34 protein-coding genes, 2 tRNA genes and 1 pseudogene are annotated in these 49174 nt (G+C 66.2%); 21 read left to right on the forward strand and 16 right to left on the reverse strand.

Annotated elements, in window-relative coordinates; translation table 11 throughout:
* Positions 1-387 (forward strand): annotated as a pseudogene (locus O3656_RS08040) (hypothetical protein); the annotation flags it as partial.
* A 1028-nt stretch (positions 388-1415) separates the two neighbouring features.
* On the opposite strand, the gene O3656_RS08045 reads toward O3656_RS08040, so the two are convergent.
* The 7 genes from O3656_RS08045 to O3656_RS08075 form a co-directional block, all read right to left on the reverse strand.
* Entirely contained in the window at positions 1416-2615 is a 1200-nt protein-coding gene (locus tag O3656_RS08045; RefSeq protein WP_500063458.1) for a S8 family peptidase, read from the reverse strand.
* A complete protein-coding gene (locus O3656_RS08050) occupies positions 2594-4147 on the reverse strand; it encodes a hypothetical protein (RefSeq protein ID WP_500063459.1) in 1554 nt (517 codons plus the stop codon). Before O3656_RS08050 ends, O3656_RS08045 begins: the two co-directional genes overlap by 22 nt.
* 26 nt (positions 4148-4173) lie before the next feature.
* Positions 4174-4641 carry a hypothetical protein gene (locus tag O3656_RS08055; RefSeq protein ID WP_500063460.1) on the reverse strand — a complete coding sequence of 156 codons (468 nt, stop codon included), beginning with the start codon at positions 4639-4641 and terminating at the stop codon, positions 4174-4176.
* Positions 4642-4789: 148 nt separating this feature from the next.
* Positions 4790-5977 carry a S8 family peptidase gene (locus O3656_RS08060; protein WP_500063461.1) on the reverse strand — a complete coding sequence of 396 codons (1188 nt, stop codon included), beginning with the start codon at positions 5975-5977 and terminating at the stop codon, positions 4790-4792.
* 125 nt (positions 5978-6102) lie between these two features.
* A complete protein-coding gene (locus O3656_RS08065) occupies positions 6103-8883 on the reverse strand; it encodes a DEAD/DEAH box helicase (protein ID WP_500063463.1) in 2781 nt (926 codons plus the stop codon).
* Positions 8873-9361 carry a YbjN domain-containing protein gene (locus O3656_RS08070; protein ID WP_500063464.1) on the reverse strand — a complete coding sequence of 163 codons (489 nt, stop codon included), beginning with the start codon at positions 9359-9361 and terminating at the stop codon, positions 8873-8875. Before O3656_RS08070 ends, O3656_RS08065 begins: the two co-directional genes overlap by 11 nt.
* Positions 9358-9816 carry a YbjN domain-containing protein gene (locus O3656_RS08075; protein ID WP_500063466.1) on the reverse strand — a complete coding sequence of 153 codons (459 nt, stop codon included), beginning with the start codon at positions 9814-9816 and terminating at the stop codon, positions 9358-9360. Before O3656_RS08075 ends, O3656_RS08070 begins: the two co-directional genes overlap by 4 nt.
* Positions 9817-10176: 360 nt before the next feature.
* Between O3656_RS08075 and O3656_RS08080 the strand changes: the two genes are divergently transcribed.
* The 5 genes from O3656_RS08080 (at position 10177) to O3656_RS08100 (ending at position 17874) form a co-directional block, all read left to right on the forward strand.
* The gene (locus O3656_RS08080; protein WP_500063467.1) at positions 10177-11268 is read left to right on the forward strand and encodes a phosphatase PAP2 family protein; all 1092 of its coding nucleotides are present in this window, start codon (positions 10177-10179) and stop codon (positions 11266-11268) included.
* Between the two features lie 1168 nt (positions 11269-12436).
* Entirely contained in the window at positions 12437-12961 is a 525-nt protein-coding gene (locus O3656_RS08085; RefSeq protein WP_500063468.1) for a hypothetical protein, read from the forward strand.
* Positions 12962-13782: 821 nt separating this feature from the next.
* A complete protein-coding gene (locus tag O3656_RS08090) occupies positions 13783-15702 on the forward strand; it encodes a ribonucleoside triphosphate reductase (RefSeq protein ID WP_500063497.1) in 1920 nt (639 codons plus the stop codon).
* A 1-nt stretch (position 15703) separates the two neighbouring features.
* A complete protein-coding gene (locus O3656_RS08095) occupies positions 15704-16516 on the forward strand; it encodes an anaerobic ribonucleoside-triphosphate reductase activating protein (RefSeq protein WP_500063470.1) in 813 nt (270 codons plus the stop codon).
* Positions 16517-16632: 116 nt separating this feature from the next.
* Positions 16633-17874: a variant leucine-rich repeat-containing protein gene (locus O3656_RS08100; RefSeq protein WP_500063471.1), complete on the forward strand. Its 1242-nt coding sequence runs from the start codon at positions 16633-16635 to the stop codon at positions 17872-17874.
* A gap of 174 nt (positions 17875-18048) precedes the next feature.
* Here the strand turns inward: O3656_RS08100 and O3656_RS08105 are convergent, their stop codons facing one another.
* Complete coding sequence (locus O3656_RS08105) at positions 18049-19194, reverse strand: acyl-CoA dehydrogenase family protein (protein WP_500063472.1); 1146 nt, start codon at positions 19192-19194, stop codon at positions 18049-18051.
* A 196-nt stretch (positions 19195-19390) separates the two neighbouring features.
* Between O3656_RS08105 and O3656_RS08110 the strand changes: the two genes are divergently transcribed.
* Positions 19391-19999 (forward strand): LytR C-terminal domain-containing protein, encoded by a 609-nt coding sequence (locus O3656_RS08110; RefSeq protein WP_500063473.1) that lies wholly within the window; start codon positions 19391-19393, stop codon positions 19997-19999.
* A 1723-nt stretch (positions 20000-21722) separates the two neighbouring features.
* On the opposite strand, the gene O3656_RS08115 is transcribed toward O3656_RS08110, so the two are convergent.
* Complete coding sequence (locus tag O3656_RS08115) at positions 21723-22970, reverse strand: App1 family protein phosphatidate phosphatase (protein WP_500063474.1); 1248 nt, start codon at positions 22968-22970, stop codon at positions 21723-21725.
* 257 nt (positions 22971-23227) lie between these two features.
* Here O3656_RS08115 and O3656_RS08120 point away from each other — a divergent pair, with 257 nt between their 5' ends.
* On the forward strand, positions 23228-24169 hold the full coding sequence (locus O3656_RS08120) for a hypothetical protein (RefSeq protein ID WP_500063475.1): 942 nt from the start codon (positions 23228-23230) through the stop codon (positions 24167-24169).
* Positions 24170-24316: 147 nt separating this feature from the next.
* Here O3656_RS08120 and O3656_RS08125 read toward each other — a convergent pair whose 3' ends face one another.
* From O3656_RS08125 to O3656_RS08140, 4 genes are all read right to left on the reverse strand, one after another.
* Entirely contained in the window at positions 24317-25534 is a 1218-nt protein-coding gene (locus tag O3656_RS08125) for an MFS transporter (protein WP_500063476.1), read from the reverse strand.
* A gap of 271 nt (positions 25535-25805) precedes the next feature.
* Positions 25806-27308, reverse strand: a complete 1503-nt coding sequence (locus O3656_RS08130; RefSeq protein ID WP_500063477.1) for a multicopper oxidase domain-containing protein — start codon at positions 27306-27308, stop codon at positions 25806-25808.
* 10 nt (positions 27309-27318) lie between these two features.
* Entirely contained in the window at positions 27319-28599 is a 1281-nt protein-coding gene (locus tag O3656_RS08135) for a serine/threonine-protein kinase (protein ID WP_500063478.1), read from the reverse strand.
* Positions 28596-29930 (reverse strand): DUF8744 domain-containing protein, encoded by a 1335-nt coding sequence (locus tag O3656_RS08140; protein ID WP_500063479.1) that lies wholly within the window; start codon positions 29928-29930, stop codon positions 28596-28598. The genes O3656_RS08135 and O3656_RS08140 overlap by 4 nt, the downstream gene beginning before the upstream one ends.
* A gap of 206 nt (positions 29931-30136) precedes the next feature.
* Here O3656_RS08140 and O3656_RS08145 point away from each other — a divergent pair, with 206 nt between their 5' ends.
* The 3 genes from O3656_RS08145 to O3656_RS08155 all read left to right on the forward strand — a co-directional run bounded on the left by O3656_RS08145 (position 30137) and on the right by O3656_RS08155 (position 33089).
* Complete coding sequence (locus tag O3656_RS08145; RefSeq protein ID WP_500063480.1) at positions 30137-30865, forward strand: hypothetical protein; 729 nt, start codon at positions 30137-30139, stop codon at positions 30863-30865.
* 8 nt (positions 30866-30873) lie between these two features.
* The gene (locus tag O3656_RS08150) at positions 30874-32490 is read left to right on the forward strand and encodes an alpha/beta hydrolase (protein ID WP_500063481.1); all 1617 of its coding nucleotides are present in this window, start codon (positions 30874-30876) and stop codon (positions 32488-32490) included.
* Positions 32491-32570: 80 nt separating this feature from the next.
* The gene (locus O3656_RS08155) at positions 32571-33089 is read left to right on the forward strand and encodes a DUF4853 domain-containing protein (RefSeq protein ID WP_500063483.1); all 519 of its coding nucleotides are present in this window, start codon (positions 32571-32573) and stop codon (positions 33087-33089) included.
* Positions 33090-33184: 95 nt separating this feature from the next.
* Here the strand turns inward: O3656_RS08155 and O3656_RS08160 are convergent, their stop codons facing one another.
* The 3 genes from O3656_RS08160 to pgm form a co-directional block, all read right to left on the reverse strand.
* Positions 33185-33961: a GIY-YIG nuclease family protein gene (locus tag O3656_RS08160; protein WP_500063484.1), complete on the reverse strand. Its 777-nt coding sequence runs from the start codon at positions 33959-33961 to the stop codon at positions 33185-33187.
* The gene (locus O3656_RS08165; RefSeq protein ID WP_500063485.1) at positions 33954-35111 is read right to left on the reverse strand and encodes a DNA cytosine methyltransferase; all 1158 of its coding nucleotides are present in this window, start codon (positions 35109-35111) and stop codon (positions 33954-33956) included. The genes O3656_RS08160 and O3656_RS08165 overlap by 8 nt, the downstream gene beginning before the upstream one ends.
* Before the next feature lie 128 nt (positions 35112-35239).
* Positions 35240-36916, reverse strand: coding sequence for a phosphoglucomutase (alpha-D-glucose-1,6-bisphosphate-dependent) (gene pgm, locus O3656_RS08170; protein WP_500063487.1), 1677 nt, complete (start codon positions 36914-36916; stop codon positions 35240-35242).
* A 249-nt stretch (positions 36917-37165) separates the two neighbouring features.
* On the opposite strand from pgm, the gene O3656_RS08175 reads away from it, so the two are divergent.
* From O3656_RS08175 to O3656_RS08220, 10 genes are all read left to right on the forward strand, one after another.
* The gene (locus O3656_RS08175; protein ID WP_500063489.1) at positions 37166-38506 is read left to right on the forward strand and encodes an AGE family epimerase/isomerase; all 1341 of its coding nucleotides are present in this window, start codon (positions 37166-37168) and stop codon (positions 38504-38506) included.
* Between the two features lie 82 nt (positions 38507-38588).
* Positions 38589-38675: transfer RNA gene (locus O3656_RS08180), tRNA-Ser, on the forward strand.
* 78 nt (positions 38676-38753) lie between these two features.
* Positions 38754-38843 (forward strand) — tRNA-Ser (locus O3656_RS08185).
* A 295-nt stretch (positions 38844-39138) separates the two neighbouring features.
* Positions 39139-39354 carry a hypothetical protein gene (locus O3656_RS08190; RefSeq protein WP_500063490.1) on the forward strand — a complete coding sequence of 72 codons (216 nt, stop codon included), beginning with the start codon at positions 39139-39141 and terminating at the stop codon, positions 39352-39354.
* A 74-nt stretch (positions 39355-39428) separates the two neighbouring features.
* A complete protein-coding gene (locus tag O3656_RS08195) occupies positions 39429-42422 on the forward strand; it encodes a DNA polymerase III subunit gamma and tau (RefSeq protein ID WP_500063491.1) in 2994 nt (997 codons plus the stop codon).
* 1 nt (position 42423) lies between these two features.
* Positions 42424-43017: a recombination mediator RecR gene (gene recR / locus O3656_RS08200; protein ID WP_007588661.1), complete on the forward strand. Its 594-nt coding sequence runs from the start codon at positions 42424-42426 to the stop codon at positions 43015-43017.
* A 232-nt stretch (positions 43018-43249) separates the two neighbouring features.
* Positions 43250-43957: a response regulator transcription factor gene (locus tag O3656_RS08205; protein WP_500063499.1), complete on the forward strand. Its 708-nt coding sequence runs from the start codon at positions 43250-43252 to the stop codon at positions 43955-43957.
* Positions 43954-45516 carry a sensor histidine kinase gene (locus O3656_RS08210; RefSeq protein WP_500063493.1) on the forward strand — a complete coding sequence of 521 codons (1563 nt, stop codon included), beginning with the start codon at positions 43954-43956 and terminating at the stop codon, positions 45514-45516. The genes O3656_RS08205 and O3656_RS08210 overlap by 4 nt, the downstream gene beginning before the upstream one ends.
* 223 nt (positions 45517-45739) lie before the next feature.
* Entirely contained in the window at positions 45740-47056 is a 1317-nt protein-coding gene (locus O3656_RS08215) for an aspartate kinase (protein WP_500063494.1), read from the forward strand.
* A 144-nt stretch (positions 47057-47200) separates the two neighbouring features.
* Complete coding sequence (locus tag O3656_RS08220; protein ID WP_500063496.1) at positions 47201-48247, forward strand: aspartate-semialdehyde dehydrogenase; 1047 nt, start codon at positions 47201-47203, stop codon at positions 48245-48247.
* The last annotated feature ends 927 nt before the right edge of the window (positions 48248-49174 follow it).

Genomic DNA, 49174 nt, shown 5'->3' on the forward strand with positions numbered 1-49174 from the left:
GGGGCCCGCAACAGTGTGAACCGGCTCATCGGAGCCGAGGTGTTGTTCACCTACACCGACCCTCAGTTTGAGGGGGCGTTGCCGGCGATGAACAACCAGATCGAAGGCGCGACCAACGCGCCCTTGCGTCAACTGTTGCGAGACCACCGGGGAATGCGGCTGACCCGCCGGATCAAAGCGATCTTCTGGTGGTGCTACATGCACACCGAAAACCCGCTCCCACCAGCCCAGATCCTCAAAATCATGCCCACAGACACCCAGATTGAAGCCCAATGGGAACACGCCTCGCGCACACACCCCGCAGCCGGTGTCATCCCCAGATGGGGCGACGCCATCGCCTGGCACGACCTCCACCACACAAGCCCCCACCGAAACAACTGGGACTAACCCTCCACCAACTCTTTTTGTCCTTTAACCCGACTTTTCGGCTTGTTAGTGCGGGAAAGTCGGTATTGAAGGTGGTGGGAGCCAACCTGAAGGATGGACAAAACGTGTTGGTTTTGTGGTGACTTTTCGGCTTGTTAGTGCGGGAAAAGCCACATTGAAGTTGGTTGTTTCATCGTGGGGGTATGAATACCCCTCAATGCCCGGCGTGCGGGCGAACGATGACCAGGTATGGGCACTCAGGTTCAGGGGCGCAGTTCGCCGAGGCGTGCTAGCTGCCTGTGCTCTTCGCCGTGCAGGCGGGCCCTCTGATTCGCACATTATCCCGATGATATGCGTGTGGGCCCGACACCTCGCATGTGAACCCGATGATATGCGTGTGGGCAGCGCCGCCTACGTGCATATCGAGAGGTTTACGTGCGTATCAAGGCGTTAACGCGCATATTCAGCGGTTCGCGTGCGAGCTACACACCAGGCCGGGCACCGTCGTGTCCAAAACGCAGCCCGCCTCAGCCGCAACACCCCGTTGTCAATGTTTTTACCGAGGTGGTCTGCGATTTGGGCACCGCACCGCCCTGAACCGCGACATCACCACCGCCCAACGGGGGGATTTGCACCATTAGGGGCGCGACACGCCGGCGACACGCCGAAGGGAGACTCCTAATGCTGCAAACCCCCACCATTACACCTGGTGTCATGCTCCCTCACTGGTGCTGGGCTGCCTGGCCAGGTGCAGTTTAACGTCGGTGAGGCGTCGTCGGCGATGACGGGGAACGTCATGGTCGGACAGCTCCGCGAGGACGCTTGTGTCCGATGGGGCGTTACACCCGATAGGGAAGATTCAACCCCTTCTGATCGGGTGGAATCTTCCCTAACGGGTTGAATGCTCCCGATCAGGCGGAATGTTCCCGATGGAGTTGATCATGTTTGAGGAGCAGTGGCGCGAGCGCGCTAGCCCAACGACACCGCCTCGACCTTGTCAGGGACCGAGCCTCGATCAACACGTTTTGACCTATATCCCCGAGGTTGGCTTACTTGCCGTGGTAGCGCGGGCTGGTCCCCAGGTGAGTGGGGTAGGGGTTACGCTCGTCGCCGATCATGCTCTCGTCCAGACCCCGGTAGGTGTAGGAGTTGTCGTAGGCGATCTCGAAGGGGGAGACCACGCCGTCGGTGTACTGCTTGACCTCGTCGGGCGTCGGACTGGAGCCACCCTCCTTGACTGCCAGGGGGTTCTCGTCGGGGTACTGGCTGGGGTCCGTGTTGACCATTGCGCCGGGTGCGATGCCGCCGTAGCCCGTGTACTTGTTCCACGTGTGGTCCGGGTTGGTTCCCGTGTGAATGAGGAGCTGAAGGAGCTGGTTCGTGGTGGCCTGGGGCCACTTCTGTCGGGCGAGTGCGAGAGAGCCGGCGACGAGGGGAGTCGAAGCTGATGTGCCGCTGGTGGTTACAAGTTCCCCACTTGAATAATCACGAATTTTTACAGGTCCTCCAACAGCTGCGCTGACGACACCTTCACCCCACGAGGAATAGTCTTGAAAGTTCCCGTCGGTATCGATGGCAGTTACGCCGATGACACCGGACCACTTTTCGTAGGTGACATCCGTTTCGTTCTTTGCATCGTTGCCGGCAGCGGCGGCGATGACTATCCCCTGGGACATTGCTCGTGCTATCGCCCACTTGAGAGCTTTACTTCCGCCTGCATATGAGGACGAAATGCTAATGATCTGAGCGCCATCGTTGATTGCGGTATTGATCAGTGATGAGGATTCGTTCTTATCAATACCAGAGACGCCCGCACAATCTGAACCGGCTGAGTCATCGGAAAAAACTAAGCGATATGAGAGGATTTTGGCGTCGGGAGAGATGCCGTAGTCTCGTGCGACCAGGAGTGATGCCATGGCAGTGCCATGGGTTTTGGTGCGCATGGACGAAGTCACCGTGCACGGCGACTTATCGGTGATATCGGCACCTGCCAGCTCGGGAGCGCTGGTGTCGACCTCGCCGTCCAGGATGGCGATGGTGACACCCTGCCCGGTGTAGCCCTTCGCTCGAGCTTGATCCAGGTGGTAGTACGCAAAATAGGGTTGGTCGGCGGCGGTGATGGTGTCCGCTGCGTGCGCCGGTCCGGACGGCAGCGCGGTGGCCCCCGCAGCAAGTGCCAGGGTCGATGCCGCGATGCCGAGCAGGCGCGCCGTGCTGTTCCTACGTGTCACCATTGGCGGGGATCCCATCCGTCGTCCTTGCGTGGTGCGGGCGAAATATCCTTGTCGGAACCGTAGGTCTGCGACAAGGGGTTCACGTAGCCCTCGGGCAGCTCGTCCTCGTCGTCCTCAAAGCGGAACGGCGTGTAGTGGCGTCGCTGGGCCTTCTTCTCGTCTTTCTTGCCTCCTGCGCCAGAACCGCCAGCACCCATGAAGCTGCCGGTTCCCTGAGAGCGACCGCTGGCCGCAGAGCTTCCAGTGCCATTCGCGCCGCTGGACGTCCCCGACATGCCCGTCACACCGGACGTCCCGTTGGTACCAGCCCCCGTCGCGCCAGCAGGAGCGGGGGGCGTGTACTTGCCGAACCCGGCACCGGAGTAGGAACCGGTGCGCAGGGCAGTTGATCCGGCAGCGCTTCCTACTCTCGCTCCTGCTCCACCGGCTCGTCCCATGATGGACGCGGCAGAACCCATACGAGCGGAACCGCGAAGGCCCAGCGCGCCTGCGCCGAACATGCCGACTCCACCGAGGCGACCAGCCGTCGATGATTTGCTGGCTGGGCCACCGTTGAGGCGCCACAAAGGATGATCGCGATCGACGGGGGAAGCCGGGGTGTGACCGCCAATGACACCGTTCGCGTGACGGTCACCGTTGACGCGCGTGTGCAGCAGGTCGATATCCATCAGATCCTGCGGATCGGTGACGGGGTTCAGGCGGGATCCGGGCTCTCCCTCGGAGATATATTGGTTGGGAACACGCTTCGAGGACATGACGCGGGAATCGATGGGACCGCCCTCGTCGTATCCATCCGCATACAGGCCCGAGCCTTGCCCCCGAAGGTCGGAACGCCCATAGTCGTTATCGCGGCTGGCACCGTACACGCCTGCTTCGTGGGGTGAGACCCACATGTTGCCTTGGTCGAGCTGATCGCTGACAGATGGAGTTGAGGGACCGTTCTGGGGAGGTAATTTGATGTCTGGATTCCCCGAAGCAAACTCCTCGACCTGCTCGGTATGAGCCTTCAACTGATCGGCGAGCTTCTGCGCCTCGTCATTGACTCGCTGCAGGATGGCCGTGGCGGCGGCCTCGCGCTGCGCGTTTGCCTGCGCCTCGATCGCGTCCACGTAGGCCGCACCGGTCGTGGCGATCGTGTTGATGGGCTCTCCGAACGGACCCAGGTGCTTTGCGACCGGGATAACGACCTGAGCGAGTCCCCGCATTGCTTCGGTTGCCTTGTCCAGGAGCGTGGGGGACAGGAGCTTTGCGTCCTCGGCGGCGTGCACGAGCAGACGTCGACCCTCGACGTAGTGCTCGGTGCCGGTCACGTACCCCTGACGTTCGCTGCTGTAGCGTTTCTGTGTCTGATCGATCCAGCTATCAATGGCCTCGCCCGTTTGTCCCTCAAAGCCCTGGTATTCCTTGAAGTGGGACACACTCGAGCTCATGACCCCCATTCCTTCGATGATCGTGGAGTGTTCGGAGTCGTAGTTGCGGAGCTTGCGGGATTCCTCCACGCCCTCAACGAACTTCATGAGGCGCTCGTACATGGGGCTGCTCACCATTGTTGTCTCCTCTCATGCGTTTCGGGCTAGAAGTCTGTCTGCGCGTCCTGGGTGGGCGCACCGTTGGTTCCCGCAGTCGTTGCGGGATCGGGACTCGTTGCTGACCCGACAGGTGAGGAGGAGGGACTCGGCGAAGGGGTGGGCGTCGGTGAGGTGTAGGACGATGGGTCGCCCATCGAGTTTCGGAGTGCCTTCAGCTCGTCCCCCGTCGCATGCTCAACGGCGGCAAAATCCTCGATCGCTTGATCGACATTGCGCCCAAAGGAGCGGAGAACGTCATGCTCGGTAGCGGCAATCTTCCCGTATGCGCCGAGGAAAGCGATAAACGCGTTCCGCAGTGCCTGGGGGCCCGCCTCATCGGTCCACAAACGCTCGTATTGTCCGTTGGATAGGCGGGTGATTGCCTCGGAACTCGAGGCTATTGCCGCCCCCCCTTGCTCGACGTCCTGCCGAGTTTGGGCATGCTTATTGGAATCGAAAGCGACGTCAGCCACGGCGCACCTCCTGCGTAGCGAGTCCGCCAAATGCGTGTCCCGCGGAACAAAATCAGACCCTGATCAGCATATGACCAGGTGTTCAAGAAAACAAGTCATATGACGGACAGCGGACGAGGTGCAGCGTTAGTTACTGTGCCCTGTTGGATTACTTGCCGTGGTAGCGCGGGCTGGTCCCCAGGTGAGTGGGGTAGGGGTTGCGCTCATCGCCGATCACCTTCTCGTCGAAGCCGCGGTACGTGTAGGAGTTGTCGTAGGCGATCTGGAAGGGGGAGACGACCCCGTCCACGTACTGCTGGACCTCCTCGGGCGTGGGTTCTACATCCGGGCGTTTAGTCGTCAGGGGGTTCTCGTCCGGGTACTGGCTGGGATCGGTGTTGACCATGGCACCGGGGTCAGCGGGGCCGTACCCCGTGCGATCGTTCCACGCATGATTCTGGTTCGTGCCGGTGTGGACGAGGAGCTGGAGTAGCTGGTTCGGGGTCGCCTGCGGCCACTTCTCGCGGGCAAGAGCCACGAAGCCTGAGACCAGCGCAGTGGACACGGAGGTACCCGTCACCGTTGTGTTCTGACCCGTCGAATAGTCGCGCACGGTCGCGGTGCCCACGGCCGCCGACACAAGGCCATCGCCGCTGGAAGAAGAATCGATCACCTTTCCTTGGGTGTCGATTGCGCCGACGCCAACGACACTGGACCACCAGGACAGGGCGAGAGCGTCGGAGTTCCTGCCTGAGTTACCGGCGGCAGCAACGACAATGACGCCCTGGGACATGGCGCGGGCCACCGCCCACTTCAGGAAGTCTTGGCGTTCGTCGCTGGATACGGACATGTTGATGACCGTCGCCCCGTCGTTCATGGCGTGGTTCATGAGGGACGCGTACGTGTCCTTGCGGACGCCGAAACGGCCTTCGCAGTCCTGTCCGGACGTGTCACCCTCGGCGGTAAAAGACATGCGATACGACAGGATCGTCGCGTCGGGGGCAACGCCGTAGGCATCCGAGGCGATGATCGAGGCCATCGCGGTGCCGTGCGTCTTGCTCTGCGTGCTCGACGTGACGGCGCAGGGTGTCTTGTCGGTGATATTCGTTTTCGCCAGCTCGGGGGCTGACGTGTCGACCTCGCCGTCCACGATCGCGATCGTGACTCCTTTACCCCTCAGGCCCATGTTGCGGGCTTCGCTGAGGTAGTAGTAAGCAAAATACGACTGATCAGCTGCCGTGATCGGGTTGGCGGCGTGCGCGGGGCCGGTCGGCAGAGCCGTCGCACCCGTGGCGAGCGCCAGGGTCGATGCCGCGATGCCGAGCAGGCGCGTTGCGGAAGAGGCAGGTTTCGTCATTGAAAGGGACTCCATCGATGGACAGCCACGACGCGTCTCCTCGTGGCTGGCACACTGATCATGTGTTCGGCGTGATGGGGGACGTCGCTCAGCATATGTTGCGGTTACCGAAAAGGCAACGTGCATCATGCCCCGGGCGCGCGCTCCAGGAGGTAGGTAAGCAGCGTGATCGCGCCCTGTTTGGACAGGGGTTCGTTGCCGTTGCCGCACTTGGGGGATTGGACGCAGCGCGGGCACCCGGACTCGCAGTCGCAGGAGGACACGGCCTCGAGCGTGGCCGCGACCCACGACCGGGCGCTGTGAAAGCCGGCGAGCACGTGCCCCGCGCCGCCCCGGAACGCGTCGTGAATAAACACGGTGGGTGCGCCCGTGTCGTCGTGCAGCTCGGTGGACAGGCCGCCCAGGTCCCAGCGGTCGCAGGTCGCGACGACGGGCAGGATCCCGATCATCGCGTGCTCGGTCGCGTGCAGGGTGCCCGCCAGGTCGGCGGGCTCGATCCCCATGGCGGCCAGCGCCCCCGGAGTGAGGGTGAACCACGTGGACTTCGTGGGCAGCGTATGGGTGGGCAGGAACAGCTCGATGTTGCGGATGAACTCAAGCCCGGGCAGGCGCAGCAGGTCGTAGTCGGTGACCCGCGTCGACACGTTCGTCGGCCCGTGATGCCACGTGACCGTGCCGTCGCCGCACACGTACGTCTCCTCGATCGCGCACACTTCGACGCTCGTGTGGGTCGCCGAGCGCGTGCGCAGGGGAGTGCGCACCTCCTCGACCAGGGCGACGCGCGCGTCGCCCGTCCGCGCGGGCGGGATGATGATCGACGAGGCCTGGGCCACCTCCCGTTCCCCACCCCCGAGGCGCTCGCTTCCCTGGGCACCGCCCGGCGCCTCGGGCAGGAGAGCGCGCGGCCACCCCTGGGAGGCGGGTGCGGTGGGCGTGGTGAGGGAGCTGAGGGAGAGCACGTGGAAGGTGCGCCCCTGGTGGATGTAGATGGCGCCGGGGAAGACGTGGGCGTCGGCGGAGGCCTGGTCGATCGTGCCGATAACGGTGCCGGTGGCCGAGTCGACGATCTGGACGTCGCCGGCGGCTCCGCGCAGGTCGGTGAGGTCGCTGGGGCGCTCGGGACGAGTGGCGTCCCAGAAGAACCCTGAGGGCCTGCGCTTGAGGTACCCGTCGGCGACGAGGCGCTCGGTCACGCCGCGCAGTTCCGGCCCAAAGTAGGTGATATCGGACGGCGTGATCGGTATTTCGGCGGCCGCCGCGGCGACGTGCGGTGCCAGCACCCATGGGTTCGAGGGGTCGATGACGGAGGCCTCGACCTCGCCGAGAATATGCTCGGGGTGGCGCACCAGGTACGCGTCCAGCGGGTTGTCCGACGCGATGAGCACGGACGTGCCCGGCGCGCCCGCGCGACCCGCGCGCCCGATCTGCTGGCGCAGGGACGCGCGCGTGCCCGGCCAGCCGACCGTGATCGTTGCGTCCAGCCCCGAGATGTCCAGGCCCATCTCGAGCGCCGACGTCGTCGCGAGCGCCCTCACGCCTCCCGTGCGGATCGCCTCCTCGAGCGCCCGACGCTCCTCGGGCAGGTAGCCGCCGCGATACGCACCCACCCGTCCCGCGTTCGCGGAACCACGCGCCGAGAGGCGGTCGCGCACCTGAGCGGCCACGGCCTCGGCCCCCGCGCGCGAGCGCACAAAAGCGAGGAGGCGCGCGCCCTCCTCGACGAAGGCGGCGGCCAGGTTGGCGGCCTCGACCCCGGCGCTGCGCCGCACGATCGGGACCGTGAGCGTGGCCGTACCGGGAGGCGCGTCGAGGGCCTCCAGGAAGGAGGAAATATCGACCTCGGACTCGTCGGCCATGATCGCGCCCTGCCACAGGACCAGCTCGTGGGCACCGGCCGGCGATCCGTCCTCGGTGATCGCGACCGCGTCGCGCCCCGTCAGCGCGCGCCCCACCGCCGCCGCGTCGCGCACGGTCGCACTCAGCATGACGACCCGCGGATCCGCGCCCAGGTGGTGGGCGACGCGCAGCAGACGGCGCACGACCAGCGCAATGTGCGAGCCGGTCACGCCGCGCCAATGGTGGGCCTCGTCGATAACGATGAGGCGCAGCGACGCCAGGAAACGCGACCACCGCTGGTGCGACGGCAGCATCACGTAGTGCAAGAAATCAGGGTTCGACAGGATCAGGTCGGCCCCCGCGCGCGCCCACTCTTTCGCCTCGCGCGGCGTGTCCCCGTCCACGGTCGTCGCGTGCACGCGGCGCAGCCTCTCATCGACGAGGCCGGGGCTTCCTGCCGGGTCTGCTTCTGCCTGCGTTTCGGCGGGGGTCGCGTCCTGGCCGAGCAGCGCCATGAGCGAGGCCAGCTGATCCGCCGCCAGAGCCTTCGTCGGAGCCAGGTAGAGGGCCGTCGGGCGGCGGTGAATCGCGGAAATGCGCGACGAATCCTCGGCCTCCACCAGGTCGGACAGGATCGGCGTCCACGCGGCCAGCGACTTGCCGGACCCCGTGCCCGTCGCGAGTACGACGTCGCGGCCCTCGCGTACAGCGTCCAAGGCCTCGCGCTGATGAACCCACGGGCGCTCTACGCCCCGGCGCGCCCACGCGTCCACGACGGCGGGGCTGACCCACTGCGGCCAATCCGCGATCCGCCCCTTCCTCCCCGGCAGCGTCATGTGGCCGAGCAGCCGATCATCCCCCGCGCTGAGGCGCTCCACGACCGCCAGCAGGTCGGCGGGGGAGGGAGAAGAGGCGAGGGTCGGCGGGGCCGTCGTGTTCGGTTGCGCCTGATCGTCCGCCTCGCCTCGAGGCGACGCCGACTTCCTTGTGTCCGGGTCCAAGCGCGCGCGGCCGCGTGAAGCCGCCCCGGCCTCGTACGAGTCGGGAGAGGCAGGGCGGTCAGCGCTCATCCGCGCCCGGATTCACCAACCCCAGCGCCTCGGAGGCGGACTCCTTCACGTACTGGATCGCCGCGATACCCGTCGAAATACCCGACGAAATAGCGTCACGCAGCTGCACATCCGACAGGCCGGCCTCCGTGTCCACCACGAAATCCGCGTACACGCCCAGCGTCCCCTCCGGCGACGTCGACGTGTACACCGTCGGAAAATACTTCTCACGATTCCAATTGTCCGCAGTTGCAAACAGAGCGGGCTCCGCGCTCTCCGCCGGCAGATCCGACTCCCACAGCGCACGAATCGACAGGAAACGCCCCGCCGTATCAAACGACACCAGGAACGGAACATCATCGAAAATCGCGCCCGCCGCGTGACCCTTCTCGATCACATCCAGCCCGTAGCCCATCTCGCGCACGGCCTCAACAACCCGCTCAAAATCAGCCGGGTAGGGGGTCACCTCATCTTCGGGAACCACGTACGGAACGTTCACAGCGAAGCCTCCCGACCCTGAGAATCCCAATCCACGAACCCCGGCAACGTCACCTCAAGATCCGCGAAAAAACCCATAATCATCGACATGGACGTCTCAAAGAAATTATCCAACTGCGCCTGAGTGAGCCCCGACATGACCACGACGTTGCACTCCGCGATCAAGCCATACTGCGTTCCATCCTCCAGGGGAGCCAGGTACGCCTTCGGGCCCGTGCGCGTCGAATTGCAGGCCGCGACCTCGCGGGCCAGCTCACCGAACTGCTCGGGCGTGCGCGCAATCCCGCGCCACTGCGCGCGCAACTGCAGAATCTGAGGGTTCGTCGCATTCCAGAAAAACGCGGCATTCGGCGTCAAATACGCCAGCTCGCCCTCGTTGTAGTCGCCGAAACGCACATCGCGAGAACGCAACAAATCCCGAATACGATCGGTGCTGACAGGTGAAGATGCAGCCACTGACAACTCCCGAGTGACACGTATGGATCGGACACCCCCACTGTAACCGAGGCCTCTCTCCCGCGCGCGCCCACCTTGTCTGACAACTTCCGTGCGCGTGTCGGCTGTTGTTCGTTGTGCCGTGCGTGCCGCCCAGGGGTACCGTGTGTTCCGCCCCTGCCCGGGACGAGGCCTGTGGAAGGTGCGCGGGCATCCCAACTGAGTGCCGCCCACCCGGGGCAGGCCTTGTGCTTCCCTGCCCACCCCAGTCCCCTGTGCGATCGCCTTCGACTAGCGTCAAACCCGAACCGATCCACACGCCCGCGCCACACTCCACTACAGTGGAGACGGAATACGCCATCGACACGAACGGAGGACACCATGGACGACCCCAACGCCGCCCTGCCCTCCGACCCCACCGTCGACGAGTCCTACACCAAAGGCTCGCGCCCTGCGCGCGCCCGCAAGCGCTCGTCGGCACCCGCCGACGCCGCCGGCCGCACACCCCGCGAAGACAGCGCGTCTGCGAACCAGCGTGCCACCCGAGCACGCACCCCCAGCCCCGCACCCGCCGACACGCCTGCGGCGAACGGGCCACGGCCTCGTCGACTCGTGTCCGACTCCTGGTACCGGCTCAAGCTGGCCCGACGCATCGGCGGCGTCGCCACCTGCCTGCTGCTCACGATGCTCATCAGTCACGTCGCCCTCGCAACCGCGCCCGGGCAAGTCCTCGACACCATCCTCATGGAAGGCACGATGCGCTCCGCGAGCCGCTACGAAGCCTTCTCCACACTCATCACGGGCATCGTGTCCGTGCCCGTCATGGTCGCATCCGGCCTCTTCGTCGCCCTTGTCGCCGCCGCGCGACGCCGACCCACCCTCGCCGGGCGCGCCCTCGGAGCCGTCGTCGGCGCGAACGTCACGACCCAAATCCTCAAGGACTACATCCTCACCCGCCCCAACCTCGGCGTCACAACGGGTGCCGGCAACTCGCTGCCCTCCGGGCACACGACCGTTGCCGTCACCCTCTCGCTCGCCCTCATCGTCGTCGCACCCCAATGGTTCCGCAGCCCGTCCGCGTGGATCGGGTGGGCGTGGACATCCCTCATGGGCGTGTCCGTCATGATGGAAGGCTGGCACCGCCCCTCCGACGTCATCACCGCCGTCCTCATCGCGGGGGCGTGGGCGCTCGCCCTGTCGCCCATCGAGCGGCGGCCCCGGCACGGCGCGAAAGTTCAACGCGTGATGGTGTGGGTGAGCCTCGGGCTCATCGTCATCGCGCTGCTGGCCACCGGTGCCGCCATGTGGGGCTTCAGTATGTCCGCCGCATCCCCCGGATCCGGCTACGGCTTCGAGGACTTCCTGCAAGTGAGGCCCTGGCGGTCCCGCGTCCTCGGCGTCGCCGCCGTCGCGTGGGTGAGCGCCGCGTGCGGCCTCATCATGCACGAAGTCGACCGCCTCGCGGGCGAGTAAATTCGGCGGTTCCGGCGGCTCCGGCTGATGTGCTGCGGTTCCGGCTGATGTGCTGCGGTGCTTGTGGCACCGCTGGTGTTCCGGGCGCTGCCTGTTCTTCGGGCGCTGCCTGTGGCGTCGCTGGTGTTCCGGGCATCGTCGGGCCTGGCTGCTGGGTGTGCCGGTCGGTGGTGGCTTTTCTGCTCATGGTGCTTGTGGTGCCGGTGGTGTTCTGGGCGTTGTCGGGCCTGGCTGCTGTGTGTGCCGGGTTACTTGCGTTGCTTGTGGTGCCGTTGGCGTTCCGGGCGCGCCTGATTTCCGGCCGCCGCGTGGCCTGCCCGCCCGCTCGCCGTCTGCGCTGCGAGCTTTCAGCTCGGCGCGTCGTCTCGAAGCCCGGCCGGGCCCTGCAGGCCTCGCGGCGGCCTCTGATCGGGCGGTGCTTATCGTTAGTGTGTTGCCGGTCAGGCCCCTGCGGCGTCCTCCGCACCGGCGGTGCCTGTGTCGCTGATCGGCGGCTTGGTGCTTCGTCTCGAACCCCGGACTGGCCCGTCGGCCTGCCCCCGTGGCCTGCCACCACGTCCTGGCCCGTCGGCACAGCAATTTCGCATGCAATTCCCCTATATCTATTTCAAACTTTGAATTCAAATCGTTGGAATTGCAACGTTTTCAGATGTTGTTGAAAGTTCATGCAATCGAATTGCATGCGATTTTGCTGAGTGCTGGCCCTGCCGCCCACGGGCACTGTAGCCAAGACGTGCATGCGGGATAAAGTTCTCCCTGCTCGGGTTGTTGGTGGCTCGAGCGGTACAAAGTTCTCCCTGCTGGCGTCAAATGCCCCAAAATCGGCGTTTTTCGGTGTGCTGGGAGAGTTTTGTCCCGGGTGGGCCGCTGGCTTCGGTGTGCTGGGAGAGTTTTGTACCGGTTCGACCCGCGAGGGCTGCGAACAGGGAGAGTTTTGTACCGGGCCGTCGAATCAGGTGTGCAGGGCCGGTTTCGTGAAACCACCGGAACCACTGCGGATTACCAGTTTGCTGCTGACAGGCATCGGACGTCGTGACGTAACTAGCCCCACATGACTCTAGCGGTGGATAATGGCGGCGGGTTATCGAGCTGCTGACTTGGCAGGCAGTGGCCCTGCCGTCGGCGCTCCAACCCCGCCACCAACCGCAGATCACCAGAAAGGGCCGCCATGCCTCGTCCCGCATCAGCCGTCGTCACCTCCAAGCCCGCGCGCTTCGTCCTGGCGCTGCTGCGCATCGCGGTTGGCTTCATTTTCCTGTGGTCGTTCGTGGATAAGACCTTCGGCCTGCACTATTCGACGGGCCCGTCGCGCGCGTGGATCAACGGTGGCACGCCGGCGCAGAGCTACCTGACGGGCGCCACCACAGGCAAGCCCCTGGCCTCCTTCTTTGAGTCCCTCGCCGTGCCCGCGATGGATTGGCTGTTCATGCTGGGTCTGCTGGGCATTGGGCTGGCATTCCTGCTGGGTATCGGCACGCGGCTCGCGGCCATCGCGGGCGTCGTCATGCTGGGCTTCATGTACGCGGCCGTCGCGCCGTGGGTGTGGGGCTCCCTCAATCCGGTCGTCAACGAGCACCTGGTCTACGCGCTCGTCCTCATCCTGATTCCGCTCACCAGCGCGGGTGACACGCTCGGTCTGGGCGCGTGGTGGAAGGGCCTGGGGCTCGTCAAGAAGCTGCCCTTCCTCGTCTGATTCGTTCCCTCGACGAGGCCGTGGCCGGGTTCTCCGGTCGCGGCCTCCGCGTTTTGTGGTGGGGGCTGTCGCGTTGGTGGGGGCTGTCGCGTTGGTGGGGGCTGTCGCGTTGGTGGGGGCTGTCGCGTTGGTGGGGGCTGTCGCGTTGGTGGGGGCTGTCGCGTTGGTGGGGGCTGTCGCGTTTCGTGGTTTCCCAACAATCTCGCATGCAATTCCCCTGGGTCTATTTCAAATGTTGAATTGCGATCGTTGGAATTGCAACGTTCGTAGGGGATGTTGAAGGTTAAAGTAATTGAATTGCATGCGGAATTTTGGGTGCGAGGCCGGGGTGCCGGGAGCGTGGGAGCGCGGGGTGTCGGGAGTCGGGACGTAGGTCCCCGATGGATCCCGAAAAAGCGTGCATGTGATGAGGGGAACGGCCCGCCGCGCGCGTCGCGTTTCTGACGCACGATTGACACTAGATATTGTGGTCATCGTTCGGCTCAAACACTAGATCTAGTGATTCGTGATCGCGTACCCCTAGATCTAGGGGAGGCCACACCGGGCGGAGGAAACCTCCATCACCCACAGTGCCACGACCGCGCCCCACAAGGGCGCAGTGTTCACGACGTGTCGATCACGCGTCCGAACAGCAGGACGGTCGCCCGCCGGAGGCGGTGAAGCGGCGGCGGGCCGCCTTCGCAACGCAACGCCGCGACACGGCGACACAGTCCAACAACCACACAGCGACAACCACACACAGCCCCACCACACAGCGACAACCACACACAGCCCCACCACACAGATCCCCACGCCGAAGTACCCACTGCAGAACTGCAGAACTGCAGAAGTGCAGACACGCAGACACGCGGCAACGCAGAAAAGACAGGACCAGAACAATGACCGCACCCCGATACGACGTCGACGCTATTGCAACCGTCGAGGAGTACCTCGATCGTTCCGATTGGCGAGTGAACGCCAACGCGAACCAGGGGTATTCGCTGGGCGGTCTGATCCTGAATTCGGCGGGCAAGATCGTCGCCAACTACTGGCTTGAGCACGTCTACACTCCGGAGATTGGCGCGCCGCACCGCGAGGGCGACTACCACATCCACGACCTCGACATGTTCGCCGGCTACTGCGCCGGCTGGTCCCTCAAGCGCCTCATCCAGGAGGGCTTCAATGGCGTCGGCGGCGCGATCGCCTCGGCCCCGCCGCGCCATTTCTCGTCGGCCTGCGGCCAGATCGTCAACTTCCTCGGCACCCTCCAGAACGAGTGGGCGGGTGCCCAGGCGTTCTCCTCCTTCGACACCTACATGGCGCCCTTCGTGCGCCTGGACGACATGGAGTACGAGGAGATCGTGCAGTGCATGCAGGAGCTCATCTACAACCTGAACGTGCCTTCGCGCTGGGGCAGCCAGTGCCCCTTCACGAACCTGACCTTCGACTGGACGTGCCCGGACGACCTGGCCGACGAGCATCCCCTCATCGGCGACGAGGTCGTCGACTTCACCTACGGCGAGCTGCAGCGGGAAATGGACCTCATTAACCGCGCGTTCATCGAGGTCATGACGGGCGGCGACGCGGACGGCCGCGTCTTCACGTTCCCGATCCCGACCTACAACATCACGCCCGACTTCGACTGGGAGGGCGAGAACGTCGACGCCCTCTTCGACATGACGGCAAAGTATGGTCTGCCCTACTTCCAGAACTTCATCAACTCGGACCTGGACCCGCACATGATCCGCTCGATGTGCTGCCGCCTGCAGCTGGACCTGCGCGAGCTCCTCAAGCGCGGCAACGGCCTCTTCGGGTCGGCGGAGCTCACGGGATCGATCGGTGTGGTCACGCTGAATATGGCGCGCCTCGGCTACCTGTACAAGGGTGACGAGGAGGGCCTGGTCGCGCGCATGGACGAGCTCATCGACCTGGCCTCGAAGTCCCTCGAGATCAAGCGCGAGACCATCCAGTACCACATGGATCACGGCCTCTTCCCTTACTCGCAGCGCTACCTGGGCACGCTCGATAACCACTTCTCGACGATTGGCGTCAACGGCATGAACGAGATGGTGCGTAACTTCAGCGATGACGCCTACGACCTGACGGACCCGCGCGGCTTTGACATGTGCGTGCGCATCCTGGACCGTGTGCGCGAGCGCATGGTTCAGCTCCAGGAGGCCACCGGCCACATGTACAACCTAGAGGCGACCCCCGCGGAGGGCACGACGTACCGCTTCGCGAAGGAGGATCGCAAGCGCTTCCCCGACATCATCCAGGCGGGCACGCCCGAGGAGCCGTACTACACGAACTCCTCGCAGCTGCCGGTCGCGTACACGGATGACCCGTTCCAGGCCCTCGAGGATCAGGAGGTCCTACAGGGCAAGTACACGGGCGGCACGGTCCTGCACCTGTACATGGGTGAGCGCGTTTCCTCGGGCGAGGCCTGCAAGGAGATGGTGCGTCGCTCGCTGACGGCCTTCAAGGTCCCCTACATTACGATCACGCCGACCTTCTCGATCTGCCCGGTCCACGGCTACCTGGCGGGCGAGCACTTCACCTGCGACAAGTGCGCTGCCGCTCACCCCGACGCCGAGCCGCAGGCCTGCGAGGTGTGGACGCGCGTGATGGGCTACTTCCGCCCGGTCCAGTCCTTCAACATTGGCAAGAAGGGCGAGTACCACGAGCGTCAGATGTTCTCAGAGACCGCCGCGGACGCGCACGGGGAGCTCGTCAGCGCGTTCCCTCCCGCGGGGAGCCGCTGACGTGAGCGCACGTCCCCCGATTGGCGAGGCCGGGGCTCCCCGGGAGGGCACGCTGAGCCTGGGCGGCCCCGGCCTCGTCGGGGGGCGAGCGAACCGCGAGTGGACGCCGGACGACCTGCAGATCGCCGGCCTCGTCCCGATGTCGACCGTGGACTGGCCGGGGAAGTTCGCGGCGTCCCTGTTCCTGCAGGGGTGCCCGTGGGCGTGCCCGTACTGCCACAACAGCGCGATTATCGACCTGCGCATCCCGGGCGTGGTCGCATGGAGCACGCTCGAGGATCTGCTGGCGCGCCGCCGCGGCCTCCTCGATGGCGTCGTGTTTTCCGGCGGCGAGGCGACCCGCCAGGTAGCGCTGGGGGCGGCGATGGCGCGAGTGCGCGAGCTCGGCTTCGGCGTCGGCCTGCACACCGCGGGCCCCTACCCGCGCCGCCTGGCGGAGCTGCTGGGCGCGGGCCTCGTCGATTGGGTGGGCATCGACGTGAAGGCGACCCGGGGCAACTACGAGGCCGTGGCCGGGCGGTCGGGTGCCGGCGAGCGGGCGTGGGAGTCGCTGGGCATCGTCCTGGCCCACCCCGAGGTGGACCACGAGGTGCGCCTGACCGTCTACCCCGACGGACCCTCCGACGGCTTCGAGGTTGCGGCGTGCGCGAGAGAGATGGGGGCGAGGACCTTCGCCCTCCAGCAGGCCCGCGACATGGGGACGCCGGACGGGTTCTGTGCGACGAGGCCGGGGTGGGACGACCAGGTTCGCTCCCTCGCGCGGGACATCGAAACCCTGGGTTTTGACAGGTTTATCTTCCGTGGTGACTCGTAGAGCTTTTGTCAAGTGACAGCGCCGCATGGTGGGAAAAAATATGGTGAAGGTTTCACTTGTGACCCGTGATCGCGGTATTGTGTAACAACCTCGTGACCGTGAAGTCTGGAGTTTCGATGGCTGAAGAGCTGCATTTCGACGACCCTGCGGCGGCTGCCCAGGACCCGTCGACCGACGCTGAAGCGCTGCGCCAGCTGGCGTACCGCTACCCCGAGCTGCGCCCGGTGGTGGCCGCGCACCCGCACGCCTATCGCGGGCTGCTCGACTGGTTGCACCAGTTCAACGATCCGCAGGTCAACGCGGCACTCGAGGCTCGCGACGACTATGACGGCTACATCGACTCCAACGGCTACCTTGTCATGCACGGTGATGTGTCCGGCGCGGTCGCCGGCTCATCGATCCGCACCTCCGAATCCGGCATGTACGTGCTCGGCCAGGGTGGCGTGAACTCTTACTCGCAGGTCGAGCGCACCACCCCCTACTCGGCTGTCGTCGGCACGAATGCTCCCGTCCCGCAGGTGGGTGCTCGCGAGCAGGTCGTTGCCCAGGTGCAGCGTCATTCCATCCTGGGAGGCAAGGCCGCCCAGGATCCCGAGGCGACCGCCGTCTACCCGAGCGCATCCGCAGGTTCGTCCTACCCCAGCGCGTCGGGCACCCCCGCGCGCACGCAGCCCATGCCCCAGGCCTACCGGGGTGCAGGCGCGTCCTACCAGGTCCAGCCGAGCGCCCCGCAGAACGCCGCGCCCGCCGTCGAATCCAAGGAAAAGCGCGGCTTCCCCGTCATGGCCGTCATCCTCGGCGTCCTCGCCGTGACCGCGGCGATCCTCCTCGCCTTCGTCATCTACGTGTTCACGCGCGGATACGAGGGACCCGCGGCCGGTTCGAGCCCGAGCTCGTCGTCCTCCTCGTCCTCGTCGGCCCCGACGCCTTCTGCGAGCGCCACGACCGAGGAACCCGTGAAGTACCCGGCCCCCGCCGGTGCGATTACCGTCGACTCTTTCTCCTCGCCGTCCGGGAATATCACTTGCTCCTTCACCGCTGACGGTGTCAGCTGCGGCATTGGTGAGTCCGATTGGGCTGAGGACGGTTTCGCCTCCTGCACCGGCAACAAGGTCGGCGTCCTGACCGCCACGAAGGACAAGGCCGGACAGTCCTGCGAGAGCGCTTCGCCCAGCGGCGGCAACGCCCTCGCCTACGGCGCGGCCGCCACGAAGGGCGACTACGCCTGCCACTCCACGCAGGATGGCATCAGCTGTTGGAACACGAAGACCGGTCAGTCCTTCGCGTTGGCGCGCGGCGGCTGGATGATCGGCACGACCGGCGAGATCGGCCCCGAGAAGTTCAGCTGGAACGACTGACCCCACGCGCATGACGTGCGCATAACGGAGGGCGGGCCCGAGGGATTCCTCGGGCCCGCCCTCTCGATCTGAGTCGACGAGGCCTGGGTGCGGCCGTCCTGTGGGATGGTGCCTCGGGCCGCGCGTCGCGACCCGGGCGCGGCGGGGCACCCCGGCCTCGTTCCCGCTCCGGCGCTACGCCTTCTCGATGGGGCCCAGGATCAGGTTCGCCCACGCGGCGTGCAGGGACTCCTGGTCGGAAGGCTGGAAGAGGCCGGCGAGCGCGTCGCGGTACAGGCGCGAGAGCTCGTGCGTGTTGTAGTAGGCGCTGCCCCCGCACGCGCGCATGGCCTGCTCGACGGCACGAAGCGTGGCCTCGGCAGCCGCGTTCTTCGCGGCGGACAGCTGCGGCATCCACGAGCGGCCGCGGTCCACGCCCTCGTCGATGTCGCGCGCCAGCTCGCGGATCTGCGGGCCGACCGCGTTCATGATGAGTGCCGCCTCGGCGATGCGCCAGCGGATGTCGGGGTCGTTGGAGTAGGTCGTCTGGTTCTTCACCGAGCGGCGCTTCGCCACGTGCTCGGCGGCGACCTCGACGGCACGCTCGCCGACGCCCTGGTAGGTGGCGGCCAGGAGGATCTCGAAGTGGGAGAAGATCCCGAAGATGACGGGGTCGGCGCTCGGGCCCGGGTCCGTGATCGTCAGGATGCGCTCCTCGGGCACGGTCACGCCCTGGAGGAGTGTCGTCATGGACTGGGTGGCGCGCATGCCCAGCGTGTTCCAGTCGTCCTTGATCGAGTAGCCCTCGTCGTCGCGGTGGACGATGCCGAACACGGACTTGGGGCCCTCCTCGGCCTGTGCGCGCCCGAAGATGAGCAGGCGCGTCCACACGGGGGACAGGGACGTGAAGATCTTGGTGCCCTCGAAGGAGTAGCCGCCGTCCGTCGTCGCGGTTGCCCGCGTCGTCGAGCCGAAGAGAACGAGGTCGTTGCCCGGCTCGGAAATACCGAAGCCGAAGACCTCCCCGGCCGCCGCGTCGCGCAGGATCTGCTCGCCGCGCGCGTTGCCTGCCGCCACCAGGTAGCGGCCGAGCCCGACGATGATCTGGTGCATGTTGATGCCCAGCGCGGTGCCGGGCGCCGCCTTGGCCAGAGCGGTCTGTTCCGCGGCGATCTCGGTCAGGCTCAGGCCGGCGCCCCCGAACTCTGTGGGGACGAACGCGGCCAGGTACCCGGCCTCGCGCAGGTCGGCGAGGTCGGCCTCGGGGTAGGTGTTCGCGGCGTCGGCGTCGGCGGCGCGCTCGTGGATGCGGGCGAGCAGGTCGGTGTCCAGGAAGCTCATCGCGGTCCTCTTTCGGGTCGGACGGAGGCGAGGCCGGGGCCCCGTGCGGTTGGTGTCCCGCGTAGGGCGGCAGCGCGTGGCCCCGTTACTCAGGGTGACCTTACTGTAGCGCCGAGGGTGTGCGGCGGCGAGATGTAACGTGCCTGACGGGGCGTTGTCTGGCCTCGGGACGCTCCCATTCGATAGGCTGGACACTGTGAGTACTCCGAACGCGCCCCGCACTGCCCTCACTCCGCGCCAGCGATTCCTGCGCGAGCGCCAGCAGCGTCAAAACACGACGTTCGCCATCATCGGTGTCGTGATGTTAGTGGCCGCGGTGGTGGCCTCCCTCGTGTTCACGGGCATCATCCCCGTCCCCTTTGGCAATGACTTTTCGGTGAAGATCAAGTACGCCGAAACCGGCGATATTCCTTGCCCGACCGCGAACGCGAAGCCCGTCGCCCCCGGTCAGGTGTCCGTTATGGTCATCAACACGACGCAGCACCAGGGCCTGGCATCCAAGGCGACGGACATGCTCACAACCGCTGGATTCCAGACGGCGGAGCCCGCGAACTCGGACGTCGAGTACACCGGCAAAGTGCGCATTACCGCCGGTCCGAACGCGGTGGATAACGCCTACTCGGTGGCGCGTTTCTTCCCCGGCGCGCACGTGCGCCTCTCCGACGCGCAGGATTCCACCGTGACCGTCGAGCTGGGAACCTTCTACGACGACGTGATGAGCGCCGAAGACGTGCAGCGAGTCCTGAAGTCCACGGATCCCATCGAGCAGCCCACTAAGTGCCGTCCGATGTCGGGATCAAAGTAGGACTTGTGACGACGCAATAGATGGAAGGGCCGCCCCTCGGGGCGGCCTTTTTATAGTGATGAGCTTCGTTTCGGGGCTAAACGGCAAAATGGGGTTAAAGGACAAAACGTGTTGGTTTTGTGGCGACTTTTTGGCTTGCTTGAGGGGTTATAGGACACTGCGTGTTGCTGGAGGGGTGACTTTTCGGCTTGTTGATGCGGAAAAGTGGTGTTTTTAATTGGTTGATACCAACAATGAGGATGGACAAATCGTGTTGCTAGCAGGGCGATTTTTCGGCTTTGTTGCGCGGGAAAGTCACGAATTTAGTTGGTCGTGTTTGCCTCGTTCCTGTGAATCCTGCATCGCGCGTGTGCGTGGGCGAACGCTTGGCCAGGTGTGGACATTCAGCGTCAGGGGTGCAGTTCGCTGAGGCGTGCTAGCCGCCTGCGTTCCTCGCCGCGCACGTGGACCCGCTGATTCGCACGTGGGCCCGACACCTCGCACGTGGGCCCGATGGTATTTGTGTGGGCAGCGCCGCCCACGTGCATGTCGAGGGGTTAACGTGCGTATCAACGGGTTTACGCGCACATTCAAGGGCTAACGTGCGAGCGCACCGCTCGTGTCGGGCAGCCAGAACCCCGGCCAGGGGCCCGACAGCGTGCCCCCGGTGTGCTCGCGACTGCCCTGGCCAGGCACCCGATAATGCGCGCGAGCAACCCATGCACCCGGGATTGCTCGCTGATGCGTGCGCTAGTTGCCCATGTCGCCGGGATCGCCCAGAACGCTGACCACTTCTCCCCAAATGGCCCTATTTCATCGTTTTTTGGCGAGGTGGTCTGCGTTTTGGGTGCCTCGCCCGTCAGGCAGGCCCCTTGACGGGGGGAATTGCACTACAAGAGGGTGCGACACGCCGGCGACACACCGGTTGAGGGCTTCGTGTAGTGCAAAACCCCCACCGCTACCAGTGTCGAGCGCGCTGCAGGGGCCGAGGGCCAGGATGGGGCACCGGTGGGTGGCGGAAACCCGGCAACTGCATACACGGAAGGTGCCACGACGAAACAAAACTCTCCCAGCACGAGCCGCGCGGCCCCACTTCCGGTACAAAACTCTCCCAGCACGAGCCGCACGGCCCCACTTCCGGTACAAAACTCTCCCTGCTCGCCCGAAATGGCTCGATTTGGCGCTTTTTCTACATGCAGGGAGAGTTTTATACCGTTCTCACCGCCAAGAAGCTGAGCAGGGAGAATTTTGTACCGAACGGCAGAGTTGGGGCTCGCCAACAGGACACCAGGCCCCACCCGTGTGGAGGGTGCCGGAGGGACCGGTGTGGAGGGCACGGGCGGGTTTCGAGGCACAGAGCCTGGCCGCGGTGCCGGTGGGCGGTGGTGGAGCCCGGCCGCAGTATCCACAAACAACAGGAGTACCCATCCCAAGCAAATTTCGCATGCAATTCCCCCACGACACGGATCCATGCACGCTCAAAAACCGCAGAATATCAACGATCAGACTTCAACACTTGAAATACACTCAGGGGAATTGCATGCGAAATTGGTGGGAGAGTGGCCCGTGGGGCAACAAGCAGCATCACGCCGACGGGCTTGCCCGCTCAGCGGCCGGTCAGCGGCCGGTCAGCGCCCGCTCAGCGCTCGGTCAGCGCCCGGTCAGCGGCTCGCGAGTGGCCCGTGGGGCCTCAAGCAGCGTCACGCCGGCGGGCTTGCCCGCTCAGCACCCGCTCAGCACCCGCTCAGCGGCTGGCGAGCGGCCCGGCCGTGCCACGGCCTCGGATATTCTCCAGGAGCGCCTCGCCGTCCGAACCGTACCAGACGGGGATGGACTCGGGGACCGTCCACAGGGCGTCGGGCACCATGGCCTCGAAGCTGCCGTGAGCCATGAACTGCTCGATCTCGGACAGGGAACGGATCGCAATGCCCGCGACGCACTGGGGGAACTCGCGGGCGAACTCCGCGTAGATTTCAGGGTCGCGCTGCCCGTCATCGCCGACCAGGAGCCAGCGCATGTGCGGGAACATGCGGGCCAGGCGGCGCAGCTCGCGGCGCTTGTGCTCGGGGCCCGAGCGGAACCAGCCCGTGTTCGAGGGGCCGAAGTCCGTCATGAGGAAGCCGCCGGCCGGATAGCCGGTGCGCTCCAGGAAGGAACGCACGGTCGGCACGACGTTCCACGCGCCCGTCGACAGGTACATGATGGGGGCGTGGGTGCCCTCGGGCACGCCCTCCGACGTGGCCGAGGAGGTGGTTAGCGTCGTCAGCAGATTCGCCATGCCGGGGACGGCCTCGCGCGCGGAGACGCGGTCGAGGAACGCGTGCTTCGCGGCGGTGACCAGGCGCGGCAGCATGGAGACCATGACGGTGTCGTCGATGTCGGAAACCACCCCGAAGCGCTCGTCGTCGGAAACGATGCGCAGACACACGCGGGCGGGGCGTCCGGCGCGGATGCGGCCCTTGCGGGGGCGCTCGTGCATCGCCGAGGCCGGGGCGGGCAGCGGGGTCGCGGTGCGCAAGGTGGCGGCGAGCTTCGCGGCGGTATCCTCGGACATCCCGAGGGCGCGCACGTCGCCCGCGTGCAAGACCTGAATGGTCGCGTCGTGCCAGCCGGGTTCGAGGCCGTGGCCGAGCACCGTGATGTCGACGAATCCGCCGCGGTCCGCGAAGGCGAGCCTGCGCGCGTTACCGACCGTGACGAGCACGGGCTGGCGGGGGACTTGGGCGTTGAAAAACTGGCGCCACCCGCGCCTCGTCTGGAGCCAGGAGCGGCCCTCGTCGCCGCGGGCCATGAGGACGCGGCCGAGGATGCGGGCGCTGCGCTGGGAGCCGATGCCTCCGAAGCCGACGACGCCCGGGTAGTACCAGCCCTGTGACATGACGGCGACCAGCAGAGACGATGCGAATTCGCCCGCGCCAGCCGTGAGGGCGAGCGTGAACGAGGGCGATTCGTCGTCGATGAGGGGCGGTCGGAGGCGCATGAGGGCAATCATAGGGCCAATGCACCGGGGAAGCGCAAGCTCCGGAGCGACGGAGCCGCAGGTGCCCCGTGGTAGTCTGACCGCGCAGTCAAAAGGAGTGCCGCGAGTCGGTTGTGCGCCTGTCCACTGAGGTGTGGGACTCGTCGCCGAGAGTGCACGAAGGAGAAACAGTGACGCAGGAACAGCTCTGGGGTGGGGCACCCACGCGGCGGCCGAGGGTCATACGCTGGCTGGTGTTGCTCGTGCTCTTGCTCGTGGTGGGCGCCGGTATGGCTTGCTGGTTCGTTGGCAAGCCGGCGCGGGAGAAGGCCTCGGCCGAGGAAGCGGCGCAGCGATACGTCCAGCTGGTCTTTGAGGGGAAATACGAGGAGGCTGAGGAGTATGCGCGTCCGGCCTTCCCCGGCTGTTCGGATCTGCACTGCACGTTAGACGCGTCGATGGCGCAGCCCATTGAATACCCGCAGCTCATCGACCTGACAGTGGAGAAGATGCACTACAGTGACTACATGGTGACGGTCCGTTACACGGTGGCGGGATCAGAACAGACAGGCGTGTTTTCAGTGGCACAAGCCGGAGAATACGTTTCCGCTTCTGACAAGCGGCAGATGGGGGCGTGGGTCATTGAGACTCCGCTCACGGTGGACACGAGGGTGACGCTTGATAGAGCCATCTCCTCGCTGACGGTCGGGGAACAGTCCGTCTATGACGCTCCTACCGGGGGGAATGGACGGCCCTACCCGTGCACGTCCGTGACGATTAGTGGATACCCCGGGCTCTACGATATTCATCTGACGAAGATGTCGGAGCGCTGGTACCAGGAGCTGTGGGGGAGCGATGATACTCTGATCGACTCCGGCGACTTCGATCATGTGACCGTGGCGCTCGGGGACGATTTCGGTATTCGTGTCGTTGCAACTCCCGAGGACTACGACGAGGTGCATGCGGACATTGAGAGCATGATTCGGCAGTGCTTGCGAGGCGAAGATTCTTGGGTGTGCGACTCGAGGCTGCGCGGCAAGGGCGAGGACGGTGTCACGATCGCGATGAGGGATGATATGCGCTTTGAGTTCACCAGGCCCGCTCTCGAGAATAACTGGGTGAACGTAACCGTGTCATTCCCAGATGGCACTGATGAGAATCTCACCGTGACCTGGGTGTATGTGCTCCATTACCGTGATCCTGTCACCATCACATACAAGGTGACGAGCTGAGTGTTCGCCCCACCTATTCCAGCAGGATGTACGTGGCTGACATACGCCTCGATGATCAGGGGCAGACGCGCGTAGTGTTCTCCTCAAGGAAAGCAGCTCGACGAGGCCGGGGCCTCGGGCACCACGCGCGCGGCCCCCGACCCCCGCTCAGTCGAGGGGAAGCTCGGGCACAGGGGCGGCGGTGCCCCTGCGCAGGGCGGGCAGGCCGATCAGCATGAGGAGGACCATCGCCCAGCCGGATCCCGACATGGTGAAGAGTCCGCCGCGCGCGCCGATAGCGTCGATCGCGGGACCCGCGACCGCGGTTCCCAGGGAGACACCCAGGCTGATCGAGGTGGACATCCAGGTGAGGCCCTCGGTGAGCTTCGCGGGCGAGACGGACTGTTGGATGATGACGTTGACGTTCGTCATTGTGGGCGCGCAGGTGAGGCCCGTGATGAGGATGACGATGGCCATCGTCCAGACGTTGAAGGCCAGGGGGAAGAGGCTCATGCCGATCGCCATCGCGATCACACCGATCACGAACAGCTGCCAGGTGGGTCGCCTCCACGTGCGTGCGCCGTACACGAGGGCGGCAGTCAGCGACCCGATGGAGAAGAGAGCGAGGAGGATGCCGCCGAGCGCGGGGGTGCCCAGCTCCTCGGTGAAGCTGACCATCGACACTTCCATTGCGCCGAACGTCATGCCCATGCCGATGTAGGTCGCCGCCATGACGAGGACGACGGGCTTGCGGATGACGGACTCGCGCGGGGCGGTCGGATCGTGGGGGATGATCGCGGGCTCGGAGTCGCGGCGCGACAGGAACAGGAAGCCGCCCACTGCCAGGCTCGCGATCGAGATGATGAGGCCGGTCGCGGGGTGCACCGCGGTGCCCAGGACCGTGGAGAGCACGGGGCCCACGATGTACACGAACTCGTCGACCGCGGACTCGAGGGCGTAGGCGGTTGTCAGCTGTTCGGGCTTGTGCAGGATCGTTGACCAGCGCGAGCGCACGAGCGCGCCGGGAGCTCCCCAGGTGGCGCCCGCGAGGGCGGCCGGGATGAAGAGCGTCCACGCCGGGGCGTGCATGATGACGGCGGCGACCAGCGCGGACATCGACAGGACCGAGATCGTCCACGCGGGGCCCATGACGCGCAGCTGCCCGTGGCGGTCGACGCGGCGCGCGAGGATGGGCGCGCAGAGCGCCATGACGATGATGCTCACGGCAGAGACCGCGCCCGCGAGCGTGTAGTTGCCGTACTCGGTGCGCACCATGAGGATCGTTGACAGTCCCACCATCGACATGGGCATGCGCAGAATAAGGGCGGCCGCGGAGAATTTCCAGGACTGACGGTAACGCAGAATGTCAAGATAGGTGCCTAGCATCCATCTATTCTATCACAGGGGTAGCGTCCCGAAAGCCAAGCGGAATGGGGCGTACGTAACCATTCGGGCCCCGCGCGCGGGAGGAAAAACCCGCTCAAATGGCCCTCGATTTGTGGCGCAAGAACCGGGCCCCGCGCGGGGGAGGAAAAACCTGGTGTCGCGATGACCGACGAGCGCTGGCAAGCCGGGCGGCGCGCGGGAGGGGACACCGCGAAGAAGCCACGGCCTCGTCCGTGGGGGACGAGGCCGTGGCCAGGATCGGGGAACGGCTTCAGTCGGTCACCTCGAAGATGCCGGTCTGGCCCTTTTCCGCCAGGGAGAGTGCGTGGTTGACGAAGGCGTAGTGGCCGGCCTCGAGGGGCGTGAACTCGACGAAACCGCCCTCGGCGGCGCCCAGGGACAGGACCTGGCCCCAGCCGCCCCCGCTGCCGCCGCCGCGGATCACGTAGGCGCCCTCGCGCCACACCGTGTCGAACTGGGTGCCCACGACGTGGAAGGTGGTCGCCAGGTTGGGGCCCGCGTCCATGACCCACACGCGCACGCGCTCCTTGGTCTTGATGGGGATCGGGTGTGCCTTGTACTGGAAGGGAACGCCGTTGAAGGCCATTGCGTTGGGTTGCAGGGCCGACAGGAGGGACGCGTCGGCGCTCTGCCCGTCCGCGCCCAGGTAGAGCTCGGAGGCGACCATGACGTACTCGCGGTCGACCTTGTCGAGGTCGGTCGGGTCAATGATGACGGCGCCGAACATGCCGTTCGCGATGTGCATCGACATGGGCGCGGTTGAGCAGTGGTAGAGCCAGATGCCCGCGTTCTTCGCAACAAACGTGTATTCGAGGCTCTGCCCGGGCTCGATGGAGCGCATGACGTTGTCGGGGGCGACGAGGCCCGCGTGGAAGTCCAGCGAGTGGCTCATCGTCCCGTTGTTGACCAGCGTGATGTGGAAGGTGTCGCCGATGTGTCCGCGCAGGATCGGGCCGGGTGCCTCGCCGTTGAAGGTCCACGTCTGGCGGGTCAGCGTGTCGGTGACGTTGGTGGTCTGCTCGGTGACCGTGAAGGTGTAGTAGCGCTCGGTTTCGCTAGTCGCGGCCGGCAGGGCGGGGTCGCGCGCGTCGGTGGACGCCGCGTAGTCGGTCAGCTCGGTCGCCGTGGCCGGACCGCCGGTCGCATCCTGGCCGTGGTCGTGCCCCGTGTGGCCGCTCGAGGCCGAGGGCCCCGAGGAGGACGAGGCGCCCGTCGCCTGCACGTGCAGCGTCATGCCCATCTCGCGGTGACCCGGCAGGGAACACCAGCCCTCGACGTCGCCGCCGATGACGCCGAGATCCAGCTCCTTCGTCTCGCCCGACGCCAGGGACCCGGAGGACACGCCCGTCTCAAACACCAGGTCGTGGCGCTGATCCCCCGAATTCGTGAAGTCGATGATCAGGCGGTCACCAACCGGCACCTCGATGTGGTTGGGGGTGAACGCCATGCCCTCGACGCCCACCGACACGCGGGTCGTGTGCCCGGTCGGCGTCACGGACGAGGCCGTGGCCCCCGATGCGGTCCCCGTGCCCGACGTGGTGGGCGCGGACGGGTTGGATAGGAAGATCGCCAGCGCGAGTGCCACGACGGAGACGACGCCGATGATCGCGCCCGCCGTGCGGCTCATGGGCGAGTGGTCGCCCGCCGGGCTCATGCGCAGCTTCGGCGTTCCCGTCGAGCTACCCTTCGGGGCGGACGTTGTGCGGGCGTCTCCTCCCGATGAGGGTGACGCAGACAGGTTCAGGTCAGCCACGGCGGCCTCCTTACGTGGTGGTGGGGGATTGGGCGGCGCGCTTGACACGCGCCTGGGCCACGCCGCAGCGGGCCATGAGGACGATGTCGACGACGTAGGTGGCCAGCAGGACCACCCACGCGGCGATGGTGAGGCGCTCGGCGGGCACGCCGCCCAGGGATGCGACGGCGAGGGCAAACACTGCGGCCACGTTGCGAGCCGCCTCCCGGATGGGCGCCCCGGCCTCGAGCACGCCGACCCCGACGCGCACCGCGGAGGGGCCGCCGCCGATGACGACGGGCATCAGGTAGGTGAGCGCGCCGACGAAGAGCTGGCCCACGCCGGCCGCGCCGAGGATCGGCAGCCACGGCAGGAACGCCGCGCGCAGGCCGGTCGCGTCCGCGGCCTCGAAGGCGCGCAGGGACGCTCCCGCGCCGGCGACGAGAATCCAGGCGGCACCCAGCATGAGGGACCATGCGCCGTACTCGGCCGGGCCCTTCGCGAGGGCCGCGCGAAGGAGTGGAACGCCCACGCCCAGCGCCGCCGCGCCCACGACGACGAGGAGCCCCACCGACGCCACGCGCATCGACCCGGCCACGACTCCCGCGCCCGCGACGAGGAGAGCGGCCACCCACAGGGGCAGGGCGCTCGTCGCGAAGGACACCGCCCGCGGATCCATGCGCGTACGCATCGCGGTCGGCCCCAGCGTCACCAGGGTCCCACCCATCGTCAGGCCCACCCAACCGGCCACACCCGCCAGCGCGTGGGCGACCGTCAGACGATCCCGGGCCTCGGCCAGCCACGCGGGTGCGTTCGCATCAAACATGGCCACCGTGACGAAACCGGCCAGCAGCGCGCCGACCACCAGGAAAAACGCCGCCGCGATGTAGTAGCGGATAATCACCGCGAAACGCGACGCCAGGCGCTCGCGGGACGCGGTGAGCAGCGCCCACCCGTGCCATGCGGCGATCACGCCGACGACCGTCGCGCCGGTGACGGTCGCGTGCCACATTCCCGACCACATGCCGCCGATGAGGAGCAGCAGGGAAAGATTGAAAGCAATGATGCGCACGGTATTGTCGCGCCCGGCGCGTCGATCACCCGGGGCCAGATGCGCGAGTGCGCGCGTGAAGTACCAGGACCACTGGAAGATCCCGTTCGACAGGACGCCCAGGGTCACCAGGTGGATCATCGTCCACAGGTTCTGCGGGATACGGCCTCGGGCGACGATCGTGACCGCGGCGCACGCCGCCGCCGCGCACATCCACACCGAGGTTGCGCGGTCCGTGCGGGGGACGCGAGGCTTGGTCATCGCACCTCCCGTCCGCCCGAGGACGCTGGAGCCGCAGGCCCGGCCCCGGCCTCGTCGCTGAGGCGGCGTTCGCGCGAGACCGCGCGCGCCCGGCGAATCGTTACCGTCAGCGTCGTGGCGACGAACAGGAGGACGCCCACGACACCCAGCGTGCCGCCGAGGCGCCACGGGTAGGCGGCCTCGCGCGCGCCCGCGAGGAGGCGCAGCAGGAGGGAGACCTGCAGGAACGCGAAGGGAACCCACATGGCGGCGTGGTAGGGGACCTCGCGCCGGGCGACCGCCGGGATGATGACCGGCGCATGGGCGAGCAGCATCGAGACGACGAAACCGATCGTGACCGCGTGGACGCCGGCGTCGTACCCGTACCCGTCGAAGGCCGGGGGTGCGATGACCCACATCAGCGCGGGAACGAGCGCCCATGCGTAGCCGCTCAGCATACACACGGCGGCCAGGCGCGGCAGGCCCTTCATGCGCACGGTGCCGCGCGCGACGTCGTGCCACGCGGTGTCCACCATGAGGGCGCCGAGCGACAGACCGATCAGCGGGTAGCCGACCGCGGGAGAGTAGAGCGCGACCGTCAGGCCCACCATGAGGGCGGCGCTTTCGGCGGTGATGCGCCGCTCCGTGGAGCCGGACGCGAAGGCGAGGCGCGCAAGTTCGACGCGCTCGCCGACGATCGTGACGATCAGGAAGGCCAGCCACCACGGGACAGCGCGCGGCGTCTCGAGGCCTCGCCACCACAGGAGGATGCCGCCCAGCCCGATGAGCGCGCCCATCAGCTGGATGAGGACCGCGTGGGTGGCCTGTCTGCGCGCCCACACGTAGCAGTAGATGGCGCTCAGCGTCGCCAAACCGAGGGTGATGAGGAAGCCGGGCATCATCCGCTCGGGCGAAAAACCAGTCAGGTGGGCGGCGAGGAAACGTGGGATCGGCAGACCCGCGAGCGTCTCGCGAACGCCCTCGTTCAGGGAAACGACGACCGCGCTGACGGCGCCCGCGCCGGTCAGTAGGGGAGCCGCGTACGCCCACGAGCGCCGCCCGTCGGACTGCAGGGCGACCGCGCGCTCCAGGCAGATCGCGGTGCCCAGGAACCCGTAGATCATGAGGAGTCCGTGCACGGTCCCCAGGCTCGTCGAGGCCACGGGCGCGAGCGCCCCGAGGCGCACGAGGGAGGCGTCCAGGCCCGCGAGGAGCGCGATGCCGGCCAAGAGGAGGAACGCGAGACGGCCGGCGGGCAGGCGGGGGATGGCTGGCCTCGTCGTCGTTGCGGACGAGGCATGGGCTGGCGCATCCGCTCCCGCGGAGTGTGCGGGTCGGCGTGCCTCGCTCATGTTGGCTCCTGGAGGTGGTGGGTGTGAGTCAGGCCCCGGTGGGGGTGACAGTGCCAAGGTAGCCGCCCCGTCACCAATTTTCTAGGGGTGTGAGCGGTAAAAATGTGCGATAGGGGAGTATGGGCGCCCCGAATGAATGGGTGCGCGTCAGGTTTCCGTCCGGTAATATTGTCCAGGTCACGCATCTATGAACACAGGAGTGGACGATGAGCGATCTTTCATTTGTTGCCGGCGAGTTCCCTCGCCTCGCTTCGACGGCGCGCGAGGCAGCAGAGGCTGTTCGTTCTGCTCGCCCCGAGGGCGGAGCCAGCGCGTTTGCCTCGGCGATGCCCGGCACGAGCCTGTCGTCGCAGATGCATGGCGTCGAAGATAAGTTCGCGGATCAGGCAACCAAGACGGGCACGAGCCTGGACGAGCACGCCGACTCGCTCGAAGCTGCCGAGCGCGACTTCATCGCCTCCGAAGACGAGAACAGCCAGCTCATCGGTTCCATCATCGAGGGCAACAGATACGGTGGGGGCTCGGGTTCCGGCTCTGGCGGTGGACAGGGGCATGAGAATCCGCGACTCGTTCCTCTTCCCTCACCGAGCAATGGTGGTCAGCCGACTCATCACGGTCCGCGTCTTCCTGGTGACCCAGACAAGCAGAAGGGGAATCACAGGGACGGTGGGCATCGCCGCCGCCACCAACCCCGCCCTCGCACGGGTCGGCCGAAGGTTGAGCCCATGCCCTATGACCCAGTCGGGCCGATCAAGCCCTTGGATCCGATCATCACAGGGCCGACCGGTCCCCGCCCCCTTCCGAAACCTGCCATCGAGCTTCCCGAGGTGCCTCCCGTGAAGCTGCCCAGGATGGGAAACCCGACCCCGATAGTGGATCCAATCGAGCCGCTGGATCTGGGAGCCAATCGCTTTAGCGCAGAACTCGGAGGGTAGTCGTCACAATGAAGTGGTCCGATCTCCTGCAGTGGGAGGGCTCATCCCTCAGCCAGCAAGCACAGGGATATGAAAAGAGCGCGGAGTTACTGGCGAACGTGCGTGAGAGTCTCGACGCCCAACTGAGCTCTCTGACCGCGCACGGGCGTACCGTCGATGCCGCCCGTAGTGCGCTGTTCAAGCTGTGCGGAGACGTCGAACGGCAGGAGGGTAAGCTCAAGGCCCTCGCCAGCATCTTTAACGAGGCCTCGGAGGGCGCACAAAAAGTCGGATCAGCGGCCAGGAATCTCGATGGCGCCGCCGTGAATAACTTCCTCCACATCGGACCGGATGGATCTGTCCATTACGTTGGTCCGCACAATGTATCTCCGATCGATGCGGTGGCGATCAAGAAAAACATGGCGATCGTGTCTGGTCAGGTGGGCGCGATCATGAAGACGGCAGCCAGCGTCGTTCAGAACACGCAGAGCAAACTCGCGGCAATGGGTGGAGTGGGAAGCTCCTACGCGAATGGATCGACCAGTGGTAGCCGCGGCCCGACGAAGAAACTCCAGCTTCCACCCAAGGGGGCTTCCGAAAAGGAAGTGGCGGACTGGTGGTCCTCGCTCAGCGACGCCGACAAAGAACAGATGATCAAGGCCCACCCCCAGGAGATCGGCAACCTGAACGGCATCGACGGAACGTCGCGTGACAAGGCGAACCGCATCTACCTGAAGGACGCCACCGCGCGGGAAGAGAAGAAGCTTGAGCGTCTCAAGGACCGCTACGGCACCCATCCGTCGCGCCGCGAGCGCCAGGAACTGGAACGTGTTGAAGAGCGAGTGAAGGCACTGAAGAATGTTCAAAGCACGCTCGATCGGGAACAGCCCTCGCCGCAGGGAGACGGGACCCCACGCCAGCTCCTGAGTCTGGAGACTTCGGGCAAGCGGGTGCTCGCCGCCGTCGCTCAGGGCAACGTCGACACGGCCGATCATATCGGCGTGATTGTCCCGGGTCTGTACTCCAACGTTGCGAACAACTTGGGCAAGTACGATGACGATGCGAAGATTATGGGCGCGAACGTGAGGAAACACGCTCACGGCGAGAGTGTCGCAATGATCTCCTACCTGGGCTACGAGGCACCGCAGAATATCGCAGAGGTGACGGATATCGGTTACGCCAGGAGGGGCGCAGATAAACTCGCTGGATTCCTGGACGGTCTCGATGCGTCGCGCGAGCGCGGCGCGGGCGACGCGCACATTACCGTCGCGTCCCACTCCTACGGGTCGACGACCGCCGGTATTGCGCTCACAAAGGTCGATTCGGGTGTCGTCGATGATCTCATCCAGTTTGGCTCGCCGGGCTCAGGCGTCCAGGACGTCTCGGAGTTTAAGCTTGAGAAGGGCCACGCCTGGGTCAGCGCCACCGACTATTGGCAGGACATGGTCCAGGGCATGGGCGACGACGGTCGCTTCGGAAAGAATCCCGCCAAGATGCCGGGCTACAACCACCTGTCCGGCGATGTTGGCGACAACGTTGATAAGTCGCAGTTCTATCCGTTCCGCAAGCATGGTGGATACTTCAACGAGGGCAGCAAGGCGCTCGACGACATTTCACGGGTCATCGCGGGACGAGGTAAGAAGTGAAGCGCCCGCCCATTGGGGTGCTTGCTGCTTTTCTAGCAGTGGTGTGCGCCGCGTGCATACCTTTCGCAGGAGGAAAAAAGTTGAACACGGAACAGAAGGAAGACCTGGAGCGCGCGGCGTCTCTCGAACCCATCGAGGCGTTCAAACGCGACGTGGAACCGGCGATCATCCGGGCACGCAATGAGGTCATGACGCGTGAGAACTACCGTAGCTACGACGGGAACGACTATATTTCTCAGCTGAGCGTTGGCGACCAGACGCTGTATCGAATGATTTCGCGGTCCTACGACTTTGATGAGCATGATCCGCAGCGCGTGCAAGAAGCGTTTGACGGCGAGCTCAAGCCGTTCGGTTTTGACCTGCGCCGCGATACCTACGCCGCCGACGGTGGGTCGACCGACACCGTCCTGGTATGGACGAGCGAACGCTATGGGGTCACTGTCGACATCATGGTCTCGCAAAGCTGGCTGACGTCGCTCAACTACTACACGGGATACTTGCGCAGCGACGGCACGTCCGCTAATCCCCAGGAGCTGGCGGACATTCCGGGACGCGTGCCCGAGTGGTTCGACGCGGCTGCCACTGGCGCGCAATCCTGACGACACCCATCGGAGTTATCTTTTCGACGGACGAGGGGGGCGGCGCTCGTATGAGCGCCCCCCGCGCAACCCGCGCCAGCGGGCAGCGCGAGAAACTAGGGAACTTGCTCCTCGAAGATGTTCCCGACAAGTGCATGGACGTCGATGCAATTGGGATCAGGGCGTGGTCGGCCTTCGGCATAAGCGAGTCGAGCCGCAGCCAAGTCTGCAAGACGAATAGCTTGGATAACGATAACGCGACGCAGCCCAGCGGAAACTTCACCGCGTTCGTGCGCGACGGCCGCAACACGAGCGAGCGTCTCCGCACGCCGTGCAATTCGGACATCCGGGTGCTCACGATCCTCGCGGTACTCCTCGGGAATCAAGTTGAAGCGATAAGATTTCGGTAAATCAACAAGAGGAGAAATAGGCGGAATCTTCTCATTGAGGATGGCGTGGTAGCTCGACTGTTCGATTGCATGGACGTACACGGAGTACTCCAGTGAATCAAATGCGGCGCTTCGTTCTTTCCTGTCGGGGTAAGTGTCCAGCAGGTAATCCGCTGGAAAAAACTCGACCTCTGCAACTTCAAACGGATCCAGAATTCTGTAGGCGAGAGTGTCGCTGCGCTGACCTCTGAGATGTCGACCAATTCGAGTCCCAAAGTCCTCCGTTGTTTGGCCAACGTAGATGGGCTCACCGTCGAAGTCGTAAAAGGCATACACTCCGACGCACTTACCGAGTCGCTTACGCGTCAGAGGCTCAACGAAGTTGAGAGCCGACGACAGATGTGCACGAAACAGCTGCACGAAACGCGTGGGCATTTCGCGCTTCAGCGGTGGCTTGATTTCTGAATCCGGTGAACCGTACGAGGCGATGCCAGTACTAGCCATGAGCAGCTACTTTCAGTGATGAGAAATCCTGGCTGAATTCTTGACGAACCAAGGGCATGAGGTAGTTCTCTCCGAGCCAAGCAACAACAGGGACGGCAACCGCGTCGCCGAAACCAAAACGAATTTGGTTATCCGTGGCATCGCCGAAGTTATAGTCGGGGATGCCCATGAGGGTTGCATATTCATGAGGAGTCATCCAACGTACAGCAACCTCACCCTTGCCGGCTCTGACAACAGCTTGTCGTGAAGATCCACCGCGTGCTGTCCGCAGGCAACCAGCAATATCGTCGGGCCGAATTTCCCAAACGGGTTTCCCCTGACGCGTACGCCGGTACGCGGTACGGTATGAGACCTGATTCAATGTGCGCAGAGAGTCGAGTCGTGCAGCCTGAACGGGGGATAGTGATCCAAGGAATGCTGCAGTCCGGTGGGTGTTCCACCAATGGGGATCGTCATCGGGGAGTTGATCTGCAACCGTGGTAAATCCCTCGGTGAGCAGCGGGGGAACGACGGGAAGAGGAGCCCGGTGAGTGGTGAGGGTCGGGTCGGAATGTATCCATTCGAGCCACTCGGGACGTAGATCTGAGGGAGCGTCATCCGATTCGGGCGGATTTAGTGCCCCTACAAGGAACATACGTGGCCGTGACTGTGGAATGAAATGCCTGGCGTCAATAGACAGAGCATCGATGGAATAACCGAGTGAATTAAAAGCGCGGATTGCTGCAGTAAGATCATCGCCTGAATGCGAGGAAGCGAGCCCAGTGACATTCTCGAGGACCGCGACAGGAGGGCGGTTTTCCCCCATCTCTTCGAGGATCCGCATGAAGTGCCAAAATGTTCCCGATTGCTTGCCGTCAAGTCCACCTCGATTACCAGCGAGGGAAAGGTCGGTACAGGGGGAGGATGCCCAGGCGATTGCGGCGTCCGTCGGCAAATCGCTGCCAGTGACGTCAGCGATATCGCCGACATGGTAGTCGGTGTCTGTTCCGTACTGAGAGCGATATAGCTGGTGCTTTTTGGCTTCGTAGTCATTTGCCCAGGCGACGGAGAATCCCGCTTGTTCAAGCCCTGCTCGAGCGAGGCCAATGCCGGCGAAAAACTCCAGTGCGGTTGGACTTTTACCCGAAATTAAGCGAATAGCTGCTGTCATGGTAGTCCTTCCTGATCTGGGTGTTCCAAGGGTACATCGGCCCATGCACATCTGCGGTAAGCAGGGGGGCGGCGCTCGTATGAGCGCCGCCCCCCGTGCAACCCGCGTGAGCGGGCAGCGTCAGAGCCTCAGCCGTTCAAGGCGTCGGACACGACCTTCTTCGCGGCCTCCTGGACCTGCGCCAGGTGCTCGGCACCCTTGAAGGACTCCGCGTAGATCTTGTAGACGTCCTCGGTGCCCGACGGGCGCGCGGCGAACCACGCGTACTCGGTCGTCACCTTCAGGCCACCGATGGGCGCATCGTTGCCGGGCGCGCGCACCAGCTTCGCGACGATCGGGTCGCCGGCCAGCTCGGTCGCGGTCACGTCATCCGGGGACAGCGCGGCGAGCTTGGCCTTCTCCTCGCGGGAAGCAGCGGCGTCAATGCGGGCGTAGGCGGAGGCACCGAAGCGCTCAACCTGCTCCTCGTGCAGCTGCGACGGGGTCTTGCCGGTGACGGCCAGGATCTCCGAGGCGAGCAGCGCCAGGATGATGCCGTCCTTGTCAGTCGACCACACGGTGCCATCCTTGCGCAGGAACGAAGCTCCCGCGCTCTCCTCGCCGCCGAAGCCGACGGTGCCGGACAGCAGGCCGGGCACGAAGTACTTAAAGCCCACGGGCACCTCAACCAGCTTGCGGCCCATGGCGGCCACAACACGGTCAATGAGGGCGGAGGACACCAGGGTCTTGCCCACGGCCGCGTCCGCACCCCAGCCGGGACGATGCGTGAACAGGTACTCGATGGCGACGGCCAGGAAGTGGTTCGGGTTCATCAGGCCGTCGGGGGTGACGATGCCGTGGCGGTCCGAATCCGCGTCGTTGCCGGTCGCGATGTCGTAGGGGGTGTTGCCCTCGGTGTCGGGAGTCATGGCCTGACGCAGGGACGCCATCGCGTAGGGCGAGGAGCAGTCCATGCGGATCTTGCCATCCCAGTCCAGGGTCATGAACGGCCACGCCGGATCCACCTCGGGGTTCACGACGGTCAGGTCGAGGCCGTAGTGCTCGCCGATGGCCGCCCAGTAGTCGATGGACGCGCCCCCGAGCGGGTCCGCGCCGATGCGCACGCCCGCCTTGCGGATGGCCTCAATGTCGACGACCTGGTCCAGCTGCGAGACGTAGAACTCCAGGTAGTCGAAGGGCTTGATGTTCGGGTCGTGCAGCAGGTCGGAGCCGGTGACGCGCGGAACGTTCTTCCACTCGCCCGAATCCAGCAGCTCGTTCGCGCGCGCCGCGATCCAGCCGGTCGCGTCGGTGTCGGCGGGGCCGCCGTGAGGCGGGTTGTACTTGAAGCCGCCGTCGCGCGGCGGGTTGTGGCTGGGGGTCACGACGATGCCGTCGGCCAGGCCGTCGCCCTCGGTGCGCAGGTTGGCAGGAGCGCCGTTCGCGCCCAGGATCGCGACAGACACGGCGGGGGTCGGCGTGTAGGAGCCACGCGAGTCAATGCGCGTGTCGATGCCGGCGGCCGCGAGGACCTCCAGGGCGGTGCGCCACGCGGGCTCGCTCAGGGCGTGCGTGTCACGGCCGATGAACAGGGGACCGTTGATGCCCTGGGAGGCGCGGTACTCGATGATCGCCGCGGTGATGGCGATGATGTGCGCCTCGTTGAACTTACCGTCCAACGAAGCGCCGCGGTGGCCCGACGTTCCGAACGCGACGCGCTGTCCCACGTCGGTCGGGTCAGGGACGATGTCGTAGTAGGCGGAGATGACATCGTCGACGTTGATGAGGTCTTCTGGAAGGGCACGTGTGCCAGCTCGTTCATGCATAGTGACAGTGTTGCACGTTACGCCGCTTTGTGGCTAGCGCCGTCCCAGGGCGTGGACCGTTCCTTGTTTTCCCTTGTTCGAGGCCGTGGCTGGGCGGGCGCAAAAGGGCAGGTGGCAGCGGGGGCAGCCCCGGCCTCGTCCCCGAGAGAGGACAGGGGGTCTGCACGTTTTCCCAAAAACGGCAGTGACCGACTATCCTATGAGATGTCGGTCACCGAAGACCGTGACTGTGTCGTCAGGAGGAACACCGTGGGATGGTTTGATTCCATCGAACATAACCGTTGGCTGAGCGCCCACATGCAGGCGCTCATCGAAGAGGCTGAAGGCGCGATCGTCGCGACTGGTTTCGCGCACCTCGACGCCGATGGAAAGCCCGACCCGACCCGATCCATCGATCTGGCCGTCACAGGTCGCATGGCCTACGTGTTCTCGCTCGGCGCGCTCATGGGTCTGCCCGGCACCCGCCGCTACGCCGACCACGCCGTCAAAGCACTCACCAACTACTTCACGGACCCCGTCAACGGCGGCATGTGGTTCGCCATCAAGCCCGAGCCCGACGAGGACGGACACGGCGTGCCGTGGGACGAGGCCTCGCGCGTGAAATCGCAGTACCACACCGTGTACGCGCTGCTCGGCGTGGCCGCCGCGACCGTCGCCGACCGCCCCGGCGCCCACGAGCTGCTCAACCGCATGCTCGAGGAGCAGAAGGAACTGTGGACCGACGACTACGGGCGCGTCTGGGATGAGTACGACGAGGCCTTCACCGAGGCCCTCCCCGTCCACACGCTCGGCACCCTCATCCACACGATCGAGGCCTACATGGCCGCCGCCGAGGCCACGACCGAACCCGAGTGGCTCGACCGCGCCGAGAAAATGGCAGCCTTCGCCTACAAGGTCGCCTCCAAGAACGGATGGCGAATCCCGGAGTACTTCGACGAAAACTGGGAAGCCAACCACGAGGCCGGCAAGCTCCTCAACGACGGGCGCCGCTACTACGAGGGGTACGTGACCGGCCACTCGATGCAGCTCGCGCGCTTCGCACTGCAGGTGCGCGCCGGGCTGCGCTCGATGGGGTGGGACGTACCCGACTACCTCCTCGAAATGGGCACCGAGCTCTTCGAACGCGCCCGCGTCGACGGATGGCGCCGCACCGACGCCTGCCCCGGCTTCTCCACCGGCGTGGACGACGAGGGTGACCCGATCCCCGGCGAAGACGAGCACCAGCAGTGGGTTGTCTGCGAGGGCGTGTGCGCCGCCGTCGCCGTGCGCCGCGCGATGCTAGACGACGGTGCTCGCGTCTCCGAGGTTGAGCACTTCGAGCACTGCTACCGCTCCTTCGTCGACTACATCCACGACTACCTCATCAGCCAGCCCGGCCGCTGGGTGCGCCGCCTCGGCACCCACAACGAGACCGTGCAGCCCGCCAAGTCCTCGCGCTGGGACGTCTACCACGCCATCCAGGCGACGCTGGCGATCCGCGTGCCGCTGTGGCCGCCGACCGCGCCCGCGATCTCACGTGGCCTCCTCGACCACCCCGAGGAACCGGCCCCCGACAAGAAGTCCTGGAACTTCTTTGGGCTGCGCGGCTGACGCATCATGTGTCTGATGGGCTCGGACCCGGGGATGCGAGGGTCGCATCCCCGGGCCCAGTCCTGTAGGATGATCCGAGTCTGGAGGGCTGTCTGAGTGGCCGAAAGAGACGGTCTTGAAAACCGTTGTGTCAGCAATGGCACCGGGGGTTCGAATCCCTCGCCCTCCGCCGAGCCGACCGCCAATGGGCGTCGCGGCGGGCGCACGTTCGCGCTCGCGGCAAAAATGCCCTAAAGTAGTCGGCACTGGAGACGTCGCATAGTCCGGTCGAGTGCGCCTCCCTGCTAAGGAGGTAGGGGTGCATAGCCCCTCGCGGGTTCAAATCCCGCCGTCTCCGCGCATGACCCCCGCGCTTCGAAAGAAGCGCGGGGGTTTCGTATTGTCTGAGCCCGACCGAACGCGCATGATACTGTGTCGGCTCAGGCCGTTTGCTGTCTGGCATGCGATGTATTGTGGTAGTGATGGCTTTGCGGCATGGAAATCATTGAGTACTGTGGATCCGGGTTTGAAGTGCGATACATCACTTTGTGGTGGTAGCGTCCATGCCTCGATGCCTGTTGTCGCGGACACTATGTGACGATGGCGGCGATGGCCTTGTGATAAGTATGCAGGAATCTATTGAGGAGTAGTCGATGTTTCGACTGCATCCGTTCCGCGCTCGTGTGGGCGTTGCGGGTGCTGCCATCGTGGCCGCTCCCTCGCGTCTCGTCATCTCACTGACGCCCGTCGCCGGGGTGCGAGTGCAACAATGGCCCCGCGCCGCCTCCTCCTCCCTATGGTCCCTCCCCGAACCCCGTTCCGTCATCCTTGCTTCAACCCCGAATATTGACCCCCGGCCTCGTCGATGAACGAACGACCGACAGCGCGTGTGGAACGCGCGGCGCGGGACGCAGATGAGGGTGGGAGCAACTAGGCTTGGAGGGTGACCACAGCTCTGTATCGCCGGTATCGCCCCGACACCTTTGACCAGGTGATCGGCCAGGAACACGTGACGGAGCCGCTCAAGGCGGCGCTGCGCGCGAATCGCGTCACGCACGCGTACCTGTTCTCCGGGCCGCGCGGATGCGGCAAGACCACGTCGGCGCGCATCCTCGCGCGCTGCCTGAACTGCGCGCAGGGCCCCACGGACACCCCGTGCGGCCAGTGCGAATCCTGCCGCGAGCTGGCCACCGGCGGCCCCGGCTCGCTCGATGTTGTCGAGATCGACGCGGCCTCGCACGGCGGCGTCGACGATGCGCGTGACCTGCGCGAGCGCGCCACCTTCGCGCCGGTGCGTGACCGCTACAAGATCTTCATCATCGACGAGGCCCACATGGTCACAAACCAGGGCTTCAATGCGCTGCTCAAGCTCGTCGAGGAGCCGCCCGAGCACGTCAAGTTTGTTTTCGCGACGACGGAACCCGAGCGCGTCATCGGCACGATCCGCTCGCGCACCCACCACTACCCGTTCCGCCTGGTGCCCCCGGATGTCCTCGGCCCGTACCTGACGACCCTGTGCGCCGAGGAGCACATCGGCGTGGGCGAGGGGGTTCTGACCCTCGTCATGCGCGCGGGCGGCGGCTCGGTGCGTGACACCCTGTCGGTGCTCGACCAGCTGATGGCCGGTGCGATCGACGGCCAGGTCAGCTACCAGACGGCGGTGGCGCTGCTGGGGTACACGGACTCCGCGCTGCTCGATCAGTCCGTCGATGCTCTCGCGGGCGGTGACGGCGCCGCGGCCTTCCGCGTCGTCGAGCGCATGGTCGAGTCCGGCCACGATCCGCGCCGCTTCGTCGAGGACCTCCTCCAGCGGCTGCGTGATCTCCTCATCATCGCGGTGGCCGGTGACGGCGCGCGCGACGTTCTGGCTGACACTCCGCAGGACCAGTTCGAGCGCATGCAGCGACAGGCGCAGAACTGGGGTCCGCACGGCCTGTCCCGCGCCGCCGACCTGACCGACGAGGCCCTGCGTGCCATGACGGGCGCGACGTCGCCTCGTCTGCAGCTTGAGCTCCTCGTCGGCCGCATCCTCGTGCCCGCCCCCGCGCCCGCCCAGGCTCCCGTCCAGGGCACGGTCGGCATGACCGGTGGGGGAGCGCCGCGCGAGGCTTCCGCGCCGTCGTCCGAGGCCTCCTCCGGTCGTTTCGGTGCCCGCGAGGCCCGCGAGGCCCTGGCCCGCAAGAAGCAGGAGCGCGCCGAGGCCTCGGCCCCCACCGCGCCTGCATCGTCTGCTGCGCCCGCCCCGCAGGGTATGCCCGCGTGGGGGAGCGGCCCCGACTGGTCCGCTCAGAAGCCCGCCGCTCAGAAACCGGCTCCGGAGCAGAGCACCGCGCCCGCGCAGAGGTCCGCACCCGTGCAGGGGTCCGTGCCCGCGCAGGCGGCACCGCAGGAGGCCCCGCACCGCGAGGCCGTCGAGCGACCTCACATCGATGCCACGCAGGAGCGCGCCCAGGCCGAGCCTCGTGCCGCTGCCCGCGCGCAGCAGCGCCCCGATTCTGCCGCGCCACAGCGTCCGGATACTAACGCTCGTGTCGAGGCCCCCGCCTCCGGCCGCGACGCCGACATGCTGCGCGGTCGCTGGAACGAAGTCGTCGAGCGCCTCTCCTCCATCAGCCGCGTCACGTGGTCCATGGTCGGCGGCAACGCGCAGCTGGGGGCCGTCGATGGCTCCCACGTGATCCTCCTCTTCCCGGTCGAGGCCATGGTCAACGCCTTCTCGCGCGGCCCCCGCGCGGCCGACGTCGAAAAGGCCATCAACGAGGTCACCGGCCTGAACCTCAGCGTGTCCGCGCAGGTCGGGCAGGCCTCGGGCGGCCCGGCGACGACCGGCCCGTCGGCGCAGGCCTCGCACCCCGGTGTCTCCCAGCGCCCCTCCCAGCGTCCGTCCCACGGAGGCTGGGTATCGGAGCCGCCCCCTTTTGATCAGGCCGCCGCGCAGGCGGCACCCGAACCCGAGCCGTGGCCCGAGGCCGCACCCGCCCCGCAGGCGCCCGCGCGCGCTCACGAGGAACACGTCGCGCAGGCGGCCCCCACGCCTGCTCCCGAGCCGGTTGACACCGGCTGGCCGGAGCCCGCGCGTGCACCCGCACCCGCTCCCGAACCTGAACCCGAGGACGCCGGCTGGCCCGAGCCCGCGACGGTGACGCCGATCCGGCGCGAGCCCGTCGCTCTCGCGCCGACGTCGGCTTCTCAGGCACCCGTCCCGCAGCCCGGCGCCGAGCGCCCCGCGCTGCCCGAGCGGGCGGCCCGAGCCCTCGCCGCCGCCTCCGCCGATGCGCCCGAGGGCGCTCCGGCCTCGTCCCCGAACGGCGGGGAGGCCCCGCGCAAGCACTCGTTCACGGTCTTCCGATACCCGGGCGACCCGGAGCCGGGTGAGGAGAGTGCGCCAGAACCCGCGCAGCCCGCCCCGGCCACGTCCCCCGTCTTCGACGATGCCCCCATCCAGCCCGCCGCGCACACGCCGTCGACCCCGACGGGGTGGGGCGACCCGGTCGTCATCTCCGGGGGAGCGTCCGTCAACTTCGACGATGGCGCCGACTCGTGGACCCCGCCAGAGCCGGCCGCCCCCGCTGACGCGGCACCGATCGGCGCCGCACCGAGCGCCCCCGCGCAGGCCCCGGCCTGGCTGGCGGCGGCCCCCGAGCCCACGCATGCCCCGGATTCCGCGCCCGGATTCGGCAACTCGCAACCCCAGCGCGACGCCGCACAAGCGCCCGATGTGCCGCTGACCGGTCGCGCCGCCGCCGAGGCCGCACTGCGCGAGAAGGCTCAGCGCGAGGCCGCCGTCGCCTCGACCCGCACCCACGCGGCCGACGACGACAGTGCCAGCATCGACGACGAAAACATTGAAAACTCGCAGATGATCGGCCTGGCAGCGGTCCTGGAGATCCTCGGCGGACGCGTCATCGAAGAGAAAATGACCGAGGGAGGATACTGACATGTACGACGGCGCCCTGGCCGACCTCATCGATCAGTTTGGGCAGCTGCCCGGCATCGGCCCGAAGTCCGCGCAGCGCATGGCCATGCACGTCCTGGACGCGGAGCCCGAGGATGTCGCGCGCCTCGTCGACGCGATCAACGCCGTGCGCGGGCGCGTGCGCCACTGCGACATCTGCGGCAACCTCACGGAAGAGGACGAGTGCTCCATCTGCCGCGACGTGCGCCGCGACCCCAGCGCGATCTGCGTCGTCCAGGAGCCCAAGGACATCCAGGCGATCGAGGGCGCGCGCGTGTTCCGCGGGCGCTACCACGTCCTCGGCGGCGTCATTGACCCGATTCACGGGGTGGGGCCCGACCAGCTGAACATCGCCTCGCTCATGAGCCGCCTGGCGGACGGGACGGTCACCGAGGTCATCCTGGCGACCAATCCGAACGTTGAGGGCGAGGCGACGGCCGCCTACCTCGCGCGCATGCTCTCCACGATGGGCGTCGAAACTTCGCGCCTGGCGATGGGCCTGCCCATGGGCGGCGACCTGGAGTACGCGGACTCGGTGACGCTGGGCCGCGCGCTCGAGGGGCGCCGCCGCCTCTAGGGGAGCCGCCTCTGAGCCGTCATTGACGAGGCCCGGGCCGCCTCGCGCTCTCAACGCGCAGGCGGGTGCTGACTTGTGTTGTGGTCGCGCGGGTGGGCGTGCGTCTGTGCCGGTACCCTTTGCGGCTGCGACCTGCGGCGTTTGTCGCCTCGTGGGCCGCGCGTCCCGCTGTCCGTGACGCACGTGTGACACAATCGTAGGGACCGCGCTGCGAGAAGACGAGGAGGCCATGATGGCGACCCAGGCGAGTTCAGGCGCGCCCCGAGTGCTGGTTGTTGATGACGAGGCGATGCTGGCGGACTTGCTGTCGCAGGCGCTGCGCCACGAGGGCTGGGAGACGGCTACGGCGAAGGATGGGTTGGACGCGCTGGCGAAGGCGTCGAGCTTCCACCCGGACGTCGTGATCCTCGATGTGCAGATGCCGCGCATGGATGGCCTGGAGGCGCTGGAGCGCCTGCGCGCTCGCGACCCGGAGCTGCCGGTCCTCTTCCTCACCGCACGCGACGCGGTCGCGGACCGCGTGCAGGGCTTGCGCGCGGGAGCCGACGACTACGTGACGAAGCCTTTCGATCTGGACGAGGTGGCGGCCCGCGTGGAGGCGCTGCTGCGCCGCGCGGGACGCACCCAGCAGGCGGCGTCGACGGTGCTGCAGGTCGCGGATCTGACCCTCGATATGGATTCTCACGATGTGCGTCGTGGCGGGGAAGAAATCACGTTAACGAACACTGAGTTCGAATTGCTTCGGTATCTCATGGAGAACGTTGGAATCGTGCTGTCGAAGCAAAAGATTCTGGACGCCGTGTGGAGCTACGATTTCGGTGGCCAGGTGAACGTTGTCGAGCTGTACATCTCGTATCTGCGCAAGAAGATCGACGCGGATCGTCCGGCCCTCATCCGCACGGTGCGCGGTGCCGGTTACATCATGCGGGAGCCGCAGTGACGCGGCGGCCTTCCCTGGCGGGGCGCCTCTCGCGCGCCTTGGCCGCGTGCGTGGCGCTCGCGCTCATCGTCATGGTGGCGGCGTCCACGCTGGTCATGCGCTCCTGGATGCTCGGCAACATGGATTCCGAGCTGCATCGTCTCTCGCAGCGCGCGGGCGAGCACCTGGATGTTGAGGACGCTCCAGATAATGGGGTGGATGCGGACGATGATTTTGACGACGATTCTGACGATGCTGGTGCCCGTGCGGTCCCGCAGTCGGGTGGGCGGGTGCCTCGTCCCGGTGGGCCCGTCGTCCCCGGCGGACCCAAGGGGCCGGGGTTTGGCGGTTCTGGCGTCGCCGAGGGCACCCTCCAGTACGTGAGCGAGGACGGCGAGGCGGCCGGTGCGGTCGTCTCCAACTTCTCGGTGACCTACCTGAATGAGCCTGCACTGGCGATCCTGGCCGCGGTGCCGACGGATGGCGCCCCGCACACCGTGCGTCTCAAAGATCTGGGCGCGTTCCGGGTGACCTCCCAGGTCGTGGGCGACAAGACCGTGCTCGTCGGCGTGCAGATGGATAGCGTCGATGATGTGGTCCTGATGCTCGTCGCGGTTGAGCTTGGTCTGTCCCTCATCGTCGCGATTGCGGCCGGGTTCGCGGGCCGGGCGTGGGTGCGCCGCGAGCTGCGCCCGCTCGGGGTGGTGCGCGCGGCCGCCGCAGACATCGCGAGCCGCGACCTCGCCGATAACGCCAACGACCTCATGCGCGTCGGCGAGGAAGCGACTTCAGGCCCCGTCGAGGTCGCCGACGTCGCAGGCGCGCTCAACTCGATGATCGACGCGGTCGAGGACGGCATGGAACGTCGCGCCCGCAGCGAGGCGAAGCTGCGCCAGTTCGTCGCCGACGCCTCGCACGAGCTGCGTACGCCGCTGGCCTCCGTACAGGGGTACGCGCAGCTCGCCCGCCGCGACATTGACGAGGCCTCCCGCACCCAGGCGCTCGAGCGCATCTCCTCGGAGGGTGCGCGCATGGCCTCCCTCGTGGAGGAGATGCTGACCCTGGCGCGCCTGGACGGCAACCGGGCACTCAAACGGGACACTATCGACGTTATCCCGCTGATACTGGACGCCCTGTCAGACGCGCACGTGGTCGCCCCCGACCATGCGTGGGAGCTCGGCGAGGCCTCGGACATCCAGGTCCTGGGTGACGAGGCTGCCCTGCGCCAGATCCTCACGAACCTGCTCGCGAACGCCCGCGTGCACACGCCTGCGGGCACACGCGTCACCGTTTCTCTCAGCCGCGTTCCTGACGGTGGTGGAGCGGGGACGGACGCCCCGGCCTCGTCGATGGTGAGGATCCGCGTCGCCGACGACGGTCCCGGCATCCCCGCTGAGATCCGCGACCGCGTCTTCGATCGTTTCGTGCGCGGCGACTCCTCGCGTACGCGCGACGGGCGCGGCTCCTCGGGCCTGGGAATGTCGATCGTCGAGTCGGTGGCGCGCGCAATGGGCGGGTCCGTGCGCCTCGCGGACGCCGACAAGGGGACCGTCATCGACGTGACATTGCCCGCCGCCTGAACGCCCCCGCGCGCTGGCGACCGAGGCGGCGCTGACCAGGAGCGTTGCAATTCCGGGCCTCGTGCGTCCCTGTGTCCTGGGTTGCCCCGGCGCGTCCCATGTCACCCGCGCCCACATGCCGGTCGTTCCCAGCGCGATGCCTGGTGGGCCGTAGGATTGTTGTGGTGGCGTGCGCCACCCGAATACGTGCATATCGGCACGTACCGACAGAAATGAGGCTCAAGTGGCACTGATCGTGCAAAAGTACGGCGGTTCTTCCGTCGCCGACACCGAAGCCATGAAGCGCGTCGCCCAGCGCATCGTGGACACGCACAACGCGGGACACCGCGTCGTTGTCGTCGTATCGGCGATGGGCGACACGACGGACGACCTGCTCGACTCGGCCGCAGCACTCACCGACAACCCGCCCGAGCGCGAAATGGACATCCTCCTGTCCGCCGGCGAACGCATCTCGATGGCCCTCCTCGCGATGGCCGTCAACGAGCTCGGCGTCGAAGCCCGCGCCTACACCGGCGCACAAGCCGGCATCAAGACGGACAGCCATTTCGGCGCCGCCCAGATCGTCGGCATGGTCCCCGAGCGCGTCGCCCGTGCCGTCAAGGACGGCCAGGTCGCCATCGTCGCCGGCTTCCAGGGCATCTCCAAAGATGACGACGTGACCACGCTCGGCCGCGGCGGCTCCGACACGACCGCCGTCGCCCTCGCCGCAGCCCTCCACGCCGACGTGTGCGAAATCTACACCGACGTCGACGGGCTCTTCTCCGCCGACCCGCGCATCGTCCCCAAGGCCCACCGCCTGCGCACCCTCACCCAGGAAGAAACTCTGGAAATGGCCGCGCACGGCGCCAAGATTCTCCACCTGCGCGCCGTCGAATTCGCCCGGCGCTACGGGGTCCCCCTGCACGTGCGCTCCTCGTTCTCCGAAAAGAACGGCACCTGGATCTCCGACTCCCCCGCAAACCCCGAGCTCAAGGGCCTCGTGCCCGACGCCGCCCTGAAGTCCCCTGAGGAAAACGCCATGGAAAAGCCCGTCATCTCCGGTATCGCTCACGACCGCTCGCAGGACAAGATCACCGTCACCGACGTGCCGAACAGCCCCGGCGTCGCCGCCCGCGTCTTCGCCGTCGTCGCCGAAGTCGGTGCCAACATCGACATGATCGTTCAGAACCTGCCGATCTCCGACCCCACGAAGGCCAACATCACCTTCACCCTGCCCGAAGGCGACGCGCAGAAGGCCCTCGACGCCCTCGAGGCGCACCGCGACGAAATCGGCTTCAACGAGCTGCGCTACAACCCCAACATCGGCAAGCTCAGCCTCGTCGGCGTCGGCATGCGCACCAACCCCGGCGTCTCCGCGCGCCTCTTCTCCGCCCTGTCCGACGCGGGCATCAACATCGACCTGATCTCCACCTCCGAGATCCGCATCTCCGTCGTCACCCGCCTCGAAGACCTCGACCGCGCCGTGAAGGCCGTCCACACCGCGTTCGGCCTCGACGCCTCCGAAACCGAAGCCGTCGTCTACGGCGGCACCGGCCGCTGATCGTTCATCGACGAGGCCCGGGCTGCTTTCGCTGTTTCTGCACGGTTCCGGTGATCCCGGTTAGCGAGGCCGGCCTCGTCCCCATAGATTTCACCCAGCGTTCGCCCCGTCGTATGGGCGCGCGCACCAACAAAGGAGAACACCATGAGTGGTTTCAATGTCGCCGTCGTCGGTGCCACCGGCCAGGTCGGCCGAGTCATGCGCACCCTGCTGGAGGAGCGTCAGTTCCCGGTCGAGACGATTCGTTTCTTCTCGTCCGCGCGTAGCGCCGGCACGACCCTGCCCTGGAAGGGGCAGGACATCGTCGTCGAGGATGTGGCGACGGCGGACTACTCGGGCATTGACATTGCCGTGTTCTCCGCGGGCGCCACGGCCTCGCGCGAGTACGCCCCCAAGTTCGCGGCCGCCGGCGCGGTCGTCGTCGACAACTCCTCCGCGTGGCGCAAGGACCCCGAGGTGCCGCTCGTCGTCTCCGAGGTCAACCCCGACGACGTCGACAACCGCCCCAAGGGCATCATCGCGAACCCCAACTGCACGACCATGGCCGCCATGCCCGTCCTCAAGCCCCTCGTGGACGCCGCGGGTGGGCTGACGCGTCTCTTCGTCTCCTCCTACCAGGCCGTCTCCGGGTCGGGCCGCGCGGGCGTCGCCGAGCTGACCGGCCAGATCGAGGCCGGTGCTGCGCAAGACCTGGCAGCTCTGGCCCTGGATGGTCGCGCCGTCACCCTGCCCGAGCCCGGCGTGTACGTCGCGCCCATCGCCTTCGACGTCGTGCCGCTCGCCGGCTCAATCGTCGACGACGGCTCCGAAGAGACCGACGAGGAGCAGAAGCTGCGCAACGAGTCGCGCCGCATCCTCCACATTCCCGACCTGGCCGTGTCCGGCACCTGCGTGCGCGTCCCCGTCTACACCGGCCACACCCTCACGATCCACGCCGAGTTCGCAGGCGACATCACGCCCGACCAGGCGCGCGCCCTGCTGGCAGACGCGCCCGGCGTGCGCGTCGTCGACGTCCCGACCCCGCTCGAGGCCGCCGGCCGCGACGAGGTCCTCGTGGGTCGCATCCGCCAGGATCAGGCGGTCGACGGCAAGCGTGGCCTCGTCCTGGTCGTCTCCGGCGACAACCTGCGCAAGGGCGCTGCCCTGAACGCGGTCCAGGTCGCCGAGGTGGTGGCTGCTCGGTTGCGCTGAGTGCGCGAGCTCTCGACTGTGCTGAGTGTGAACTAGTTGCGTGAACGCGCGGCGGCCCTGGCGGGCTGCCGCGCGTTCCGTTCTGCGGGCCGGGCCGCTGTGTGTGCTGGTGTGCTGCGGCCCGCCCGCGAGATCGCCACACGCGAGCTTCGCTCGGAGTGGTCGATCTCGGAGCCTGGCCAGGCCCCGCCGCCGCCCACCAGCACTGCGGCCAGGCCCTGCCGTTCTGCAATCCCGCCTCGCCAATTTCGCACGTAATTCCCCTGCGGGTACTTCAAATCATGAAGTAGCGTCGTTGCAATTGCAACGTTTCTGGGCGGTCTCCAAAAGTGACCGTAGGAAATTATGTGCGACTTTTGTTTAGTTCTGGCCCTGCCGCCGCCCACCGGCACCGCGGCAGATCCCTCCGGCGCCCTCCACACCAGTGGGGCCGGGTCTATGATCGGTGGCTCGGCGCGTCGACTCGTTGTCCGGCCAGGCCCCGCCGCCCACCGGCACCGCGGCCAGGCCCGCTGGACCTTCCGGCACCGCGGGTACCGCAGCCTGGCCCTCCGGTCCCTCCGGCACCCTCCACTTCTGCCTAGGCAATTTCGCACGTAATTCCCCTGCGGGTACTTCAAATCATGAAGTAGCGTCGTTGCAATTGCAACGTTTCTGGGCGGTCTCCAAAAGTGACCGTAGGAAATTATGTGCGACTTTTGTTTAGTGCTGGCCCTGCCGCCGCCTTCTGATCCTGCCTCGCCAATTTCGCATGCAATTCCCTTTTGGCTATTTCAAATTTTGAATTCATGTCGTTGGGATTGCAACGTTTCTGGGCTTTGTTGAAAATTCATGCAATAGAATTGCATGCGAAATTGTGGGAGGGGCGCGTTGGTGGGTGAGGTGGGGTGTTGGTGCGGGACTTTTTTCTCCCTGCTCGACCTGTTG

This window comes from Pauljensenia sp. 27098_8_83, assembly GCF_041432695.1.
Taxonomy (GTDB): domain Bacteria; phylum Actinomycetota; class Actinomycetes; order Actinomycetales; family Actinomycetaceae; genus Pauljensenia.

Excerpts from the sequence above, each read along its gene's own strand:
- O3656_RS08045 (WP_500063458.1), bottom strand. The coding sequence starts at position 2,615 with ATGGGATCCCCGCCAATGGTGACACGTAGGAACAGCACGGCGCGCCTG.
- O3656_RS08050 (WP_500063459.1), bottom strand. The coding sequence starts at position 4,147 with ATGGTGAGCAGCCCCATGTACGAGCGCCTCATGAAGTTCGTTGAGGGC.
- O3656_RS08060 (WP_500063461.1), bottom strand. The coding sequence starts at position 5,977 with ATGACGAAACCTGCCTCTTCCGCAACGCGCCTGCTCGGCATCGCGGCA.
- O3656_RS08065 (WP_500063463.1), bottom strand. The coding sequence starts at position 8,883 with ATGAGCGCTGACCGCCCTGCCTCTCCCGACTCGTACGAGGCCGGGGCG.
- O3656_RS08080 (WP_500063467.1), top strand. The coding sequence starts at position 10,177 with ATGGACGACCCCAACGCCGCCCTGCCCTCCGACCCCACCGTCGACGAG.
- O3656_RS08085 (WP_500063468.1), top strand. The coding sequence starts at position 12,437 with ATGCCTCGTCCCGCATCAGCCGTCGTCACCTCCAAGCCCGCGCGCTTC.
- O3656_RS08100 (WP_500063471.1), top strand. The coding sequence starts at position 16,633 with ATGGCTGAAGAGCTGCATTTCGACGACCCTGCGGCGGCTGCCCAGGAC.
- O3656_RS08105 (WP_500063472.1), bottom strand. The coding sequence starts at position 19,194 with ATGAGCTTCCTGGACACCGACCTGCTCGCCCGCATCCACGAGCGCGCC.
- O3656_RS08115 (WP_500063474.1), bottom strand. The coding sequence starts at position 22,970 with ATGATTGCCCTCATGCGCCTCCGACCGCCCCTCATCGACGACGAATCG.
- O3656_RS08120 (WP_500063475.1), top strand. The coding sequence starts at position 23,228 with ATGGCTTGCTGGTTCGTTGGCAAGCCGGCGCGGGAGAAGGCCTCGGCC.
- O3656_RS08125 (WP_500063476.1), bottom strand. The coding sequence starts at position 25,534 with ATGCTAGGCACCTATCTTGACATTCTGCGTTACCGTCAGTCCTGGAAA.
- O3656_RS08135 (WP_500063478.1), bottom strand. The coding sequence starts at position 28,599 with ATGACCAAGCCTCGCGTCCCCCGCACGGACCGCGCAACCTCGGTGTGG.
- O3656_RS08140 (WP_500063479.1), bottom strand. The coding sequence starts at position 29,930 with ATGAGCGAGGCACGCCGACCCGCACACTCCGCGGGAGCGGATGCGCCA.
- O3656_RS08145 (WP_500063480.1), top strand. The coding sequence starts at position 30,137 with ATGAGCGATCTTTCATTTGTTGCCGGCGAGTTCCCTCGCCTCGCTTCG.
- O3656_RS08150 (WP_500063481.1), top strand. The coding sequence starts at position 30,874 with ATGAAGTGGTCCGATCTCCTGCAGTGGGAGGGCTCATCCCTCAGCCAG.
- O3656_RS08160 (WP_500063484.1), bottom strand. The coding sequence starts at position 33,961 with ATGGCTAGTACTGGCATCGCCTCGTACGGTTCACCGGATTCAGAAATC.
- O3656_RS08165 (WP_500063485.1), bottom strand. The coding sequence starts at position 35,111 with ATGACAGCAGCTATTCGCTTAATTTCGGGTAAAAGTCCAACCGCACTG.
- pgm (WP_500063487.1), bottom strand. The coding sequence starts at position 36,916 with ATGCATGAACGAGCTGGCACACGTGCCCTTCCAGAAGACCTCATCAAC.
- O3656_RS08190 (WP_500063490.1), top strand. The coding sequence starts at position 39,139 with ATGTTTCGACTGCATCCGTTCCGCGCTCGTGTGGGCGTTGCGGGTGCT.
- recR (WP_007588661.1), top strand. The coding sequence starts at position 42,424 with ATGTACGACGGCGCCCTGGCCGACCTCATCGATCAGTTTGGGCAGCTG.
- O3656_RS08205 (WP_500063499.1), top strand. The coding sequence starts at position 43,250 with ATGGCGACCCAGGCGAGTTCAGGCGCGCCCCGAGTGCTGGTTGTTGAT.
- O3656_RS08220 (WP_500063496.1), top strand. The coding sequence starts at position 47,201 with ATGAGTGGTTTCAATGTCGCCGTCGTCGGTGCCACCGGCCAGGTCGGC.